Origin of the sequence: Epibacterium sp. Ofav1-8, from assembly GCF_022348185.1 — a bacterium.
Classification (GTDB): Bacteria; Pseudomonadota; Alphaproteobacteria; order Rhodobacterales; family Rhodobacteraceae; genus Epibacterium.
Window position 1 is genome coordinate 168804 of the sequence record NZ_JAKRFD010000008.1, and the last position, 56001, is coordinate 224804.

Consider the following 56001-nt stretch of genomic DNA (forward strand, 5'->3'; position numbering starts at 1 on the left):
CGAGGTTCGCCTCGGCACCGATGATGGTGTAATCCATCCGCGCCTCGGAGCCGAAGTTGCCGACGTTGCAATAGCCGGTGTTGATGCCGATGCGGGCGCGGAAGGGGCGGTCGATGCCGCGGGCGCGCCACTCCTGTTCCAGCTCCGCCAGCCGCTCTTGCATCTCCAGCGCCATGCGCACGCAGGCGCGGGCGTCCTCGGCGGTGCCCAGGGTTTCGGGATCGCCAAAGAAGGCCACGATGGCATCGCCGATGAACTTGTCGATGGTGGCGCCGTGTTTGGCGGCGATCGCCGACATCTCGGTGAAATACTCGTTCAGGAGCGCCGTCAGCTCCTCGGGTTGCAGGGTCTCGGCGGTCTGGGTGAAGTCCTTGATGTCGGAAAAGAACACCGTCAGCTTCTTGCGTTCGGTCGAGATCGAGGCGTCCTTTTCGCCGGAGAAGATCGACCGGTAGACCTGCGGTGACAGGTAGCGCGAGATCTTCATCGAAATGCCGGCGAGGAATTCGTTGTTGGAGCTCAGCTCCTCGCTGATCTTGCGGAACCGCTGCGCCAGCCGCAGCTGATGCACCGCAAACAGGATACCCAGCCCCCCGACCACCACCATATAGAGCAGCAGGTGGCTGAAGGAGAACAGGCTGGTCGCGACCTGCTGGGCGATGCTGTAGGACTGCACGCCGCGGATGTCGCCGACCTGCCAGTCGGTCTTGGTGCTGTCGGGGTGGCTGTTGTGGCAGGCGACACAGGCCTCCTCCATCACCACCGGGGTCACCATGGTCAGGTGGTGCGAGAACAGCCCGGCCTCCGCGCCGCGAAAATACAGCAGATGATCCGCGCTGCCGTCACGGTAGAGGCTCAGGGCGCGTTCTTCGGCACTGGTCAGGGTGACGGTCTCACGCCCGGCAAAGGGGTAGTCGGAGGCAAAGCGATAGGAGACATCCAGCCCGTGCCCGGCGATCTCGTCGCCCAGTTCGATCGACATGGTGGCCGGGATCGGGATCGCGCCTGCGCGGTCGTGGTAGTCGTGGGTGGCAATGGTCTGGCCGTCGGGGTCCAGCCGGGCGATGACATTGCGGGCGTAGTAGCCGCGCACGGTGTCCAGCACCGCGTCCAGCGCCTGGCCCTGGCGGCGCAGGGACTGGTCGGTGATCGCCATCAGGTCGAGCCAGACCACCACCGGCAGGGCGAGGATGGCCAGCGCCAGCCCCCAGTTGATCAGATGCGGCTGGTTGACGAAAAAGCGCCCGATCCGGCGTTTGAAGGTCATGGTCTGTCGTCCCTCTGGCTCTGGGTCCGTGGCATCTGTGGCCCGGTTGTGTCTCTGGTCGCGGCGCTGCCGGGGCGGTGCCCGCTGCCGGTGCTGCATACTATACGTGCGGGCGCGGCCAAATCGTCGCAGATTCTGTGTCGGACTGGACGTGGCAGCGGGCGCGCCCTACCTTTTGACTGTATTGTCGAGGAGAGTGCCATGCCCGAGTTGATCAAGCTTTACATTCGCAGCGCCCTCTGGGGGCTGGTGCTGGCGGCGCTGTTCGTGGGCATCCTGCTGTGGTTCAATGTCGCCAACCTCGGGGCGCTGGTGTTCGGCTCCGACGCGGGTGTCGTCGCGGTGCTGGCGCTGTGGATCTCCAACGCGGTGGTGTTTGGCGGCGTGCAGTTCGGGTTCAAGATCATGGCCATGGCAGAGCGCGACGAGACCCCGCGCGGGGGCACTCCGGTGGGCCCGGCGCTGCGTCCGGTTCTGGTGCCGGCCAAGGCGGCAAAGCCGGGCCGTCGCGCCTGAGCGCCTGTCCTGCGCCCGAATGATCTGCCCTCAGTGCCTGCTCTGGTGCCCGCAGTAAACGGGCCGGAGCGGCGCGAGGGAGCAAATCCTCTGGGGTGCGGGTTCTTGGTCTGCTGAACTGTTATTCTTGAACGGAGGATGCCCTGACCGGTCTGTGCGCGCGATAGCTGCGCATCAGGCTGTGTCGAGTCGGATTGTGCAACGGAGATGGCAGAAGTGGCGGGAACCACCAGTCAACCGTGCGGCTTTGATTCCCGAGGACCTGTATGTACAGGTGGGCGCCAGGTAAACGGACCAGGATCCGCACAGAGCCAGCTCCCTCGGATTTGCTTAAGGCCACCAGAATGCTGCCTGTCACGAGAAGGGCAGAACCCGCCTGACGCACTACCTAGTGCGGCGATGGGCCGGACACAAGGGGGCGGAGACATGCGATCTGCACCCGGTTGCGGGCTTGATTTTTGTTCATGAATTGTTCACGGTTGTCTCATGACCCAGCCAGAGCTTGATGATCTTGATGATGACGCCTTTGACACCGGCCCCCTGCGCGACAGCGGGGCGGCTGCGCCGGATGAGGACGCGCCGCTGGCCCTGATGCAGCCGGGGCAGCGTCTGGCGCGCGGCGTCAGCCGCTATCTGCGCTCCATGGGGTTTGCCGCGATCGAGGAATTTGTGCCCCTGCGCGGGCTGCGGGTGGACGTGATGGCCCTGGGGCCGAAGGGCGAGCTGTGGGTGATCGAGTGCAAATCCAGCCGCGCCGATTTTCAGAGCGACAGCAAATGGCAGGGCTATCTGGAGTGGTGCGACCGCTATTTCTGGGCGGTGGATGTGGAGTTCCCCACCGAACTGCTGCCGGAAGAGACCGGCCTGATCCTGGCGGATGCCTATGATGCCGAGGTCGTGCGCATGGCGCCGGAGCACAAGCTGGCACCAGCGCGGCGCAAGAAGGTGATCCAGAAGTTCGCCATGGACGCGGCGCGCCGGTTACAGAGCCTGCGCGATCCGCGCCCGGGGCGGGACGGGCAATTGTTCACACCGCTGTCGTCTGAGGAGGGCTGAAGGCTCCGCGCCGTGCGTGTCCGCCGCCGGGCGGCGGCGATCAGGCGGTCAGGCGATCAGATCCATGGCCGCCTTGGCCGGGGGCACCACATAGATGATGTCGTTGGTGCCTTCGAGGTGCAGGGCCATCATCTGCTGTTCGGCGGCGGCATCCGCTGCTGCACGGAGTGGATCGCGGTCATAGGGCGGTGACACCGCCATCAGCGGATCCTGCGGCGCTGTCCGCTCGGGTGATCCGCTGTGCGGTGTGGCCGCCACGGAGGTGGACGCCAAGGGCTCCGGCCGGGTCGAGAGGCGCTCTGCCGTGCGGTCGGAAGGGGCGGGCTGCGACAAGGCCCCGGTCAGCCCCACGGTCTCGTCCGAGATCAGGGCACCGGTGGTGTCCTCGGCTGGAGAACGCGCGGGGAGCGCGCCGGAGGCAGGCTGCAACTGGGCATAGGCCTTGCGGGCCAGGGCGATCAGATCCTGACTGGCCTGTTTCTGCGCGTCGGTCAGCGGCAGGTTGACCACGGTTGCTGTGGACGGCGCGTCCTTGGCCGCGTTGCGCGGTGCCTCCGCCCGAAGCTCCGAGGCCGCAGCCTGTGGTGACCGGTCCGCTTGCGCCGGGGCGGCGGTCGCATCGGTGGCGCGATCAGCGCGCGTCCCGGGATCGGCGGGTTCAGGCGGCAGGCCGACAATGACCACGCCATCCTCCATCACATAGATCACCCGGGGTGGGCGCGCGGGCGCTGTCGCGGCCGTGTCAGCGGCGGCACCGGTGGACACCGTCGGGGATTCTGCCGCCGACGGGGGAGTGTCCGACGTCCTGCCGGACTGCTGCATCGCCGCACCGGAGGGGTAAACCGCGAGGGCTCCCATGTCCTTCTCCGGCGTGGCAGGCAGAGCGGCGGCCTGTGACTGGAGAAAGGCGAGCACCTTCTCCATCTGCTCGACCGTGTCGGCGACCTGGTTCATGGCGGTCTTCCAGCCGGGTTCTGGCGGCTTGGACACCTGCTCGATCAGTTTCTCGCGCACACGGCGGGCCTGGGTGACGTGGTTCTGTAGCTGGTTTGCCGTCAGGCTCTCGGTGCTGGACAGCGAGAGGGCGGCCGCCTTGGGTCCGTTGGCCGAGGCGATCGCGCCGGGCAGGGTGACCATATGTCCCGACGGCGGGATGGCAAACTGATACATTACATACGCTCCAAGCAGAAACTTGACGTCTCTTAATCATTTGGAGAGTGAGGTTAACAGGAGCCTAATTCCAGTAAATAGAACGCCTCAAATTCGATGAATTATTCCGCCCATACAAGGGTGTTAGCCAGTTAACCCTGGGCTCTTGCGGTAAGATTACGGTCGCGCAAAGGGCCGGATTGGGGCGGGGTTGCGGCGGTGGCAGACATAAAAAAGCCGGGCGCGCGGCCCGGCTCCGATGCTCTGACGTGGCAGAGGGCTGTTCAGGACGCGACGGCCCGCGCCGCCTGCGCCGCGGCGCGAATTTCGTCAGCGATTTCCTCGGCTTCCTCCGGATCGAAGTCCATGGGAATCTCCAGGCCATCGGCTTCGATGAAGATCCGGACCATGCCGACATCGGTGGGGCCGATCTGCATGTTCGCTTCGATGTCACGTTCGGTGTTGATACCCATGCGCAGCTCCTTCGGGCGGCAGTTCGCGGTGAGCATCCCTGCTATCTCGCAAGCGCCTAAAAAGCAAGATGTCGCCCCGCGCGCCCGCCTGCGCCGAACAGGGCTTGATGCCGCGCGGTGCCAGGCCGTGCGGTGCCGGACAAGAGATTTTGCCTTCGTGTAAAAAACTTGTGCAGAGACCTCTTGCGCTCCGGGATTCTGTGCTATAAACGCCCCCGCAGTGCCGCCTTAGCTCAGTTGGTTAGAGCGCCTGATTGTGGATCAGGAGGTCCCCCGTTCGAGCCGGGGAGGTGGTACCACCCTCACCAAAATCATCGCTCTGACATGTGAATACGCCGCCCGGCGTTGGTCGGTGCCGTTGTGGCTCTCGGCCGTTGCGGAGGTCGCGAGACCGCTGCCCGCGCCATGCACGGCGCAGGCGGGTGAGGCAGGGCATGGGTCGTGAGGAGACAGGGGCGGGAAGGCGTTTTTGCCAACCGGTGTCACTGCACAGGCCACCGCAAAACAGCTGAGATCCGTACCCCAACCCGAGGCGCGCCCGCCAAAGCCGCGGCCGCGCTTGAGACAGCGGTCGGGGCCGTGGATGTATTGGTATAGAGCGGCTGCGCCGGGGTTATTCCGGTTCGGGCTCCGGGTCGTCCGAGGCGGCTGTCGTGGTGGTCGCGTCGGAGCTGGAGGTGGCCACGGTCAGCGCCACGGCTGCGGCCACGGCGCCCACGGCAACGCCGGTGCTGCCCAGTCCGCCGGTGCCGAGGCTGTTGCCCGTGCTGCCGCTGTTGGAGGCGTTGGAGGAGCTGGGCGCATTCTGGCGGCAGGTCACCTGAAGCAGACCGCCGGGAATATAGGTTGCCGAGACCACGGTGCCGGAGCCACAGACCAGCCGGGCCCGCGCTTCGGCAACGGCGGCGCCCTGCGCCGGTGCGAGGGAAGGGAGCAGGGCAAGACAAAGGCCTGCAAAACCGGTGTGGAGGCGTGGCATCATGAAGCCCTCTCGTATCAGTTGGACGCTGCGTTTGCGGGATAGTCTGCCACGCGACTATAGCCCGTCCACGGGGAATTTTCGATGATTTTTCTGGTGGAGATGCTGCGAGGGCCTTGGGACAAAGGCGCTGCGGCTTTGCGGGCTTCGCAGAGAGGCGATCCTGAGGTAGCCTAGAGGGCATACTGCAATTTGCATTCGCCAATGGAGATTCTGAGATGAAACAGACAGCGGCAGCACTGGCAACGGCCTTTCTCGTGGCAGGCGGGCAGGTGGCGCAGGCCCAACAGCAGCTGGTTTATACCGTCGTGGTGCCCTCCGGTCAGTTCGGCTCGGCGAATTTCCTCAAGGAGCTGGTACGGAGCCTGGCCACGATCCAGGCCTTCTGCGGCGGGCTGGAGGATCGCAGCTACCGGGTCGACTGTATGGCGGAGCGCTTGCAGGCGGTGTCGGGAGAGATCCCGGAGGGCACCGATTATGACGAGGTGCGCAGCGTGCTGGCGGAGGCCTCTGCCAAGCTGGAGACCCTGGCCCGCGACAACCGGGATCGCAGCAAGGGGCGCATCAACGTGTCCAGTGCCAAGGCCGGTGGCGGTGCAACCGCGCGCCCGCTGGTGGCAGTGGATGCGGCAGAGCTGGCGGCGGTGAACCAGCAGGCCGAGGCCATTCTGGACGAGGCGCGCACGGTACTGCTGCGCAGCGCCGGGTCCCGCCAGCGGCAAAGCCAGTACACGCGGATTGCGCAGGCGCTGGATTCCAGCAAGGTTCTGCTGCGCTCCTGATCCCGACCGCGCGCATTGGCGCGTCGCGTCGGCGCGGGCGTCATCTCCGGGCGGTCTCAGCCAGCGTCACGCCTCCGTCCGTCTAGAGGGTCAGTCTCCCTAGATCCTCCGAGCGCCCAAGCTCAGTCCGCAGGCGCGGGCTGGATCTGCAGGGTCTGGCGCAGGGCGCCGGTCTCGCTGTCCAGGATCAGGATCTGATCTTCTGTCGTCACCACGGCGACCCAGCCGGTGCCGAAGGTCACCGCCCGCGCGGTGGCGCCATCGGGCAGGGTGATATCGGCTGGCAGCTGCGGCGCGGCATCGCCATCCGACAAACGGATGACAAGCAGCGCGATTACCACTAGAACCCCGCCCACCATGATCACGGTCAGCGTGGTCACCAGGCGCCGCAGGAATCGCAGCTGCGCCGGTTCGTCTATGGTTTCAGACTCGGAAGGATGTGTCATGGCCAGCCGCCGCATTGAATTTGTGATCGCGGAGAACCCGCCCAAGCGGCTTGATAAAGCGATCGCGCGCGATGTGCCAGAGGAAGCGAACCTGTCGCGCACCCGTCTGGCCCGGCTGATCGAGAGTGGCGGCGTCGCCGTGGATGGGGCGGTGGCCCGTGACGCCAAGGCGCGCATCCCGGAGGGCGCGCAGGTGGCGATCACCGTGGAGGAGGCCGAGGACAGCCATATCGGCCCCGAGGACATCCCGCTGGATGTGATCCACGAGGATGATGATCTGATCGTCGTCAACAAACCGGCAGGCATGGTGGTGCATCCGGCCCCCGGCAGCCCGTCGGGCACGCTGGTCAATGCCTTGCTGCATCACTGCGGCGCGGATCTCTCCGGTGTGGGCGGGGTCAAGCGCCCCGGCATCGTGCATCGGATCGACAAGGAGACCTCGGGCCTGCTGGTGGTGGCGAAATCCGATGCGGCACACCGGGGGCTGGCGGTGCAGTTCGAGCGCCACAGCGTCGAGCGCTACTATCAGGCGGTCTGCTACGGGGTGCCGGACGGCAATGATCCGCGTCTGCGCGGTGTGCGGGGGGCGCGGTTCGAGCCGGGCAACATCCTGAAGATCACCACGCAGCTGGCGCGCCACAAGACCGACCGCCAGCGTCAGGCGGTGCTGTTTGAGGGCGGCCGTCACGCGGTGACCCGGGCGCGTATCGTCGAGGCCTTTGGAACGCCCGTGGTGGCGTCATTGGTGGAGTGCTGGCTGGAAACCGGGCGCACCCATCAGATCCGCGTGCATATGGCGCATGCCGGCCATGGGTTGCTGGGCGATCCCACCTATGGCGGCAAGCGCAAGATCTCTCCCAAAGCGCTGAGCGCGGCCGCGCTGGCGGCGGTCAACGGGTTCCCCCGGCAGGCGCTGCATGCCGCGGTGCTGGGGTTCGAGCACCCGGTGACCGGGGCAACCCTGCGGTTTGAAGCGCCGTTGCCGGATGACATGCAACAGCTGATCACAGCGCTGCGCGGAGCAGCCGCGGCCTGAGCGTGCCGCATGCCCAAGGCGGCGATGGCATGGGGCGGTGGTGCGAGGTGTTTCGCTTCGGGCTTTGCCCGAAGCGACCCGCGCCGCGGGCCCAGCGGGCCCGCGGCGCGGGGCCCAACCCTCCGATGGGGCCGTCAGGCCACGAGGAGGGGCGGGAGCGCTCCCGGTTATGCGGGTTTGGTGCCGACGCCCCGGGATCAGAGGGGGAGAGCGCCGGTGACGGTCTCGCGAAAATAGTCGAGCTTGCCGTCTTTTTCATGTGACAGGATATAGGTGAGGCTGGTCACCTCATAGCCTTTGACCCCGTAGTAGAACTGCTGATGGAAGCGGGTCAGATGCCAGCCGTCGGACAGCGGTTGCACGTGGATCTCCAGCGCCTCGGTGCCGCGTGGAAACACATCCGTCGCCAGCCGCCCGAGAATGCGGCCCATGGCGTCGATCCCGTGGCCGGCTTGCCAACTGGCATCAACGTCATCGGCGTAGTGATCAATGCGAAAATCGATGTCATCCGCGAGATGCGACATCAGATCCGGCGCGCCCGCGACGAATTTATGCAGAACGGTGTCGATGACAGGGTGGGCGGAGCCGGCAGATCGGGTGGCGGCGGCGGTTGGTGCTGTGGTCATGAGATATCTCCTGTACGACCTGAAAGGTGACACCAGAGATGGCGGTTTGTGCGCACATAGGATAGGCTGATGTCAGCTATGTTTCGCATAGGATGATCGTATGTTCGAAATCACCCCGCTGCGCTATTTCCTGAGCGCGTATGAGACCGGGTCCATCAGCCGCGCCGCGCAGGTCAACAATGTCAGCCAACCGAGCGTTTCCGCCGCCATCCAGCGGCTGGAGCGCGACCTTGGCGGGGCGCTGTTCCTGCGCTCGCGCCAGGGCTTGCAGGTCACCGCGCTGGGGACACAGCTCTATCGCGAAGCGGCGGCGAGTGTCAGCCATCTGGCCGATTTGCCGGCACGGTTGCGGCCGCGCGTGCCGCAGGCGGTGCGGATCTACTGTCACCCGGATATGGTGCTGGCGCCGTTTGCGGCCCCGCTTCAGGCGCTGACCCGGCGGCGACCGGAGGTGATGCCCGAATTCACCGATGACCCTGGCAGTTGCGACATCGCCTGCATTGCCGAGCCCTGCACCCCGGCGGGATATGTGTTCCTGCCGCTGTGGGAGGACAGCTACGGGGTGGCGCTGCCCGTGGGGCACCGGCTGGCGCAGCGCGAGACGGTGGCGCTGGCGGATCTGGCGGGGGCGCCCTTCATCCAGCGGCCCTATTGCCCGCAGGCGGATATGCTCCATCTCCTTGCGGAAGAGGGGCTGGCGCCGGGCCGCGCCGGGGCGGCTGCGACCAATGACCCGCAGCTGCTGGATCTGGTCGCTGCCGGTCTTGGCGTTGCCTTTGTGCCGCTGCGCCATGGGGCCCAGCATGCGGGGGTGTGCGTTCGCCCCGTGCGGCCCGGCCCGCAGGTGCGCCGGCGGGCGGGGCTGGCGCATCGCCGGACGGTCGCGGCGCGTGAACTGGCCGAGGAGATCGCAGCGCCATTGAGAGAAATATGATTGTTATCAATGCATTGATTGAAAGATGAGTTTTTTTGACGGCTTTTGTGACACACTTCACAGAGGACGTGCGTTGTCCTTTGTATAACACTGGACAACAGCGCACTTGAATTGCGCGCCGGAGACAACCAATTGGGCTGATGTTAAGTCCTTGAACATTCGAAAGGGACAGATCTGATGGCAAATTATGCAAACCTGCCCGCCCCCTCTCCCGAAGGTGGCCTCAATCGCTATCTGCAGGAGATCCGCAAGTTTCCGCTGCTGGAGCCGGAAGAGGAATACATGCTGGCCAAGCGCTGGGTCGAAGAGCAGGACACCGAAGCCGCGCATAAGATGGTGACCTCTCACCTGCGTCTGGCGGCCAAGATTGCCATGGGCTACCGCGGCTATGGTCTGCCACAGGCGGAGGTGATCTCCGAGGCCAACGTGGGCCTGATGCAGGCGGTCAAACGCTTTGATCCCGAAAAGGGCTTTCGCTTGGCGACCTATGCCATGTGGTGGATTCGTGCGTCGATCCAGGAATACATCCTGCGGTCCTGGAGCCTGGTGAAGCTGGGCACCACCTCGGCGCAGAAGAAGCTGTTCTTCAACCTGCGCAAGGCCAAGGCGCGGATCGGCGCGCTGGAGGACGGCGACCTGCGTCCCGATGTGGTGAAGAAGATCGCAACCGACCTGGGCGTGACCGAGGACGAGGTGATCTCGATGAACCGCCGCATGTCCGGTGGCGATGCCTCGCTCAATGCCATGGTGGGCAGCGACGGCGACAGCACCATGCAATGGCAGGACTGGCTCGAAGACGAGGATGCGGATCAGGCCGGAGATTACGAGGCGCGTGACGAGCTGGAGGCGCGGCGCGAGTTGCTGACCGAGGCGATGAGCGTGCTAAATGATCGCGAGAAGGACATCCTGACGCAACGCCGGCTGGCGGAGCAGGCCAAGACCCTGGAAGAGCTGAGCCTGCAATATGACGTGAGCCGCGAACGCATTCGCCAGATCGAGGTGCGGGCGTTCGAGAAGCTGCAGAAGAAAATGCGGGAGCTGGCGACCGGCAAGGGCATGATGCAGCAGCCCGCCTGACCCGGCGCGACACGATTTGTCATCAGCACCTTTCTCCCTCGGTGCCGACAAGTATGGGGCCACCACAGCGGTGGCCCCTTTTTGTGTTGCCCTAAGGTGGGGGCGCCGGTGTTCGGCGTCGCAAGCGTTTTGCGCCGGGGGCTCAGGCGGCGTCTGGTTTGCGCGCAACGGGACAGGCAAGCGCCGCTGGGCAGCGACATGCCAGACCGCCCATAGCCATGCCCGAATATGTCGCGGGCGGGCGTTTGGCGGCAGCCATGCGGCGAGGTTGTCTGTGCGGTGGGAGGTGCCCGCGCGTCACGTCAGAATGGCGGGCAAAGGTCACAGGTGCGGGCAAGAGCGGCGCGCAAAGGGACCCGATGCGATTGGCCCGATCAACTGGCACGACATGTGATGGAAGAGCGCTGCGGTGCTGGCTGCGAGAGGCGTTGCGGGCAACAGCGGTCACTGCATTGGCTGGCTGGGTGAGGTTGGGTGCTGGCGTGGCTGGCGTGGCTGGCGATCTGGCTGGGTCCCGAGGGGCCTGGCTGGAGAGCGAGCTGCGCGCTGCCGTGTCATCTGGCTTGCTGCAGTTGCGTTATGGATAGCCGCTCCAGCATACGGGGTCAACAAAAAACCGAGCAAAATCAAATAGTTGACTGATGTTGTCGGGTATTGTTTCCGACCAGGAGACTCGGGATTTGCCATGTGGGGCAGAAAATCGCGCCGCATCAACGCGATGCAGGATTGCGGTGATGACAGGGCGGGGCTCAACCAAGCCGCGCACGCAGGACGCGCAGCATGTTTTCGCCGGCGACCTTGCGGATTTGGGCCGGTGACAGCCCCTCATCCAGCAGCGCCTGGGTCAGGGCGGCCAGTTCGGAACTGTCGAACGCGGTTGTGACCGAGCCGTCGAAGTCCGAGCCAAGGGCGACGTGATTCTCGCCCACCACCTCGATCGCGGCGCGGATCGCCCGCGCCACACCCGCCGGGCTGGGGTCACAGACGGCATCCGCCCAATAGCCGATCCCGATCACGCCGCCGCTGGCGGCGATCTGCTGCATCAGCGGATCACGCAGGTTGCGCTTGACCGGGCAGGCCCGGTGGATGCCGCCATGGGACAGGATGATCGGCACATCCGTCATCGCCAGCACATCGCGCACCACCTGCGGGCTGGAATGGGCCACATCGAGGATCAGCCCCTGGTCCACGCTGGCGGTCACCACCGCGCGGCCAAAGTCGGTCAGCCCTTGGTTGCCGCTGCCATGCAGCGAACCGCCAAGCGCATTGTCAAAGAAATGATGCAGGCCAATCACCCGGTAGCCGGCGTCGATCAGCGCCTGCAACTTGCTCAGGTCGCCCTCCAGCGGATGCGCCCCTTCAAGGCCAAGGAGGCCGCCCACCACGGGCTCTCCGGCGCGCTTCAGGTCCAGCAGCGCGTCCAGATCCGCTTTGGTCCGCAAGATCCGCAGGCGCCCGTCGGCGCGCTCCTGAACCCGGTGCAGCTTTTTGGCCTGGTAGAGCGCCCGCTCGTGGAGCGACGACCAGGTCGGCAGCGGCCAGAGCTGCCCGATGGCGAGCAGGGTGATATTGTCCCGGGCGTTGGCGTCGTTGTGATCGTAGTTCTGTCCGGCGGGGGATTTCGTTACTGCGGTAAAGACCTGCACTGCCACATTGCCCTCGATCAGCCGGGGAATGTCCACATGGCCGCGACTGCCGCGTTTGGTCAGATCGCGTTTCCACAGCAGCGAATCGGCATGCAGATCGCCGATCAGCAGGCTGTCATGCAGGGCGCGCGCCTCGGCGCTGACCGGATAGGGGGCATGGTCGGTTACCCGGTTGCGGGTCTTTTCGACATAGGCCGGGCCAAACAGCAGGACGCCGATGACCGCCGCCGCGCAGAGGAGGAGCAGCCGCCCGATCCATTTCGCCAGTGTCGCCATTGTCCTGATCCTCCGTGTGGTGTGTCGGCAGGCTACGTCAGGGGGCGTGCCGTGCAAGGGGTTTTCCCGCAAAGGGAGATCCCGGCGCATTTGCCCCGGAGGATTGCAGGCTCTATGCTGCGGCGATATGTGAGCGCAAACATCCATTCCTGTGCAAAGGAGAGTGACCATGCCGAACCCCGTCCGTTGGGGCATCCTCGGGGCTGCCAAATTCGCCCGTGAACACATGGGACCCGCAATTCACGCCGCCAGCGGCGCAGAGCTGACGGCGCTGGCGACCTCCAGCGCAGAGAAGGCGGCACCGTTCCAGGCCTTTGCGCCGGGGCTTCGTGTCTTTGACAGCTATGAGGCGCTGCTGGCCGATGCGGACATCGATGCCGTTTATATTCCGCTGCCCAACCACCTGCATGTGGAGTGGGCGCTGAAGGCGATGGCGGCGGGCAAGCATGTGCTGGTGGAGAAGCCGGCAACACTGCAGGCGGCGGAGTTCGACCAGCTGATCGCGGCGCGGGAGGCGGCCGGTGTGCTGGCGGCCGAAGCCTATATGATCGTGCATCACCCGCAGTGGCAGCGGGCGCGTGATCTGGTGCAGGGCGGCGCGCTGGGCCAAGTGAAACATGTGTCGGGCAAGTTCTCCTTCGACAATCGCGCCGATACCACCAACATCCGCAATCGCCCCGAGACCGGCGGCGGTGCGCTGCGCGACATCGGGGTCTATGTCTTTGGCGGCGCGCGGTTTGTCCTTGGGGCCGAGCCCGAAGTGGTCAGTGCCCAGATCGAATGGGAAAACGGCGTTGACGTGGTCTCCGACGTGCAGGCGCGGTTTCCGGGCGTGCTGTACAGGGCCTATGTCAGCACCCGCATGCATCCCTACCAGGAAATGGTGTTCCACGGGGACAAAGGCGTGTTGCGCCTGACCGCGCCGTTCAATCCGCGGGTCTTTGGCGAGGCCCGGCTGGAGCTGCATCAGGCGGGGCCTGCGGGGGCTGCTGGGCAGGTGCTGGAGGAACGCTTTCCGGTGGCGGATCACTACAAGCTGCAGGTCGAGAGCTTTGGCCGCGCGGTGCGCGAGGCGGCGCCCTATCCCTGTCCGCTGGAATTCTCGCGCGGGACGCAGGAGGTGATGGATCAGGTCTTTGCGGTGGCGACGGATCTCTGATCCGGGCGCTGGTCCGCGGCGGCGGGCGGGGAGGCTCCCGCCCGTCCGCTCTGCATGAAACATGCAGACCGGCCCGTTGGGCCGGGCAGGCCGCGCCGAAGGCGCGGCCTGCCGCCGGGCGACGTGCGTCGCACGGCGCAACCCCTCTGTGACCTGCGGCTCTGCGAGATCATGCGCGTGCGGCTTGCACCCTTGGAGGGGGCGGCGCTAGGATGGCGGCTCTTGCTGTGAGTGTGAGGAGGCGCGACGGATGGCCGGAGGCTGGGCAAAAGATGGTGCGGTCAGCGAACAGATCGAAGCGTCGATCTCGGATGAGCTGGCCCGGTTGAAGACGCGGCGCGCCCCTGTGGGCGAGAGCCTCCGCCATTGTGCTGATTGTGAAGAGGAGATCCCCGAGGCCCGCCGTCAGGCGATCCCGGGGGTGAAGCTCTGTATCGACTGCCAGCAGGATCGAGACGGAACCCTGCGCGCCCGGAGTGGCATCAATCGGCGTGGCAGCAAGGACAGCCAGTTGAAGTGAGGGTGTTGCGCGCCGGGGCTGGGCTCGGTGGGAGTGCACTCTGTGAGCGCGTCTGTCCACGCCGGTCGCGGTTGGGATGACCCTCTCGGGGCGCGGTTCCGGCGGGGGCTGCGATGACCCTGCAATGACTGAGCGGGAATCCGGCGACGATCGGCGGCGGTGAGGGCGTTTTCGGTGTCCGGCGCACTAGCTGTCCGGCAAATCCAGCCGCATGACATGCTGTGGTCCAGCGAGACCGCCTTCGTGGATTTCGCCGGTGTCGACAAACCCCGCCCGGCGATAGCTGCGCACGGCGATCTGGTTGCGGATGTTGACGGTCAGCACCACCGCCGTGGCCGCCGGATAGAGCCGGTGCAGCATGCCGGGCAGGGCCGCCAGCGCTGCGGTTGCGATGCCGCGCCCCTGATGGCGGTGATCGATCATGAAGGCGCGCAGCCCGAGATCGCCCGCGCGGGCAAACCCGTAGGTCTCGGGGTATTTCAGGTCGATCTTGAAGAACCCAACCGGAGCCCCCGCCGCCCGGATGGCATAGAGGTTGAGCCGCTTTTCGGTCGAGGCAAACGCCATGTCGACGGTGCCGCAGTAGACGATCTGCTCCGGCGCCACTTCGATATGGCGCACCAGATGGTGATCCGAGTGGGTCAGTCGCAGAAAGTCGATGGGCGTGGGCGTCGTCATGTCGCGTTAAAGATGCATAAAAAAGGCCCGCCGTCACGATGCGGCGGGCCGAACTGTTCGAATTGTCGGCGATTTTCAGCGCATGCGCCAGGAGGTGACGCCTGCGCCGAAGGCCGTCAGTCCTCCATCGCTTCCAGCTCGTCGATGAGGCCGGAGATCATCGACAGGCCCTTGTCCCAGAATTTGGGGTCGGAGGCGTCCAGGCCAAAGGGCGCCAGCAGCTCCTTGTGGTGCTTGGAGCCCCCGGCCTTGAGCATGTCGAAATACTTGTCCTCAAACCCTTCGGCGCCCTCGGCGTAGACCGAATAGAGCGCATTCACCAAGCCGTCGCCAAAGGCATAGGCATAGACGTAGAAGGGCGAATGCACGAAATGCGGGATATAGGCCCAGAAGGTCTCGTAGCCCTCCATGAAGTCGAACGCGTCGCCCAGGGATTCCGCCTGAACGCTCATCCACAGGGCGTTGATGTCCTCGGGAGTCAATTCGCCCTCGGCGCGGGCGGCGTGCAGTTTGCATTCAAAGTCGTAAAAGGCGATCTGGCGCACAACCGTGTTGATCATGTCCTCGACCTTGCCGGCGAGCAGCACCTTGCGCTCTTCCTTGGTTGCGGCCTTCTCCAGCATCTTGCGGAAGGTGAGCATCTCGCCAAAGACAGACGCGGTTTCCGCCAGCGTCAGCGGTGTCGACGACAGCATTTCGCCCTGATCGGCGGCCAGCACCTGATGCACGCCGTGGCCCAGCTCATGCGCCAGTGTCATCACGTCGCGCGGCTTGCCGAGGTAGTTCAGCATCACATAGGGGTGCACATTGGTGACGGTCGGGTGGGCAAAGGCACCGGGGGCTTTGCCGGGTTTCACGCCCGCGTCGATCCAGCCTTTGTCAAAGAAGGGCTGTGCCAGCTCGCCCATGCGCGGATCAAAGGCCTCGTAGGCTTCCATCACCGTGGCGCGGGCCTCGTCCCAGTCGACAATGCGGGTGGTTTCCATCGGCAAGGGCGCGTTGCGGTCCCAGACCTGCATGCGGTCCAGACCAAGCCATTTGCGCTTCAACTCGTAATAGCGGTGGCTGAGCTTGGGGTAGGCGGCCACGACCGCCTCGCGCAGGGCCTCGACCACCTCGGGTTCGACGTCGTTCGACAGGTGGCGGCCCATCTGCGGGCTGGGCATGCCGCGCCAGCGGTCGATGATCTCTTTCTCCTTGGCCTGCGTGTTGTGCACGCGGGCAAAGATCTTGATGTTGTCGGCAAAGACGCGGGCGAGTTCGCGCGCGGCCGCCTCACGCTTGCTGCGGTCCTGTTCGGTCAGGAAGTTGAGCGTCGCCTCGATGCCCAGTTCCTCGCCGTCGATTTCAAACGTCAGCCCGGCGATGGTCTCGTCAAAGAGTTTTTCCCAGGCGTCGCCAACGATGCCGAGGTCATGCATGAACCGTTCCAGCTCGTCGGAGAGCTGATAGGGTTTCATGGCGCGGATGCGGTCGAACACCGGCTTGTAGCGGGCGAGGTCGGCATTGGCGGCAAACAGCGCGTCCAGGGTCGCATCCTCGATCCGGTTGATCTCCAGCGTGAAGAACACCAGCGGCGTGGTGAAGACGGTGACCTTTTCCTGTAGATCGGAGAGGAACTTGGCGCGGCCCGCATCTGTGGTCAGCTGGTAATAGCGCAGGCCCGCATAGGACATGATGCGCCCGGCGATATTGTTGATCTTCTCGTTGCGCAGCACGCAGTCGAGCAGCCCCTGGGCGTCCAGGTCGGCCAGTTTGCCCTCGTAATCGGCGGCAAAGGCGGCGCATTCCTGTTGCAGCCAGTCGAGGTCGCGGCTCAGCTCGGGGGCGTCTTCCGCGGCGTAGAGATCGGTGAGATCCCACTCCGGCAGCGGTCCCAGATCATCCGATCCGGATGAGGCATTGGCGTCGTGCACGGGGAAGGGGAGTTGGAACATGGGACCTCCGTCAGATGTCTGGTCGCGCCCGGGGCCGCTAGGACCTGCGAAAGGCAGGGGCGTGCGGCGCCGGGCGCGGGATTTGGTTCTCAACGACACTTAGGTCGCCGCTCCCGCAGGCACAAGCGCAGAGCAGGGATCGGGCGGAGAAACCGCCGCGCAAACCTGTGCCGGGAGGCGGTTCAGGGCAGGATTGGGCCGGGGCCAGTTTGGGACCGGATTGCGGTCCGGGCGGGGACATCCCGGGGACGGGGATGAGCCAGGGATGAACGGAGGCGACAGGTGTTTCGCTTCGGGCTGCGCCCGAAGCGACCCGCGCCGCGTGCCCATCGGGCACGCGGCGCGCGGCCCAACGCCTCGATGGGGCCGCGAGGCCACAAGAGGGGGCGGGAGGGCCCCCGTCTTAACGCATCAGAGGAAACGGGTATTGACGTGCGGTCGGGAGATCAGCGCGCGGCGCGCATATGGGCCACGATCTGGTCGAGCACCCGGGTGCGAACCGCGGGACGCTCCATCAGGATCTCGTGCTGGGCCTCCGCCACCAGCTCCAGCCGTCCGCCGGGCCAGCGCGCCATGCGCTCATGGATCGGGCCGGTCGCCACGATCTGTTCGCTGTCGCCGAGGAAGGTGAGGCAGGGCAGATCCGGCGAGGGCGCCTGCGCGAGGGCGGCGCATTCCAGCATCGCCGCGCCCAGCCACTGGACGGTCGGGCCGCCCAGCACCAGGTCCGGCTGGCGTTCCATCTGCATCTGGAGAAAGGCATACATCTGCGGATCATTGGTCAGCGTATTGCCGGCGAAGGGGGTGACCTGCACATATTGCTCGATCGTGGTGGTCGGCACCAGCCGGTGGTTGAGCCCCATGTGGCGGCCAAAACGCGTCAACGCATAGGCCAGCGGGCGCAGCGCAACGGGGATCCGGATGCCCCACATGGGCGCGGTGAAGATGCAGCTGGCCACGTCCAGCCCGTCCATCAGCGCGCGCAGGCCGATCGCCCCGCCCATCGAATGGCCAAGCAGGTGCCAGGGGCGGGGCAGGTCCAGGGCCGCGGCATGGGCCAGGAGCGCCGCCATATCCTGCTGGAATTCGTCGAAATGCCCCACATGCCCCAACCGGCGGTCCGACAGGGCCCGATCTGCCAGCCCCTGACCGCGCCAGTCCACCGCCAGTACCGCATAGCCACGCGCGGTCATGTCGGCGGCAAAGGGGCCGTATTTCTCGATATATTCGGTGCGGCCGGGGCAGAGCAGCAGGGTGCCCTCAGCGGCGCCCGCCGCCGGGCCCACGGGCCGCCAATGGCCCGCGCGGATGCGCAGGCCATCGCCTGTGGTCAGCCAATGCGCCTGTGCCTCTGCCGGGCCCTGCGCGATATCGGCGAAATAGGGCGCGGGGGAGGCTGGGGCCATCGGCTGATCCTTCATCGCGATCAGACCCGCGATCAGGCCAGAGCCTGGGCCAGCTGCATCGCCACGCCCATGTCGCCGTCGATGGTCAGCTTGCCGCCCATGAAGGCCGCGGTTGGGTTCAGCTCGCCCGAGAGGATCTCCTGAAAGGTCTCCGCATCGGCGGTCATGGTGACATCGGCCTCTTCGTCGCCGACGCGGGCGCCGTTGGAGTCGAGCATGATGGCGCCCATGCCGGTGATTTCGAACTTGGCGGAGCTGTCGAAGCCGCCGTCCATCTTTTCGTTCAGCGTTGCTGCTGCCTGTTCCAGGGTGTCGCTCATGTCGTCTTTCCTAACTGGGGCTCTGCGCATCCTGCACAAAACTGTGAAGCTTTTGTTCCGGGTACTGGATTTTGCACCCTTTGCCGTTACCTTTCCAGTTATGGGCAGAACTTGCGCGAATCTCAAAGCTATCGTGGCGGCAATCTCGCTGGCCGTCATCCCCTCATTGCCGACCGCGATCTCGGCGCAGGAGGCGGCGGCTGTCAACCTCTCGGATCTGGGCGAGGGGGATCTGCTGACGCGGCTACAAGAGGCGGATCCGGCGGATGCCGCGGCATTGGACCGCGAGTTGCAGGCGCTCTGGAGCCGCAGCGGATCGCCGGCGATGGATCTGCTGCTGCGCCGGGGGCGGGACGCGATGGCACGCGGCGAGTGGCGCCTGGCGATCGAACATCTGACCGCGCTGACGGATCACGCGCCGGAGTTTGCCGAGGGCTGGTCGGAACGGGCGCGGGCCTTTTTCAATGCCGAGCGGTTCGGACCGGCGGTGGCCGATCTGGAGCGCGCCCTGGCGTTGAACCCGAATGACTACAATGCGATCTTTGGCCTCGGCCAGGTGTTTGAATATTTCGGCGACCCGGACCGGGCCTATGACGCCTATCAACGCGCCAAGGCTATACATCCGCATCATGAGGAAGTAACCAAGGCGCTGGATCGCCTGTCTGCCGAGGTGGAGGGCCGCGCGCTCTGAGCCGGCCGCACCGGGCGAATCCCTGAAATGGAACCCCTGACGCCGTCGCGTGAAACGGAGCAGGGCGCGTGGAGATAGATGCAATGACCTCTGCATCCCGGGTCATGGCCGTGCTCGGCCCGACCAATACAGGCAAAACCCACTACGCGATCGAACGCATGCTTGGCTATCGGACCGGGATCATGGGGTTCCCGCTGCGCCTGCTGGCGCGCGAGGTCTATGACAAGATCGTCAAGGCACGCGGCCCGTCGGTGGTGGCGCTGGTCACCGGCGAGGAGCGCATCGTGCCGCCGCGGGCGCAGTACTGGATCTGCACCGTGGAGGCGATGCCCGAGGGCATGGGCTGCGACTTTCTGGCGATCGACGAGATCCAGCTCTGTGCCGATCCGGAGCGGGGCCATGTCTTTACCGACCGGCTGCTGCGGGCGCGCGGCACCCGGGAGACGCTGTTTCTGGGCGCGGACACCATGCGCGGGTCGATTGCGGCGCTGGTGCCGGGGGTCGAATTCGTGCGGCGCGAGCGGATGTCGGATCTGGTCTATGCCGGATCGAAAAAGATCAGCCGGATGCCGCCGCGCACCGCGATTGTCGGCTTCAGCGTCGACAACGTCTATGCCATCGCCGAGCTGATCCGCCGTCAGAAGGGCGGCGCGGCGGTGGTGATGGGGGCGCTCAGCCCGCGCACCCGCAACGCCCAGGTGGCGCTCTATCAGAATGGCGAGGTGGACTATCTGGTGGCCACCGATGCGATCGGCATGGGGCTGAACCTCGATATCGACCACGTGGCGTTTTCCTCGACCTCGAAATTCGACGGGCGCCGGATGCGCGAGCTGGCACCGAACGAGCTGGCACAGATCGCCGGCCGCGCGGGCCGGGGCATGAGCCACGGCAGCTTTGGCGTCACCGGTGATGCCCGGCCACTGGACGAGGGCGTCGCGCAGGCGATCATGGATCACCGGTTCACGCCGCTGAAAAAGCTGAACTGGCGCTCGGCGGATCTGCGGTTCGGCTCGATCGACGCGCTGATCCGGTCGCTCGAATCAAGCCCGGACCACGAGGTGCTGATGAAGGCGCGCGAGGCCGATGACCTGATGGCGCTGCGCAGCCTGGCGCAGGATGCGACAATCCGCGACAGGGCCGCGGATGCGCCCTCGGTGCGGCTGTTGTGGGATGTGTGCCGTATTCCCGACTTTCGCGGCATCAGCCATGCGGAGCATTCCTCTTTGCTCAGCGGCATTTTCGGCTATCTTCACGACGGGGGTGTGGTGCCGGATGAGTGGTTCGCGCGGCAGATTCGCCGGATTGACCGTACGGAAGGCGATATTGACACATTGTCGAAACGCTTGGCGTTTATCCGCACATGGACCTATGTGGCGCAGCGAAACGGTTGGCTGCGTGACGAAAGTCATTGGCGGGAGGAAACCCGCACTGTAGAAGACAGGTTGTCCGACGCCCTGCATATGCGTCTGACGCAACGATTTGTGGACCGGCGCACATCTGTTTTGATGCGCCGGCTCAAACAGAAGGAGGCCCTTTTGGCCGAAGTAAATGACCAGGGTGAAGTGACCGTCGAAGGCGAATTCGTCGGTAAACTCGAAGGGTTCCGGTTCTCGCCGGACAAGACCGCGCAGGGCGCAGAGGCCAAGGCGCTGAAGTCGGCGTCCTTGCAGGCACTGGCGCCGCAGTATCACTTGCGCGCGGATCGCTTCTACAACGCACCCGATACCGAAATTGATTTCACCGATCAGGGCGGCCTGATGTGGGGCGAGCATGCGGTCGGCAAACTGGTTGCCGGTGCGGATGCGCTGTCCCCGCAGATCGAGGTTTTTGTCGATGATGCGGCCGGGGCGGATGTGGCCCAGAAGGTCGAGCGCCGCCTGCAGCATTTCATCTCGCGCAAGATCCAGGCCCTGTTCGAGCCGCTGATCAACCTGCAAAAGGACGAGGCGCTGACCGGGCTGGCCCGGGGCTTTGCCTTCCGCATGGTGGAGGCGCTGGGCGTGCTGCCGCGCGCCGGTGTGGCGCAGGAAGTGAAAGACCTGGACCAGGATGCCCGTGGCGCCTTGCGCAAGCATGGCATCCGTTTTGGCCAGTTCACCATCTTCATGCCGCTGCTGCTGAAGCCCGCGCCGACCCGCCTGCGTCTGCTGTTGTGGTCGCTGGCCAACGGGTTGCAGGAATTCCCCGAAGCGCCGCCGCCGGGTCTGGTGACGGTGCCGTCGATGCCGGAAGCGCCCGAAGGCTATGACACCATGGCCGGGTATCGCGCCGCAGGCCAGCGGATGATCCGCATCGACATGCTGGAGCGTCTGGCGGATCTGCTGCGCGCCGAAGACAGCCGCGGCGGCTTTGAGGCCAAGCCCGACATGCTGTCGATCACCGGCATGACGCTGGAGCAATTCGCCGACCTAATGCAGGGGCTCGGCTACCGCGCCGAAAAAGGCGAGCGCACCAAGGTCAAGCCCGTCGACAGCGTGGTGACCGATGGCGCAACGCCTGCGGCGGATCAGCCGGTGATGGATGCAGCGGCAGAGGCCGAGGCGACACCGGCAGCAGTCCCCGCTGAGGAGGCGACGCCCGACACCCCCGCCGATGTGCCCGAAGGCACCGACGCGATTGCCGACGAAGGGGTTGCCCCCGTCGCCGCAGAGCCGTCCGACGAGGCCGTGGCAGAGCCGATCGCCGCCACCTCCGAGGCGGAAACGCCGGTGGGTGCGGCCGCGGATGCGGCTGTCGAGGAACCCGAGATCGAGGTGTTCTATACCTTTACCTGGGGGCGCACCCCGCGTCAGGGCGGCAATCAACGCGGCCAGCGCCGTGGCGAAGGCCGGGGTCCCAAGGCCGAGGGTGCAGGACGTGGTAAGCCGCGCGCAGGTGGCAAGCCGCAGGGTAAACCCGGTGGCAAGAAGGGCGGTCGTCCGGATCGCGGTGGCGACAAGGGCGGCAAGACCTATTCCGCGCGCCCACCCAAGAAGGAAAAGCAGATCGACCCTGACAACCCCTTTGCAGCGGCGCTGATGGGGCTGAAACAGGACGACTGATGGCGGCATGACGGAACGCGCGGACAAGCTCCGGATCGACAAATGGCTGTGGCATGCGCGGTTCTTCAAGACGCGCTCGCTGGCGGCCAAGCAGGTCGGGGCGGGGCATGTCCGCGTGAATGGCGCCAAGATCGCAAAACCGGCGCAGACCGTCTCTGTCGGGGACGTTCTGACCTTTTCCCAGGGGCATCAGGTGCGTGTCGTGCGCATCACCGCGCTGTCGGATCGGCGCGGCCCCGCCACCGAGGCGCAGACGCTGTACTTTGATATGACGGAGAAGCAGGACAAACCGCCTGCCAATCCGAAATACGAAGGAAAAGGTCGTCCGGATAAGAAAGAGCGCAGGGCGCTTGGTCTTACTCGCATGTGGGAGGGCCATTGACGGCTTGAAGCGCGGGCTCTTGTGGAATAGCTAAACCCAAGACACTGGAACGGGACCCAAGCCAAGATGACCTACGTCGTTACGGACAATTGTATTGCCTGCAAGTACACCGATTGCGTCGAGGTATGCCCGGTTGACTGTTTCTACGAGGGTGAGAACACATTGGTGATCCACCCCGATGAATGCATCGACTGTGGCGTATGCGAACCAGAATGCCCCGCCGACGCGATCCGTCCGGACACCGAACCGGATATGGACAAATGGGTGGAGTTCAACCGGAAGTATGCCGAGCTGTGGCCGGTCATCGTCTCCAAGAAAGACCCGATGCCGGGTCACGAGGAGCGGGATGGCGAGGAAGGCAAGCTGGAGAAATACTTCTCCGAAGCCCCCGGCGAGGGCGGCTGACCCCGCCGTGTTCCACGGCAGAATCGCGCCGGACGGCGTGAAACATGGATGCATGGCCGATATTCACGTGCCCTTCCGCTTTCGGAGGGCGCGTTTTTGTGCTATATTCAACGGATGTAATGAAATACGTAGATTGCCGCCTGCCGTGACGGCCGCGTGATTCGCGGCTTTCTTGGTGGGCTTTCTGCGCCAATCCTGTATCCGGCGGACATGACGCATGTTCCGTGCTGGTGGTTTTTGGCGTGGCCAAGTCGGCATGGTTGCCGTGTCATCGCGAGGAAAGACCTGTATGACCAAATCGAAGAAGCTCGAGTTCCGCCCCAACGACTATGTTGTCTATCCGGCCCATGGTGTCGGACAGATCATCTCGATCGAGGAGCAGGAAGTAGCCGGCCACAAGCTGGAGCTATTCGTGATCACCTTTGAAAAAGACAAGATGACCCTGCGGGTGCCGACCCACAAGGCGCTGGATATCGGCATGCGCTCGCTGTCCTCGCCGGATGTGATCGACCAGGCGATGAAGACGCTGAAGGGCAAGGCCAAGGTCAAGCGCGCGATGTGGTCGCGCCGCGCCCAGGAATACGAACAGAAGATCAATTCCGGAGATCTGATCTCCATCGCCGAAGTGGTGCGCGACCTGCACCGCACCGACGACCAGCGCGAGCAGAGCTATTCCGAACGTCAGCTTTATGAAGCCGCGCTGGAGCGCCTGACCCGTGAAGTGGCGGCGGTCTCCGGTGGGGACGAGATCTCTGCGGCCAAGCAGGTTGACGAGGTGCTGACCTCCCGCGCGGCCTGAGACGCGCCGACAGTTCAAATGCAAAGGGCCGTCCCCTGTGGACGGTCTTTTTGTGTTTGGGGGTGATGGTCCCTATCGCTGGTGGTCCCTGCCGCTAGAGCAGGGCGAGCAGGCTAAGACCGGCGGCGATTTCGCTGATCTGCTGGGTGGCGCCAAGGATGTCGCCGGTCTGGCCGCCGATCTTGGCCCGCGCAAGCGCGCGCAACCCGGCGACCACCGGGATCAACACCAGTGCAGCAAGGAGCATCGGCGCGCCGAGGCTCAGCAGGCCAAGCAGGAGCGCCAGCGCACCCCCCAGCAGCACCGCCCCCCAGGTGGGGCGTCCGACCGATTGAGACAGACCGCTGCCGCGGGCGTTGGGCAGGCTTGTCATCAGCACCGGCATGGTTGCGCGGCTCAGCACCGCCAGGGCCACCGGGGCCCAGATCATCCCCGCCGCCAACAGCGCGCTGAGCGTGAGCCAGCGCAGCCCGAGGCTCAGCACCAGCGCCAGCACACCATAGGTGCCGATCTGGCTGTCCTTCATGATCTCCAGCCGCCGGCTGCGGTCGAACCCGCCCCAGAGACCATCGGCGCTGTCGGCCAGCCCGTCTTCATGCATGGCGCCGGTCACTAGGATCTGCACCACTAGGGCCAGCCCCGCGGCCACGGCCGGGGGCCAGACCGCCAGCGCCGCCATCGCGATCACAGTCGCCAGCCCGCCGACCACCAGCCCCGCCAGCGGAAAGGCCCAGACCGCCCGGGACTGGCGCGCAAAGCTGTCCTTGGGCAAATGGGGCAGGGGCAGGCGGGTCAACAGCACGAGGGCCAGCACCGCGTCGATCCCCTTGATGTCGCTTTTTTGCATGTCAGTGCCTCTGGCAGGTCTTCTCGGCGCGGGATGCGCAGAGTAAACAGATCAGACACCGCTTTACCCGTGCGGTGCCCTCCGACGCAACGAGGCTTTTTATGCTGCCAGAACTGAACTCACTCGCCACTTTCCGGTCGCACCTGACCGAGGCTCCCGCCCCCGATGCCGCGGCGCGCGCCGGTTGTGAGGCCCGCAACGGCCAGTTGACCAAGCCGCCGGGCGCATTGGGGCAGCTGGAGGAGGTGGCGATCTGGTATGGCAGCTGGCGCGGCACCAACCGGCCGCAGATCACCGCGCCGCAGGTGATCGTCTTTGCCGGCAATCACGGGGTTACGGCTCGGGGTGTGTCTGCCTTCCCGTCCGAGGTCACCGTGCAGATGGTGGCGAATTTCAAGGCCGGGGGCGCCGCGATCAACCAGCTGGCGCGGCTGGCGGGGGCGCGCATGGATGTGCATGCGCTGGATCTCGACCACCCGACCGGTGATTTCACCTCCGGTCCGGCGATGAGCGAGGCAGAGCTGCTGGCGGCGTTGCAGACCGGGTGGAACGCGGTCGATCCGCAGGCGGATCTGCTGGTGGTGGGCGAGATGGGTATCGGCAATACCACCTCGGCGGCGGCGATATGTCATGCGCTGTACGGGGGGGCTGCGGGCGATTGGACCGGGCGCGGCACCGGCGTCGATGACGCGGGTCTCGAACTCAAGACGCAAGTGGTCGCCGAAGGCGTGGCGCTGCACCCTGTCACGGACGGGCTGGAGGTGCTCGGCCGGCTTGGCGGGCGCGAGGTCGCGGCCATGGCCGGTGCGATCGCGGCCGCCCGGGTGCTGCGCATTCCGGTGATCCTCGACGGGTTTATCTGCTGCGCCGCGGCAGCCTGTCTGGCGCAGATCGCGGATGGCGCGCTCGATCATGCCATCGCCGGTCATCAGAGCGCCGAAAGCGCCCATGCCAGCCTTCTGGACCGGTTGGGCAAGACGCCGCTCCTGTCGCTGGGGCTGCGGCTGGGCGAGGGCTCCGGCGCGGCGCTGGCGATACAGGTGCTGAAGGGCGCGGTTGCCTGCCACAGCGGCATGGCCACCTTTGCCGAGGCCGGTGTCGCCGACGGTTGAGACCGGCCCCGGCCGGGACCGGGGCAGGGAGACACCAAGGCCGCAGGGTCAGGCCGATTTCTTGACGTGGTCTTCGGCCAGCGACAACAGCGCGGTTTCGAGATCCTTTTCCAGCTCGCGCGCCCGTTTGATATAGGCGGGGTTCTCACTGGCGGGCGTGCCGGGGATCCAATGCGCGGCCAGTTCCCGCACGGTGTGGCGGTCATGGGCGTAGAAGGTCTGCTCCGCCTGCGCCGCCTCGTAGTCGCTGAGGCCGATGTTCTCCAGCACATAGCGCCCGGCCCGGAGCGAGCTGTCGAACATCTCGCGCACGATGTCATCCGCGCCCGCCTTGTAGAGTTCGAAGGCGTGATTGCGGTCATAGGCGCGGGCGACGATATGCACCTCGGGGAACTGGCGCTTGGCATAGGCCACCAGTTTGGTGGCGTTCTCCTGATCGTCCAGCGCCACCACCAGGACCTTTGCCTTGGCGATGCCGGCGGCCTTCAGAAGCTCGGGCCGGGTGGGATCGCCGAGGAAGCTCTTGACCCCGAAGCGGCGCATCAGCTGCACCGCCTTCATATCGCTGTCCAGCAGCACGGTCTTGAACCCGCTGGCGTTGACCAGGCGATGCACGATCTGACCAAAGCGGCCGATTCCGGCGATGATCACGGTGCCTTCCTCGTCGATCTCGTCCGGGGTGTGCTCCACATGGGCCTCCGCCATCCGTTTGGACAGGATCTCGTAGAGGATGAAGAGCAGCGGGGTGATCAGCATCGACAGCGCGATCACCAAGAGCAGTTTCTCCGACAGATCCGGCGTGATGACGTTGAGTTGCAGCGAGAAGGCCAGCAGCACAAAGCCGAATTCACCGGCCTGGGCCAGACCCAGGGTGAACAGCCAGTGATTGCGCCCCTTGAGGCCAAAGGCCTTGCCGACGAAATAGAGCACCGTGCCCTTGGCCAGGATCACCAGCACTGCCAGACCGATGACATCGCCGGGTTCGGCCAGGAACAGCCGGTAGTTGATGCCCGCGCCGACGGTGATGAAGAACAGCCCCAGCAACAGCCCTTTGAAGGGTTCAAGGTCGCTTTCCAGTTCGTGGCGGAATTCGCTGTTGGCCAGAACCACCCCGGCGAGAAAGGCGCCAAGCGCGGGGGAAAGCCCCACCAGCGTCATCAGAAAGGAGATCCCCACCACGATCAGCAGCGCCAGCGCCGTGTACATCTCGCGCAGGTTGGAGGCATGGATGAAGCGGAACACCGGTCGGCTGAGGTAGACCCCGGCCAGGATCACAAAGGCGATGGCCCCGATGGTCATCAGGGTCACGGCCCAGCCCGGCAGGCCTTCGACCAGGGAGAGCGAGTGATGCCCCGCCCCATGCGCCGCGTCCTCGCCGACCTGGATCGAGCCGTCATGAGACAGGCTCGCCGGGGCGTGGGAGGCCAGCAGCGGCAGCAGCGCCAGGATCGGGATCACCGCGATGTCCTGGGTCAGCAGAACCGAAAAGGTCGCGCGCCCGCCGCCGGTTCCGGTGAGCCCCTTTTCCGTCAGGGTTTGCAGTACGATCGCGGTGGAGGACAGCGACAGCGCCAGTCCGACCGCCAGCCCCACCTGCCAGCCGTGGCCAAACCCGATGGCGGCGGCGGCGAGCAGCGCGGTGGAGGCGAGGATCTGCAATCCGCCGAGCCCGATCAGATGGTGTCGCATCGCCCAGAGCGCGCGCGGTTCCAGTTCCAGACCGATCAGGAACAGCATCATGACGACGCCGAACTCTGCAAAATGCTGCAACTCGGCGGTTTCGGAGCCGACCAGCCCAAAGACCGGTCCGATCAGGATGCCGGCGGCGAGATAGCCGAGCACCGAGCCCAGACCAAGGCGGGCCGCGATCGGCACTGCAATCACCGCGGCGGCGAGATAAATCGAAGCTTGAGAAAGAAAACTGTCCATGGGGTGATATTGCCAGCAAATGATGACCTGGCAAAGACATAGGGGAGTTGTTTGTCGATTCCGATGACCGGTGTGGAAAAATCTGCCGCGTGGCGCAGCCGCTGCGCGCAAGTGGGGGCAAGGCGAGGGGGGGCAGGGTGAGGGGGCAAGGGCGCGGCTGGGCGATTGCCGCCCCGCCCGGGATCGCCCGCAGGATCGCAACACCCCTCTCGGAACCGTTTGGCCGGGACCGTGCGCAGGCTGGCCCAATGAGCTGTGGTGCAGGTCCGGCGGGTGTCGGCCCGATCGGCGGGATCAAGGATGTGGCGCGTGTGACACGAGATTGGCCTTGCCTGACGTCTGTGTCCGAGCGTTGGTGGGCGTGTGGGACCGCCCCCGCCGGTGTGGTCGGGCGATCTGTGTCTTCGCCCGCCTGCCGCAGCCGTGAGCGCACCCGCAGCCCCGTATGTTTACGCGCCTTTTGCCGGTGCTTAGCTTCGGTCGCCGCCAATGTCCTCGGATTGCTGTCGTCGGAGCAGCAGCAGCACGGAGAGTGGTGCGTCGCGGCAGCGCGCATGAGGCGACAGGCCGCGACAGGGTTTGGGGCGTCGAGGGCCTGTCTCTAGGTTTCGAGGGAGCGGATTTCCTCGCCCAGCTTTGCGATATGTTCCAGACGTTCCGAGATACGCTCCTGGAAGGCGCCGAGCTGGTCGATGATGTCGGCCAGGGTTTCGCCGGAGGAGGGCAGCCGGGCGCTTTCGATCTTGCACAGGACCCGGGTCGAGCTGAGGCCGAGGAAATGCCGGTGCATCACCTGGCAGGCGTTGATGATTCGCACCGCTTCGATGTCCACCTCGGCCATGCCCTTGCTGGCATAGCCGGATTGTTGCTCCACCAGGCGCGCCAGTTTGTCCCGTTCGCCTTCCATCTCGACCTCGCCGAGGCTGCGGCGTTCCTCCTGAAGCTGGCTGTCACATTCCATCAGGATGCGGGTCATGCCGGCGATGAACAGGCTGGAGTTGACCGAGTGTTTCACCGTCGCGAAATTGGTGTTCTCGCCCATCACGTTGCGCTCGAACCAATCGGACATCTCGCGCGACATGGCGCCATAGTTCTGCGACAGCACCGTGACCGGCCCGCCGGAGGGTTCGATCCGCGACGCGATGACCCGCAGATTGTGCGGAATGGTGTGCATGGCCTCGAAGTCCTTGACCAGGCCGTGGGTCTCATCCAGCAGTTTCTCGGCATTGCGCAGCATGGTGCGTAACTCGGAGATCTGCGGATCGGGTTTGCGCCCGAGTCCCTCGTCCCGGGAAATCAGCTCCTCGGCCAGCGCGTGGGAGGCGAAATGCTGATAATCGTCAAACCCCTTGTCATGCACCCAGTCGATCAGCATCTGGGCGCTTTCCTCGGGGGAGAGCCCGCCTTCGGTCTCTGCCTTGACCATCTTGGCATAGAGCGCCTGGATCTCATTGAACAGCTTGCTGCTGGGTTTGATCCGGGCGGAGAGGTAGCCGTCTTCGCAGGGCACGACGGTGGCGTAGACCCAGTAATGCAGCCCATCCTTGGACTTGTTCTTCACATAGGCGCCGATGGTCTTGCCGCTTTTGAGCGTGTCCCAGAACAGGTAGAACAGGCCACGCGGCGTGTCCGGGTGGCGGATCAGCTTGTGCGGGGCACCAATAATTTCGTCCCAGGAGTAATGCGCCACGCGTCGGAAGACGTAGTTACAGGCCGCGATGACACCGCGATCATCGGTCCGGGAGAAAAAGACCTCATTCAACTCGAATGGTGCTGCGCCGCTGCTGGGGCGGGTTTCAATACGACGGTCGACAAATGTCACGGGTGCGATTCCATCTGATGGTCAGTTTCATCCCACCCTAAGAGTGCAGTGGTTCACGCATCCTTAAACCGGAAGCGGACTGTCACCTTTTAACTGTGCCATCACGATTTGACTGTGCACGCGCCCGACAGCAGGGTGGGGCAGGATGATCTCATGCAACAATGTGTTCAATTCCTGAAGATCGTGACAATAGACCCGCAGCAGGTAATCCGCCTCGCCGGTCATGGTCCAGGCGGAGGTGATCTCCGGTCGGCCGGCCACAAGACGGGCAAAACTTGCCGCATTGTCCGGGCCGTGGCTGTGCAGATGCACCTGCACGAAACATTGCACCGCCAGACCCAGTTTGCCCGGATCGAGCCGTGCCACATAGCTCTGGATGATGCCGTCGCTCTCCAGCCGCTGGCGCCGCCGGCCGGCCTGGCTGGGTGACAGGTTCAGCGCCTCTCCCAACTCCTGTGCGGTGGCCTGGGCGTCCTTTTGCAGATGTGCGAGCAATTTAATGTCGATGGGGTCGAGCATGCGGGGTTTCCTTGTTTTGCACCGATATAGTGCGAAAAACGCGCGAACAATGAAAGGGCGACCTGAGAGATTGCGCAAAATATGCGCCTGAGATGCGGTATTCTGTGACAAACGCAACCCGCAACGCAGGAGATACGCATGGGACCTTTCCCCCACGACGCGCCGAAATCCGTGATCAGCGACGAGAACCCCGCCGGCACCGATGGTTTTGAATTTGTCGAGTTCGCCAGCCCCAATCCGGAAGAGCTGCGTGAGCTGTTTGCCAAGATGGGCTATGAGCTGGTCGGGCGCCACAAGACCAAGCCGGGCATCGAGCTGTGGCAGCAGGGCGATATCACCTACATCCTGAACGCCGAAAAGGGCTCCTTTGCGGAGAAATTCGTCGAGCTGCACGGCCCCTGCGCCCCGGCCATGGGCTGGCGTGTGGTGGATGCGCAGAAGGCGTTTGACCATGCGGTTGCCAAGGGGGCGGAGCCCTATGAGGGCGACGACAAGACCATGGATGTGCCCGCGATCAAGGGCATCGGCGGCTCGCTGATCTACTTCATCGACCAGTATTACGAGACCTCGCCCTACAACGCGGAATTCGAGTGGCTGAAACAGTCCAAGCCGCGCGGCGTCGGGTTCTACTACCTCGATCACCTGACCCACAACGTGTTCAAGGGCAACATGGACAAGTGGTTCAACTTCTATGGCGAGTTGTTCAACTTCAAGGAAATCCGTTTCTTTGACATCCAGGGCAAATACACCGGCCTGTTCAGCCGCGCGCTGACCTCGCCCTGTGGCCGCATCCGCATCCCGATCAACGAGGACCGCGGCGAAACCGGGCAGATCGTGGCCTATCTCAAGAAATACAACGGCGAAGGCATCCAGCATATCGCCGTGGGCGCGCGCGACATCTATGACGCGACGGACGAGATTTCCGAGCGCGGCATCCAGTTCATGCCGGCGCCGCCGGAAACCTATTACGAGATGAGCCATGACCGGGTGACAGGCCATGAAGAGCCGCTCGACCGGATGAAGAAACACGGGATCCTGATCGACGGTGAAGGTGTGGTTGACGGGGGCGAGACCCGTATCCTGTTGCAGATCTTCTCAAAAACCGTGATCGGGCCGATCTTCTTTGAGTTCATCCAGCGCAAGGGTGACGACGGCTTTGGCGAGGGCAACTTCAAGGCGTTGTTCGAGTCGATCGAGCAGGAGCAGATCAACAACGGCGAAATTGCCGCCGCGGAATAACCTGCCCGTTCGGTCCCCGAAACGACCCACCCAAAGGCAGACAAGAAAGCCGGGCGCAATGCCCGGCTTTTTCATGTGTGTCATAGGGCGTGGAGCGCGGTGTCCGGCCCTGTTGGCGCCGCGCGGTCCGGCTTAGCCGTTGGGCAGGGTCAGCGTCCTGTTGCGGCCGCTCTTTTGATATTGCAGCTGGCTGTCGCCGATGGCGACGATGCGACCACCGTCGATGCGGTCGCCGACCTTGACCTTCACGTAGCGGCCGGAGGGCAGCCGGACCAGGGCGCGGCGATCAGAGGGTTTGCCGTAGACACCGATCAGGTTCACACGGCGCAGGTTGAGTGCCCGCTGGACCGTGGCCTGTCGCGCGACAGAGGCGGAAGAGGGGATCGCCGGGGTGACCGCCGCAGGTGCTGCGGCGGCGGTTTGCCGCTGCTGCTGTTGGCGACGGGCGGCGCGATCCACGATATTGGCGAAATTGGCCGGTCGCGCCCTGGGTTGCGGCGCGCGCGCCACGGCAAGGGCGGTGGCGGGCTGGCTTTCCTGTTCTTCGGTCTTGAGGCTGGCGGGGCGGGTTTTGGGGCGTTTGGACAGCAGTTCCGCCCGCACCACACCGCCAAGCTGCGCCCGCTCGGCCTGCTCCACCAGATCACCCGGGCGGGTGCGGGGCCGGACCAGCCGCATGCGCGCGTCATGCGCGGCGGCTTGCGCCTGTTCCAACTCTCGGGCGGTGGGGCGATCCGGGGTCGGCGGCGGCACTTTGGCCGGCCGGCCGGCAAAGACCATGATGCCGTCGGGATTGAGGGTGCCATCGGGGGTGGCCGTGACCAATCCGCGGTCGTCGAGGTCGAACGTCTGCCCGGCGTCGGTCGGGCTGGAGACGGCGCCAAAGGGGCTGTCGGTCTCGATCTCGGGCTGCGCCGGCAGGGCGACCGCGTCCTGCGACAGGTCGGTATGGTCGATGGAGGCGACATAGACGTCGTCGAGGTCGATCAGTGCGGGCAGCTCTGCAATCCGGGGCACCTGCTGCCAGATCCCGGTGGCGGCATATTGCGCCGCTTGCTCCAGTGCGTCGACATCCGGCGCCAGCAGAGCGTCGTCGTCTGCGTAGCCATCCATCGCCTCGCCGGGGACAACACCATCGGCAAGCGCCTCTGGATCAAGGGACACATCGCCATCCTGTTGCGTCAGGCGGGCGGGGTCCGGCTGGCCGGTTTCCGGCGCGGACAGGTCGCGCGGAGCGGGCAGGGAGGCGATGACCAGATCCTCCCCATCAAGCGGCGCGACCTCGTCGATGACCGGCGTGCCCAGTGCTTCGAGCACCGCGGCATCGGTGACGGTCAGCGCGCCGGGCTGGTCCTGCGGCATCTGGTGCGAGACGTCGCCGAGATCCGCCTCTGAGAGCTGCCCCGGTGCCGAGGTCGCGGTGTCCGACAGGGTGGCATCCGGGCCGGGCGTCAGCGGTGCATCCGCATCAGAGAGCCCGGGCGCGGCAAAGCCCTCTGCCAGCAGCGCGGAGGTCTGCGGCTGGGCGTGGGTCAGCACCGGCGGGGCCACGGGGTCTTCGGTTTCGACCAGATCGGCGCGTTTCAGATCCGACCACAGCTCCGGCAGTTCCTGCACCACTGCCCAGGCGCCAAGCGCGGAGACCGTGGCCAGCGCCGCAGCCGCGACCCCGATCCGGACCGGGCGGGCGCGCAGCGGGTTGGCCTGGGGCATGCGTGCAATATTGCCGCCGGGCGGTGTCACCGCCTGGGCACGGGGGGCGCTGCTGTTTGCCCGTGCCTTGGGTGGCGCCGAGGTGGTATGAGCCAGAACCGGCGTCGGCAGCGCCAGGTTCGGGGCCGCGGGCAGGCTGGAGGCAGAGGCCGCAGCCGCCGCGGTTGCCTGCGCGGGTGCGGACGCCTGCACCAGAGGGGCCGCGGGCGTTGCCTCGGTTGCGGGGCCGAGCAGCAGCTTGCCCGAGGCCGCCTCTGCGGGGGCGGTTGTCGGGGCCGGCGCTGTGGGCTGGGTCTTGGTCCCGGCGGCGCGCCCGTCAGCGGCTTCTGGCGATGTCCGGCGACGGGAGCTGAACCCGATCACCGGCCCGTCTGCCGGCCCGTCTGCTGGGGCGTCGTCTGTGTCGTCTTCGGCCTGCGCTGCGGGGGCGTCAGCGGGATCCTGCGCAGCCGGAGCCGATGCACGCGCGACCGGGTCAGCCGCCTCATCGGGGGCCGCCATCGGCGGGGCCGCAGGCAGTATGATCGGGGCGGGGCCGCGCGGGGCCAGCTCGGTTTCGACGCCCTCCGCCGGATAGAGATCCGGCTCGCCTGTGTCAGTCGCGGCAGAGGTTTCCGGAGTGTCCTCCGAGTGCTGCGTTTCGGGACGCGCTCCGGTGGCACCGGCGTCGGGCGTCAGGTCGGGCGCTTCGGTCTCCGGGGCCTGAGTGTCCGGGGTCTCGGTCTCCGGGGGCTCGGCATCCAGATCGCCGATTTCGACCACGGCGATGCCATCGGGGTCGACCGTCAGCCCGCGGGCGGCGCGGCAGGTGCCGAAAAAGGGTTCCCCGAGGAAGGGATGCGCGCCGGGGACGGCGACAAAACTGACCGGGCCAAAGCCATGTTCGCTGGCAAAGCTCTCGGCTTCTTCGAGCGTTTCGATGGCCACGGCCGCGACATGTGTCTGCGTGCCCTCAGGGCTGATGTCGAAGGCCAGCTCCGTCACCTCATAGGGGGTGGCCCCTTCGAGCGCCGTGCGGGCCGCTTCGATCCGCGCGTCATGGGGCAGGTCGCCGGTCTCCACGCTGAGATAGCGGATCTGCGCATCGGGCAGGATCAGCTTGCTGTGCAGCGGCGCGTCGGTCAGGTCCTCGGCGCGGCTGCGCAGGATGGCCAGCTCGGTCACAAGGTCGTCGACCTCGGTGGAGACGGTGCCGACACGACGCCAGCCGCCCGCGCCCCGGATCAGCAGCGCGATGCTATCGAAGGAAAGTGAGAGCGCGAACTCCGGTTTCATCAAATCATCAGGGTCTTCTGTCTGCGCGCCTCGCCCCACAGGAGATACATCGTCCCGGGTGTCACATCTCATGCCTGTGCTTGCCAGCCTGTGACCATCCCCGGGAACAACGCAACGGGGCGCCGTTATTGTTGTGCAAACCATAGAGCAGGAACCCGCCGAGGGGAAGCAAAAGCACAAAACCTCCCCTTGCGCGCGGGGATTTGCCGCTCCCATCTACGGGGGTATCTCGACACCATCGGAGGATCCCAGATGTTGAACCGAAAAACCGCCGCCATGATGCTGGCGGGCGTTGTTGCGCTTGCCCCCCTGTCGCCACTGCACGCCGAAGAGCTGCGGCAGTTGCATGTGACCGGTGAGGCCAGCATGGATGTGGCGCCGGATCAGGCCGTCATCACGCTGGGCGTGCGGGCGCAGGCCGAAGAGGCGGGCGCGGCGATGGAACAGGTGTCGGTGCAAATGAACGAGGTCATGACGAGCCTGGCCGACAGCGGCATCGCGGGTGAGGACATGCAGACGCAGCAGATCTCCATGCATCCGGTCTGGAGCCAGATCCGCCGCGACGGGCGGGAGGAGCGCACCATTACCGGGTTCGAGGCGTCGAATCTGCTGCTTGTGACCCTGCATGACATCGACGCCATGGGCGGGGTTCTGGATGACGTGCTGCGGGCCGGCGCCAATGAGTTCCGCGGGCTGTCGTTTTCCTACAGTGAGCGCGACGCGGCACAGGATGGGCTGCGCACCCAGGCGGTGGAAGATGCGATCCACAAGGCGCGGCAGCTGGCCGAGGCCACCGGCATGGCGCTGGGGCCGGTGCGGGAAATCCGCGATGGCGGCCCCCAGGGCGGCGCGCCGATGATGGCCATGGAGATGGCGCGTTCGGCGGATATGCCGATTTCGCCGGGGTCGGTGAACCTGCGCCACAGCGTGTCGGTGACCTTTGACATCCTGGAGCCCTCGGGGCCGAATTGAGTAGCGCTACTCCCCTGTTGCAAAACGGAAAAAGGCCGGGACACCCCGGCCTTTTGCAGGTTTGGTTCAGAAGCGGTGCCGCGGGCGTGATGCCTCAGCCGCAGGCCTTGGCGAGGGCCTGATCCAGGTCGCGGATCAGATCGTCGGCATCCTCGATCCCGATGGAGACGCGCACCACGTTGGGCCCGGCGCCGGCGGCCTCCTGCTGCTCCGGCGTCAGCTGCCGGTGGGTGGTGGAGGCGGAGTGGATGATCAGCGAGCGGGTGTCGCCCAGGTTGGCCACGTGGGAGAAGATCTCCAGGCTGTCGACCAGCTTGACGCAGGCGTCATAGCCGCCCTTGATCGCCACCGTGAACAGGCCGCCGGTGCCCTTGGGGTAGCAGCGTTTGGCGCGTTCCGCATAGGGCGAGGAGGGCAGGCCGGCGTAGGTCACGTAGTCGACGCGCGGGTCATTCTCCAGCCAGGTTGAGACCTTCTCGGCGTTCTCCACATGGCGCTGCATGCGCAGGGACAGGGTCTCGATCCCCATCAGGGTGTAATGCGCCGCCTGCGGGTTCATGGTCATGCCGAGATCGCGCAGGCCGATGGCGATACCGTGGAAGGTGAAGGCGAGATTGCCGAAGGTCTCGTGGAATTTCAGCCCGTGATAGGCCGGCTCGGGCGCCGACAGGGACGGGAACTTGTCCGACGCGGACCAGTCGAAAGCGCCGGAATCGACGATGCAGCCGCCGGTGACGGTGCCATTGCCCGTCAGGTATTTGGTGGTGGAATGCACCACCAGCGTCGCGCCATGCTTGATCGGTTGGCAGAGATAGGGCGTGGCTGAAGTATTGTCGACGATCAGCGGCAGGCCGGCGGCGTCGCTGACATCGGCCACCGCGCGAATATCGGTGACATAGCCGCCGGGGTTGGCGACGGATTCGCAAAACACCGCCCGGGTGTCGTCGTCGATGGCCTCCCGCACGGCGTCGAGGTCGTCGAAATCGACAAATTTCGCCGACCAGCCAAAGCGTTTGATGGTCTGGCTGAACTGGGTGACGGTGCCGCCATAGAGCCGGGTGGAGGCGACCACATTCTTGCCCGGGCTCATCAGCGCAAACAGCGCCATGATCTGGGCCGCATGGCCGGAGGAGCAGCAGATGGCGCCGACGCCGCCCTCGAGCGTCGCCATGCGTTCTTGCAGCACCGCCACGGTGGGGTTGGTCAGGCGGGAGTAGATATAGCCCACCTCCTGGAGATTGAAGAGCGCCGCGGCGTGGTCGGCATCGCGGAACACATAGGCCGTGGACTGGTAGATCGGCGTCTGGCGGGCGCCGGTGGCCGGGTCCGGGCGGGCGCCGGCGTGAATTTGCAGCGTATCAAAACCATAGGTGGGGCCGTCGGACATCTCTGAATACTCCCTTGTGTCGCAATCGGTGTGGGTCTGACGACAGCACACACCGGGCGCGGCGCCAGTGCAAGCGAAAGAGGCGGAGATGTGGGCCTGATTTTCAACAGGGAGGCGGGACAGCCGGTCCGCGCTGCTCAGCGCATCCAGAGCCCTTCGGATTTGATCCGGTTGCGGATCGCCTGTTCCCGGCGCGGCAGGTTCTCGCGGTCAAACAGGGCACGCACGCGGTGGCCCTTGCCCTGATAGATCAGGCGTTTCATCGGCTCGTAGCCTTTGAGCACCTTCTTGATCCAGTTCGGCGCGCTGACCTCTTCGAGGGTGGCGACGACCTGATCGCTCTCGCGCGCGTAAAGCAGCGGCAGGGTGCGGTAATGGCAGCTGACCTCCCCGTCCAGATGGCCCGGCGGCAGGCTGCTGCGCCCGCCGCCAAAGGAATGGATCACCAGCGGCAGGGCAATCTGGTCAAGCCAGGGATCGAGCGACTGGCCGACCAGCTCGCGCGGTGGGTCATCCCGGATCGTGCGGGCATAGGTGAGGAAGCGCTCGCCAAAGGTGCGCGGACAGGCACCGTAGAAATAGCCCGCGTTGAAATAGAGATAGCGTTGCCAGTATTCATCGGGCTGGTCGCGGTCGAGGCTGCTGTCAAAGTCCAGATCAAAGCGCGTATAAAGCGACCGCCAGATCGCGGCATAGCCGGGGCCATAGAGCGTGGGCTTTGGCCAGGTGCCCTCGCGCCGCAGACTGGCCGAGGGACGGGAGAAATCAAAGGGAACAGAGGTCAGGTCGCCGGTGATCAGCGTGTCGGTATCGAAGAACACAAAGGGCTCTCCCTCCGGCAGGGCGGCCAGCGCCTCGATCTTGTTGCCGTAGGCGTAGGACTGGCCAAAGACCTGGTTTTCGAAGGGCAGGATCTGGGCCTCAAGCCGGTCGAGCGTCGCCAGCACCAGGTCGTTGCGGATCGAGGGGTCGCGGCTGGGCCAGAGCGGGCCGGGTTGCGGCACGGCCACATAGAGCCGGCCCCGAAAGCCGGGGCTTTGCGCCCGGAGCGAGGCGGCAAACAGCACCGCCTCATACATCAGGCGCCCCGATTGGCCGACGATCATGATGTTGAAATTCTGCCCGGACATGACTGCTCTTGCGGTTTTTCTGCTGCCTGATCCTACCTAGGGGCAGGCGGCCCCTCTTGGCAAGCCGAAGGGGCAAGCCACAGGGCCAGTCCGCGGGGCCAGAGCACGGGGCCAGAGCGCCGGGGCGGGCGGGGCGATCTCGGACGCGGATCAGGGGGTGAGGAGTGTCACCCCCGGGATCTGGCTGAGCTGGGCTGTGTCGTCGTCATAGGCCTGCTCGATCTCCTCGATAAACTCCGGTGACCAATCGGGAATATCGAGTTCCTCTTCCAGTTCCTCTTCGATGGCGAATTTGTCGAGAAAGGCGGCAAAGACCCGGCGTTTGTAGGGCTCTGTCAGTTGCGGGCGCTCGTGCAGATAGGCGCGCAGCCGTTTCATGCCCTCGCGTTTCATGATGGTGGCGAGCATGTCCATGCCGCCCTTGACCTTGCTCTCGGCCTCGAGATTGCCGAATTCCCGCAAAAGCTGCGCCCAGATCAGCGGCGTGTCCTCGTAACACCACAGCATGATCGGCACATCCGGCACCGAGGCGCGGATGCGGCTTATCAGCGCCGACCAGCGCAGGTCGCGCGGGTTGGTCGTGCTCAGCACCGTGTTGCGCCGCCCTGTGCCGGCTTTTTCCAGCAGCTTGGGCAGGAACCCGACCGGGCTGCGAATGGCCATAAACAGGGTGAGGTCGTCGTGGGGAAACAGCGCCTTGAGCGTGCGCATGCGTTCCTCGGCCTCGGGGTAGAGGCGCTGGCCGTCCAGCGCATCCCGCTGCGAGCCGAAGAAATGGGGATTGGACAGCACCACGCGGTCGGCGTGCTCTTCTTCGAGGATGGCATCCCACAGCAAGTCCCGCGCATCGTCCGACGGGGTGCCGGTCTTGGCCGCGGCCATGCATTCTTTCAGGAGTGCGCGGTACTTTGCAGGGCCCGGCACCGAGGTGCCACGCGCCAGAAAGGCCTCCCGGTTGCGCAGGAGGGTTTTCATCAGGCGATCTTCTTCTGTTCCATGCGCGCCGGCATGAATAATGACCTGCATTTGACTGACCTGTCTGCCCTACTTTGCCCAAGGATACGGATAGAGTGCGTCAAAACCGGGGTCAAATCGCATCTTTCCGGTGGCAGCGCCGCAATTGCGCCTAGATGGCGGGGCGCGGCGGGTGTTCTTCGGTCGGTGGGCCGCGGGCGTGCGCATTGTATTGTACAATCGGGACCGGGCAGGGTAGGAATGTCGCATGACAATATGGTATCCCGATCCCGCAACCCTGACCCCGCCCCTGCATGCCAGCCTGGCCAAGATGATCGCCAAGGCGATCTCTGACGGCCGCCTGCCAAAGGGGACCCAGCTTCCGACCCATCGCAAGATGGCAGAGGAGCTGGGGTTGAGCGTGCACACCATCAGCAAGGCCTACGACAGCTTGCGGCGCCAGAAGCTCATCGATGGTCAGGTGGGGCGTGGCAGCTATGTGCTGGATCCCGACGAACACGACGGTCAGCCGTTCCAGCTGAGCTCGGAGAAGGGACAGGGGTTCGACCTGTCGATTCTGCGGCCGGTGTTTTCGCAGCAGCATGCGGACCGGTTCCAGCAGGCGCTGCGCGATCTGCCCGAGGGGCTGGACCCGAGCTATTACCTTTCCTGCCGCCCCAATGTCGGCCATGACGCGCATCGCGCCGCCGGGGTGAAATGGTTGCAGGGCTGCGGGCTGGAGACCTCTGCCGAACGCATCATCATGACCAATGGCGTCAGCCACGGCATGTCCGCGGCGCTGTCGGCCCTGACGCGGCCGGGGGATACGGTCGTGTCCAGCCAGATCACCCATCACCTCTTGGTGTCGGGCTGTTCCTATCTGGGGCTGAATCTGGCCGGTCTGGAGGTGGATGCTGAGGGCATCCTGCCGGATGCGCTGGAACGATATTGTCGGGAGAAATCCGCCAAGGTTCTGTTTTTGCTGCCGTCCCTGGCCAGCCCCACCGCCGAGATGATGCCCGAACAGCGGCGCCGGGATCTGGTCGATGTGGCGCGGCGCCACGATCTTCATATCATCGAAAACGACGCCTTCGGCCCCGTCGTGGCGGACCGGCAAGTGCCGGTTGCGATGCTTGCGCCGGAGCGCACGATCTATCTCACCACCTTTAGCAAATGCACCGTTTCGGGGCTGCGGGCCGGGTATATGGCGGCGCCGGAACACCTGGCGCCGGCCCTGACCGGGCGCATTGTCGTGTTCGGCTGGATGGCGACGCCGCTGATGTGCGAGCTGGCCACCCGCTGGGTGCTGGACGGCACCGCGGCGGAGCTGGCGCAGTGGCAGCAGCGCACCCTGATGGAGCGATTCGAGATCGCGGCGCGCGAATTGCAGGGCTGGCAGTGGCGCGGCACGCCGTCGGCGCCGCATTTGTGGTTGCCGCTGACCGAAGGCTGGACCACGGGCACCTTTATTTCCTACGCGCGCCAGTTGCAGGTGGCGGTCGCGCCGGATGCGCCGTTCCTGGCCCCGAAGACGCCGCCACAGAACGCGGTGCGCCTGTCATTGGGCAGTATTCAGGACCCGGAGCGGTTTCAGCAGGCGATGGGGCTGATCGCCGGCATGTTGAAACGCCCGCCGGAAGGGGTCATGCAACTGGCTTATTGATATTGTCGCGCGACAATAAAAAAATTGACATGCAGGACAATTCCTCTCAAGTCTGGCGCAACGGCGCGTGGACGCCGGTGAGACTTGGGAGGAAACAATGGCTCAATCCGTTACATTCACCTTGGGCGCTGCGGTTGTCGCAGGGCTTGCGCTGGGGGCTGTCGCGCCGGCGCAGGCCGACACCTGGCGGTATGCGTTCGAAGAGGCGATGACCGATGTGCAGGGCGTCTATGCGCAGAAGTTCAAGGCAGAGATCGAGGCGAACTCGGATCACGAAATCCAGCTGTTCCCCTATGGCACGCTGGGCGAATCCGCCGACATCATGGAGCAGACGCAGGACGGTATCCTGCAATTCGTGGACCAGTCGCCGGGCTTTACCGGCTCTTTGATCCCCGAGGCGCAGGTGTTCTTTGTGCCCTATCTGCTGCCCACCGATCAGGATCACCTGGCCCGGTTCTACAGCGAGAGCAAGGCGATCAACGAGATGTTCAAGCCGCTCTATGCCGAGCAGGGGCTGGAGTTGCTGAACATGTTCCCCGAAGGCGAGGTGGCGATGACCACCAAGACGCCGGTCACCACCTGCGCTGACCTAGATGAGGTCAAGTTCCGAGTGATGACCAACCCGCTGCTGGTGGAGAGCTACAAGGCCTTTGGCGCGACGCCGACGCCGCTGCCCTGGGGCGAGGTCTATGGCGGGTTGCAGACCAATGTTATCCAGGGCCAGGAGAACCCGACCTTCTTCCTCTACTCGACCAAGATCTACGAGGTCACCGACTACATCACCTATGCGGGGCACAACAATTTCACCACCGCGGTGATGGCGAACAAGGACTTCTACGACGGTCTCAGCGCCGAGGATCAGGCGCTGGTGCAGGCGGCGGCCAAGGCTGCCTATGACCACACGGTGGTCTACCAGCAGCAGGCGGCCGAAACCGAGCTGGCCAAGATCATGGAGGCCAAGCCGGAGATGGTTGTCACCGTGCTCGACGAGGCGCAACGCAGCTGTTTCAAGGACGCCGCCGCAGAGGTCGAGGCGAAGTTTGTCGAGATGACCGGCGACAGTGGTGCCGCCATTCTGGAGCAGCTGAAGGCCGATCTGGCCGCGACCGCCAACTGAGGCAGGGCATCGTGCGGAAGCGGGCCGGGTCAGTGTGCCCGGTCCGCGACACTGCGGGGAGTTTCACATGAACAATCCGAATGAGGTGGTCCTGCCGGGCGGGCTGGGGCTTCTGGATCGCGCCATCAGCAGGGCAGAGTCGGTCCTGTTGGCGGTCGGGGTGCTGCTGATGGCGGCAAATACGGTGGCCAATGTGGTCGGGCGCTACCTGCTGGGGCAGTCGATCTTCTTCTCGGAAGAGCTGAACCGGGTGCTGATCATCCTCATCACCTTTGCCGGGATCAGCTATGCGGCCCGCCATGCGCGCCATATCCGGATGTCGGCCATCTATGACGTGCTGCCCGCGGGGCTGCGCAAGGTGTTGGCGGTCGTGATCGCCCTGGTCACCGCCGCGTTCATGTTCCTGCTGTGCTATTATGCGGTGAAATACATCGCCGCGCAGGCCGGTCGGGGGCGGGTGCTGCCCGCCCTGCGCATCCCGGTCTGGATCATCCTCGTCTGGGTGCCGGCGGGGTTCTTCATGACCGGCGTGCAGTACCTGCTGACGGCGCTGCGCAACATGACCTCCGCAAATATCTATCTCTCCACCCATGTCCAGGATGGGTACGCACGCGACGAAGAAGAACTCGAAATCTGAGGGCACGGCCATGGCTGCAACGATATTCCTGACCATGATTGTCCTGCTGTTGCTGGGCTTTCCGATGATGATCCCGCTGATCGCGGGGGCCTTTGTCGGCTTTGTGATGCTGTTCGGCGATCTCGCCCGCACCGAGACCATGGTGCAGCAGATGGTGGCGGGCATTCGTCCCGCCTCGCTGATCGCGGTGCCGATGTTCATCTTTGCCGCCGACATCATGACCCGGGGCCAGTCCGCCGGGCGGCTGATCAATGTTGTCATGGCCTATGTCGGGCATCTGCGCGGCGGGCTGGCGATTTCGACGGCGGCGGCCTGCACCATGTTCGGCGCGGTGTCGGGGTCGACCCAGGCGACGGTGGTGGCGATCGGATCGCCGCTGCGGCCACGGATGCTGCAGGCGGGCTACAAGGACAGTTTCGTGTTGGCACTGATCGTCAATGCCAGCGACATCGCCTTTCTGATCCCGCCCTCGATCGGCATGATCATCTACGGTGTGGTGTCGAGCACCTCGATCGCCGAGCTGTTCATCGCCGGCATCGGGCCGGGGCTGCTGATCCTGCTGTTGTTCTCGATCTACTGCTACATCTACGCGGTGCGCAACAACGTGCCGACAGAGCCCAAGGCGAGCTCGCAGCAACGCCTGAGCACGATGCGTGCGGCGCTCTGGCCGATGGGGTTTCCGGTCATCATCATCGGCGGCATCTACGGCGGCATCTTCAGCCCGACCGAGGCGGCGGCGGCCTGCGTGCTCTATGCGCTGATCCTGGAGGTCCTCGTGTTCCGCTCGATGTCGCTGCGCGGGGTCTATGACACCGCCAAATCCACCGGGTTGATCACGGCGATCGTCTTTATCCTGGTGGCGGCGGGCAGCGCCTTTTCCTGGGTAATCTCCTTTGCGCAGGTGCCGCAGCAGATCCTCGGCGCCGTGGGCGTGGCGGAGATGGGCGAGATCGGCATCTTGTTCGTGATCTCCATCGCCTTTTTCATCGGCTGCATGTTCGTGGATCCGATCGTGGTGATCCTGGTGCTGGTGCCGGTCTTTGCCCCCGTGGTGGCCTCTGCCGGGATCGACCCGGTGCTGGTGGGGACGATCATCACGCTTCAGGTGGCCATCGGGTCGGCGACGCCGCCGTTCGGATGCGACATCTTCACTGCCATCGCCGTGTTCCGTAGGCCCTATGTGGAGGTGGTGCGCGGCACGCCCCCCTTCATCCTGATGCTGATGGGGGTTGCGGTGGCGCTGGTCTTCTTCCCGCAGATTGCGCTGTTCCTGCGCGACCTGGCCTTTGGCAAATAGGAGGCGCGTGCAATGTTCAAATCCATATTGGTTCCCTTCGACGGCTCTCAGGGTGCCGAAGGGGCGCTGGCCAAGGCGGCGGAGCTGTCGCTGCTGTGCGATGCGGAGCTGACCCTGCTGACGGTCTACCGGCATCATTCGCTGCTTGAGGCCTCGATGCATGTGGTGCAGGCCGAAGCGCCGGACGACCTGGACGCGATGATGCGCGCCCATGCCCGCGAGGTGGCGGAGCGGGGCAAGACCCTGGCGCGCGAGGCCGGGGCCCCCCGGCTGCGGGGCTTCGTCAAGGGCGGTCCGGTCGCCCGCACCATCACCGGATTTGCCCGGGATCATCAAAACGACCTGATAGTCATCGGCAGCCGTGGGCTGGGATCGCTGGAGGGGGTGTTGCTGGGCAGCATTTCCCACAAGGTGACCAGCTTTGCCGAAATGCCGGTCCTCATTGTCTAGGAACAGCCATGCCGCTTGATATTCATGTCACCCCCTCCGGCGTTTCGATGCGGCTGGAGGAACGCCCGGTGCGGCGCCGCATTGCCCTGGTGGTGCTGGCCACGGATCACACCTCGGAGCGCGACTTCGCCCGCATCTGCGACCCGGCAGAGGTTGGCGTCTACACCAATCGCATTGCCTTCGAGAACCCGACCACGCGCGACAGCCTGTTGCGCACCGGGCCGCGGCTGACCGAGGCGGCGGCGCAGATCCTGCCGGGAGAGCCGGTCGATGTGCTGGCCTATGGCTGTACCGCGGCCTCCATCGTGCTGGGCAACGCGGCGGTGACCGATCACCTGCACGCGGCCAAGCCCGATACCCCCTGCGTGACCCCCAGCAGCGCCGCGTTTGACGCCTTTGCCGCATTGGGGGTGGGCAGGATCGCGCTGCTGGCGCCCAACAGCCTGCCGGTGACGGAGGATCTGGCGCAGTATTTTGCCCGGCACGGCCCGGATGTGCTGCGCGCCACGGCGCTGGGGCTGGAGGATGATCGCGAGATGGCGCGGATCTCCGAGGCCAGCATCATCGAGGCGGCGCTGGCGGCGGATGATCCGGCAGCGGAGGCGCTGTTTCTGTCCTGTACGGCGCTGCGGGCGCTGCCCTGCATCGCGCGGATCGAGGCGGCGCTGGGCAAGCCGGTGGTCAGTTCCAATCAGGCCATGATCTGGCGCTCCCTGCGCCTGACAGGCGCGCGGCAGCCCGTGCCGGGCTATGGCCAACTTTTCACCCTCTGAACAAGACAAGACATCTGCCATGACATCATTTCCCACACTTCAGGACAGTTTCGCCGCCCGGGCGCGCATTGCCGGCGGCATTCGTCAGACACCGCTGGTGGAGTCTGACGCCCTCAGCGCCCTGACCGGCGGCCGGATCGCGCTCAAGCTGGAGCAGTTGCAGATCACCGGCAGTTTCAAGCTGCGCGGGGCCACCAATGCGGTGCTGTCGCTGAGCGATGCGCAAAAGGCGGCGGGCGTGGTCGGGGTTTCCACCGGCAACCACGGGCGCGGGCTGGCCTATGCGGCGGCGCACGCCGGGGTGCGCTGCATCATCTGCATGTCGGAGCTGGTGCCGCAGAACAAGGTCGACGGCATCCGGGCGCAGGGCGCCGAGGTGCGGATCATCGGCCGCTCGCAGGACGATGCGCAGCTGGAGGTCGACCGGCTGGTGGCCGAGGGCATGACCATGCTGCCGCCCTTTGACCACCGCGATATCATCGCCGGGCAGAGCACTCTGGCGCTGGAGCTGATCGCGCAGGCGCCGGATCTGGACAGCGTGCTGGTGCCGCTGTCCGGCGGGGGGCTGATTTCCGGCGTCGCCATGGTGATGAAGGCCGTCAATCCCGCAATCCGCATCATCGGCGTGTCGATGGAGCGCGGCGCCGCCATGCACGCCAGCCTTGCGGCCGGCAAACCGGTGCAGGTCGAAGAGCAGGAGACCCTCGCCGACAGTCTCGGTGGCGGCATCGGGCTCGACAATGCCTATACCTTCGAGATGACACGGCGGCTGGTCGACGCGGTGGTACTGGTCACCGAAGCGGAAATCGCAGCGGCCATCCGGCACGCCTATGTCGCGGAGCGTCAGGTGATCGAAGGCTCCGGCAGTGTTGGCATCGCCGCGCTGCTGGCGGGCAAGATTGACACCCCGGGGCGCTGCGTGGCGCTGATTTCCGGCCAGAACATCGACATGGCGCTGCACAAGCGGATCATCGACGGCGAGGACGTGGATGTGGCGGCGCTCACCCGGACCAAAGGAGGCGCGGATGCCTGATATCAAGATCCTGACCGAAACCGATCTGCGCGCCGCGATCCAGCTGGATCACGATGCGGTGGCCTGCGTCGAGGAGGCCTTTCACCTGCTGGCAACGCGGGAGGTGCAGATGCCGCCGATCCTCAGCTTTCACGTGCCCGAGCACAATGGCGAGGTGGACGTCAAAACCGCCTATGTGCCGGGGCTGGAAGGGTTTGCCATCAAGATGAGCCCGGGGTTCTTTGACAATCCCAAGCTGGGGCTGCCCAGCCTGAACGGGCTGATGGTGCTGTTTGATGCCAAAACCGGCATTGTGCGGGCGGTGCTGCTGGACAATGGCTATCTAACCGATGTGCGCACCGCCGCCGCCGGGGCCGTTGCCGCCCGGCATCTGTCGCGCACCGACAGCAGGGTGGCCGGCATTCTGGGCAGCGGGCTTCAGGCGCGGCTGCAACTGGAGGCGCTCTGTCTGGTGCGGGACATCAAGCGCGCGGTGATCTGGGGCCGGGATGCGGATCGGGCCGCGGCCTGCGCGCGGGACTGTGCCGCACGTCTCGGGATCGAGGTCACCACCGGCAGCATTGCCGAGGTCATGGCGCAGGCGGATGTGGTGGTCTCCACCACGCCCTCCACCACGCCGTTGATTTCTGCCGCGATGCTGCGCCCGGGACAGCACGTCACGGCGATGGGATCGGATGCGGATTACAAGAGCGAACTGGCGCCGGATGTGATCCCGGCGGCCACGGTATTTGTCTGTGACCGGCTGGCGCAATCCATCGCCCAGGGCGAATTGCGCCCGGCGCTGGCCGCCGGCACGGTCACCGATCCGCAGATCTACCCGGAACTGGGGCAGGTCATCGCCGGCACCCGTCCGGGGCGGGGCTCGGATCAGGACATCACGGTCTGTGACCTGACCGGCACCGGCGTGCAGGACACCGCCATCGCAACCCTTGCCGGAACCCGCGCCGCAGCGGTCGGGGCCGGAACCCTCATCACCAGCTGATCAATCAGGACATACCCCAATGGCAGAGCCCAAGCTGCATTTCTCCCGCGCTGAATTCCAGCAGCGGATCGACCGGACGCGCGCCGAAATGGTCCGCAACGGTCTGGATCTGTTGATCGTGACCGATCCCTCAAACATGAACTGGCTGACCGGCTATGACGGCTGGTCTTTCTACGTGCACCAATGCGTGGTGCTGCCGCTGGAAGATCCGCCGTTCTGGTTTGGCCGGGAACAGGACGGCAATGGCGCCCTGCGCACCTGTTTCATGGGAGAGAGCCAGATCATCGGCTACCCGGACCACTACGTGCAGTCCAGCGTCTGCCATCCGATGGATTACCTCTCGGCGCAGCTGGCGGACCGGGGCATGGATGGTGGCAATATCGGCGTCGAGATGGACAACTACTGGTTCACCGCCGCTGCCTACGGATCCTTGCAGAAGCACCTGCCCAACGCAAACTTCGGCGATGCCAACGGGCTGGTGAACTGGCAGCGCGCGATCAAGTCCGACGCCGAGCTGACCTATATGCGGCAGGCCGGTCGCATCGTCGAACGCATGCACCAGCGCATCTTTGACAAGGTCGAACCGGGCCTGCGCAAGAGCGACCTTGTGGCCGACATCTATGATGCCGCCCTGCGCTATGACGCGGAGACCGGTTTCGGGGGCGATTACCCGGCGATCGTGCCGCTGCTGCCGTCGGGCGCCGATGCCGCCGCGCCGCATCTGACCTGGGACGATGAGCCCATGCGCCCGAACGAAGGGACTTTCTTTGAGATCGCAGGTGTGGTGAAACGCTACCATTGCCCCCTGTCGCGCACCGTGTTCCTGGGCAAGCCGACGCCGGCGTTCCTGGATGTCGAGAAAGCGGTGCTGGAGGGCATGGCCGCCGGGCTGGAACAGGCCAAGGTCGGCAATACCTGCGAGGATATCGCCAATGCCTTTTTTGGGGTGTTGCGAACCCATGGGATCGAGAAAAACAGCCGCACCGGTTATCCGATCGGTGTCAGCTACCCGCCGGACTGGGGCGAGCGCACCATGTCCCTGCGTCCCGGCGACCGGAGTGAATTGAAAGAGAACATGACCTTTCACTTCATGACCGGATTGTGGACAAAGGACTGGGGCTTTGAAATCACCGAGAGCATTCGCATCGGTCACAACGGACCCGAGTGCCTGGCCAATGTGCCGCGTAAGATGTTGATTAAGGACTGAGAGATGAAAGCGAACCCGATAAGCGCGACAATTCCGTTTGACGAGGACGGGGTGCACCACGGCTTTCTCAAGCTGCCCTACAGCCGCGATGACAGCGCCTGGGGATCGGTGCTGATCCCGCTGACGGTGATCCGCAACGGCGCAGGCAAGACCGCGCTGCTGACCGGGGCCAACCACGGCGACGAATACGAAGGTCCGGTGGCCCTGCAGGAACTGGCCAGCCTGACCCGCGCCGAGGATGTCACCGGACGGCTCATTATCGTGCCCTATTTCAACTACCCGGCGTTTCGCGCCGCAACGCGGACCTCGCCGATCGACCGGGGCAACCTCAACCGGGCCTTTCCCGGCCGTCCCGACGGCACCGTGACCGAAAAGATCGCCGACTATTTCCAGCGCACGCTGTTGCCGATGGCGGATCTGGCGGTGGATTTCCACTCTGGCGGCAAGACGCTGGATTTCGTGCCCTTTGCCGCCGCGCATATCCTCGATGACAAGGCGACCGAAGCGGCCTGTTTCGCCGCCATGCAGGCTTTCAACGCGCCCTATTCGGTGCAGATGCGCGAGATCGACAGCGTCGGCATGTATGACACCGCGGTGGAGGAGATGGGCAAGGTGCTCGTCACCACGGAGCTGGGCGGGGGCGGCATGTCCACCGCCCGCAGCAACGCCATTGCCAAGAAAGGCCTGCGCAACGTGCTGATCCACAGCGGCATCCTGCGCGGCGAGATGCAGATCGACCCCACCGTGGCGCTGTCGATGCCGGACGATGAGTGTTTTGTGTTCAGCGAAGGCGATGGTCTGTTCGAGGTGATGAAGGATCTGGGCGAGCCGGTGACCAAGGGCGAACTGGTGGCCCGGGTCTGGCCGCTGGATCGCACCGGCCAGCCGCCGGAGGAGTATCACGCACGCCGGGACGGTGTGCTGATCAGTCGCCATTTTCCCGGCCTCATCAAATCCGGCGATTGCGCCGTGGTGGTGGGCGTGGTCGAGCGCTGACATGCAACTGGACCAACGTGATCTGGAAATCCTGCGCGTCCTGTCCACCGAGGGGCGCATCACCAAGGCGGCCCTGGCGGACCGGATCGGCCTGTCGCCGACGCCCTGCTGGGACAGGCTGAAGAAACTGGAGCAGGCCGGGCTGATCGAAGGCTATGGCGCGCGCCTGAACCTGAAAAAGCTCGCCCCACATGTGACGGTGTTCGTCGCGGTGGAGCTGGCCGATCACACCGCGCCGAGCTTTCAGTCCTTTGAAATTGCCATGCAGCGCTACGAGGAAGTCGTGGCCTGCTGGGCCCTGGGGGGCGGGTTCGACTATCTGTTGCAGATCGTCACCCGCGACATCGACGCCTATCAGCGCCTGATCGACGCGATGCTGGATGCCCGGATCGGGTTGAGCCGCTATTTCACCTATGTGGTGACCAAACCGGTCAAGGGGCAGAGCGCGCCGCCGTTGCAACTGCTCCTGCAAGGAGAGTAGCCCCGGCGCGTTCCCCCGCTGCTGCGGCGCCCGGTTGCGGGGACACTGGCGCGCCCGATGACGTGTCCTGAGACCGTCGCTCTGCGCAGGGCTTTCCTCTGCCAGCTGTGCGAACTTCAGCCACATCTTCTGTCGGGTTCAGGCAGAATCCTCTGCAAGTCAAAGGAGGATTGTGATGACTGAGACCGCTCTCTCGGCACGTTCGGACATTATGGACAAGGCGCTTGTGCGTTCTTTTTCCTACGTAAATGGCAAATGGTGTGCGGCGTCGAACGGGGAAAGCTTCCCGGTTCTGGATCCCGCCAATGGGGCCGAACTGGGTCACGTCACCAGCCTTACCGCCGAAGATTCCTCTGCCGCCGTGGATGCCGCGCAGGCGGCCTTTGCGGATTGGGCGGCGATGCTGCCGCAGGATCGCTCTGCCATTCTGCGCCGTTGGTTTGACCTGCAAATCGCCCACAAGCAGGATCTGGCGCGGATCATGGTGCTGGAGCAGGGCAAACCCCTGTCCGAAGCGCTGGGCGAAATCGACTATGGCGCGGCCTTTGTCGAGTTTTATGCCGAAGAAGCAAAGCGGCCCAATATCGAAGGCGTGACCAGCCATCTGCCCGATGCCGAGGTCGAACTCTGGCGCGAGCCGGTGGGCGTTGCGGCGCTGATCACGCCCTGGAACTTTCCGGCGGCGATGCTGACCCGCAAGGCGGCGGCGGCGCTTGCGGCGGGCTGTACCGTGGTGGCGCATCCGTCGGGAGAGACGCCGTTCAGCGCGCTGGCGCTGGCGGAACTGGCAGAGCGCGCCGGGTTCCCGCCCGGGGTGTTCAACGTGGTGACCGGCAAGGCCGCCACCGTTGTCGAGCCCTGGACGCGCGACACCCGGGTGCGGGCCCTGTCGTTCACCGGCTCCACCGAGGTGGGCAAGCTGCTCTATCGTCAGTCCGCCGAGACGGTCAAACGGCTGGTGATGGAACTGGGCGGACATGCGCCGGTCATCGTGTTCAAGAACTCTGACCTCGACCGCGCGGTGGCCGAGACCATCAAGGCGAAATTCGCCACCTCCGGGCAGGATTGCCTCGGGGCCAACCGCATCTTTGTCGAGCGCGCCATCTATGACGAGTTCTGCACCCGCTTTGTTGCGGCGACGCAGGCGCTGACCGTGGGCAAGGGGATTGATGATCCCGACATCGGCCCCTTGATGAACGAAAAAGCGGTGCAAAAACAGGAACAACACGTGGCCGACGCGCTGGAAAAGGGGGCGACCCTCGCTTGTGGTGGCAAACGCCACGCGCTGGGAACGCTGTTTTATGAACCCACCGTTCTGACCGATGTGCCCGCAGATGCGGCCATCCTGCACGAAGAGACCTTTGGCCCGGTGGCGCCGATCACGCCGTTTGACACCGAGGAAGAGGTGATCCAGCGTGCCAATGACAGCGAATATGGCCTCGTCGCCTATGTGCACAGCCACGACCCGCGCCGGATCTATCGCCTGAGCCGCGCGTTGCAGTTTGGCATGGTGGCGGTCAATCGCACCAAAGTCACTGGCGCGCCGATCCCCTTTGGCGGCACCAAACAGTCCGGCATGGGGCGCGAGGGCGCTCGGCTGGGCATGGAAGAGTTTACCGAGGTCAAATACGTCTGCCGCGACTGGGCGTAACCCTCGATGGATACGAGATTTTCCACCCCGCGGGTGGAGCACGGAAATAGGAAGGACACGAAATGCTGAAGAACGATCAACTGGACCAATGGGACCGCGACAATTTCTTTCATCCCTCGACCCATCTGGCGCAGCACGCGCGCGGTGAGAGCGCAAACCGGGTGATCAAGACCGCCTCCGGCGTCTTTATCGAGGACCGCGACGGCAACAAGCTCTTGGATGCGTTTGCCGGGCTTTACTGCGTCAACGTCGGCTATGGCCGTCAGGACATTGCCGAGGCGATCGCCGATCAGGCGCGCGAGCTGGCCTATTATCATTCTTACGTGGGGCACGGCACCGAGGCGTCGATCACACTCGCCAAGATGATCCTGGAGCGCGCGCCCAAGAATATGTCGAAGGTCTACTTCGGCCTTGGCGGCTCGGACGCCAATGAAACCAACATCAAACTGATCTGGTACTACAACAACATCCTTGGCCGCCCCGAAAAGAAGAAAATCATCTCGCGCTGGCGCGGCTATCACGGCTCCGGGCTGGTCACCGGCTCCCTGACGGGGCTTGAGCTGTTCCACAAGAAATTCGACCTGCCCGTCGAGCAGGTGATCCACACCGAAGCGCCTTACTATTTCCGCCGCGAGGATCTGAACCAGACCGAAGAGCAGTTCGTGGCCCATTGCGTGGCCGAGTTGGAAGCGTTGATCGAGCGTGAAGGTGCCGACACCATCGCTGCCTTCATCGGTGAGCCGATTCTGGGCACCGGGGGCATCGTGCCGCCGCCCGCAGGCTATTGGGAAGCGATCCAGACAGTTCTGAAGAAACACGACATTCTGCTGGTTGCGGATGAGGTTGTCACCGGCTTTGGCCGTCTCGGCACCATGTTCGGCTCGGATCACTACGGTCTGGAGCCCGACATCATCACCATCGCCAAGGGTCTGACCTCCGCCTATGCGCCGCTTTCCGGTTCCATTGTCAGCGACAAGGTCTGGAAGGTGCTGGAGCAGGGCACCGATGAAAACGGCCCCATCGGCCACGGCTGGACCTACTCCGCGCACCCCATCGGGGCGGCGGCGGGTGTGGCCAACCTGAAACTCATCGACGAGCTGAACCTTGTCAGCAACGCCGGCGAGGTGGGGGCCTACCTCAACGCCACCATGGCAGAGGCGCTGGGCGAACATGCAAATGTGGGCGATGTGCGTGGCGAGGGCATGCTCTGCGCGGTGGAATTTGTGAAGGACCGCGACAGCCGCACCTTCTTTGACGCCGCCGACAAGATCGGCCCGCAGGTTTCGGCCAAACTGCTGGAGCAGGACAAGATCATCGCGCGCGCCATGCCGCAGGGCGATATCCTGGGCTTTGCGCCGCCCTTCTGCCTGACTCGCGCCGAGGCCGATCAGGTGGTCGAAGGCACTGTGCGCGCGGTGAAATCCGTGCTCGGCTGAGATCACGCCCGTCCTGCAAGAATGCACTGTCCCCCGGTTGGCCGATGCCAGCCGGGGGATTGCGTTTGGGCGTAGCTCTTCGGGGCTGGCTGGGCAGGGATACGTCGCAGGTTCACACCGGCTCTATCGCAACACAGCCGCAAAAATCCGTGGCCCTTGCACATTCTGCGCGACAGGGTCCTTCGTGTCATGGTTGTGATAGAGGGGATGTATCCAAGCTTGAGACCAGAGCAGATTTGGAACGGACCTTCCTGTTCGCCCGGGCGCGCCGCAGTCGCGGTCGGACGGAACCGGGGTCAGAGCAGGGGCCGCAGCAGGGGGACCAGATGAGCAATACTGATGATCCGCAGGAGGCTGGGATAAAGGCCAGCGCCATCGCCTGGGCACGCACCATGTATGACCTGTCCGGCTGGGTCTGGGACCACACCGGGGGCAAGCTGGCCTCCGGCGCCGAAAGCACCGAGGCCACCGCAGAGACCGCGATGCAGAAGATGCGCGCGCGTATGGATCCGCGCCCCGTCAAAACGGTCGTGCCGCCGGGGGCATCCGCGCAGGAGGAAGCGGCGATCGACCAGCTCTTTGCCGATTTGCTGGATCACCTCGACACCCATGCCGGGAGCGAGGATCTGACGCAGGCCAAGCAGATGTTCGTCGCGGTGGTCAATCGGGTGGATCAGGCGAAACAGGATATTGCACAGCGTGCGCTTGACGCAAAGAAAGTTGAGCTGTCGGACCGGCTGAAGGCCATTCCCTTTTCGACCGAGGTGACAGACGCCGAGGCACGCGCCTTTGCCAAGAGCCGCAGCGCGCTGTCACGGGTGATTGCCGGGGCGACCGACCTGTCCAAGCTGGAGCCGGTCGAGCCCGCCCTGACCAAGCTTGAAAAGGCGGTGACGGCTGCCTTGTCGACGGTGGGACCACGCCAGCAGGCGCAGGACCAGATCACCGCCGCACGCAGCGCGCGTGACGCGATGGCCAAGGTCGTCGACCGAGGCTACTACAAGGCCGTCACCGATGCGATCGCGGCGGCGGACAAGGCATTGCGCGCGGCCAAAACAGCGTCGGAGATCACGTCGTTGCGGGCCGCCTTGAAGGCGGTCATGGACAAGGAAGGCGACGCGCGTGCCTATGCGGCGGAATATGAGAGCAAGTCGCTCAAGGTCGAGCTGTACCTCTCCGTGCACGCGCCCGACCCGGATCGCGACAACCGCAGCCCCGCCCATGCGGCCTGGATCGCCCTGGCCAAATCCGCAGCGCAGAAATCGGCTGCGCTTGATTTCAGCGGCGCGCGGGCGGAACTGGCGAAGTTCGAAACCCATTCTGCGGTGTCCGGTGATGGCGCAAACGTCAGCGGCTGCGGGAGTTTCGCCGCCGCCTACGACAGTTTCATGGCGAACTATGATGACAAACGCCTGTTTATCAAAGGCTCCAAGATCCGGGGCGCGGGCGCGATGGATGCGGATCTGGCGGCGGCGCGCAAGAAAGGCATCTGCGACAAGGACTGGGCCGCGGCAAAAACGCTGCTGGAGGATTTGCAGGACAAGATCGACAAGCTGCATCCGGTCGCTGTCGAATGGCGCAAGATCTATCCGCTGACATCGTCTCTGGGCAGTTCCGATCCCTTGCGGCAGGCGGTGGACGCTGCGAAATCGAAACTGAACTCGGACGGCAGCGGCGATCACGCGGCGGCAAAGGCGGCGTTGACTGGGGTAACGGGCACAGAGCGCAAGCGCGCGGCCACGCTGGCGCGGCTGGCGGCGGTCAAGAAACGGGTCGAAGGCATCGACACCAGCGCCTTTAGCGCGGCGCACAGCCATGCCAACGGACTGGTGTCCGGCGTGGAGGGCGATATTCCCGGTGATCTTGATGCGGCCAATACCGGGCTGGATGCGCTTGAGCCGAAACTGGATGCGATCGAGGCCTGGATGCCGCTGATGACGGATGCGCGTGCGGCGCGGGCGTTGCAGGATGCATCGGATACCTATGGGTTCCTGGATGACGCCATTACCGAGGCCGGCAAGAACGACTATGCCAAAGCCAGGACAAAGGCGGCAGCGGCCCTGACCAATTATCAGCTGCTGGCGCGGTATCAGCCGCTCCGGGCGCAGGTGACCGGGGTGCGGGACTGTCAGACATCGGGAACGCCCCCCTATGATATGGTGGATGCGGCGCTGACAGAGGCGCATGATCTGGCGACCGTGCAAAAGGATCTGACAAAGGCGATCACCCGTCTGCAACAGGTGCTGGCGGACCCTGCGCTGGCCGAATTGGCGCATGAGATCGGCCTGTGGCAACAGCAGTATCCGCGCGTGAAGAAACAGCACGACAAGATCACCACCGTGATGGAACCGGCCGCGGCCAAGAAGACCCTGACCGATGCCATGGCGGCGGTCGAAGACAAGGCGAATACCGATCACGATTACCCGGGGGCGATGGAGCTGCTGGAGACCCATCGGCAAGCGCTGGTGGCCGGGCGCGCCTATGTCGCCAATCGCAAACGCGCCAAGTCGTTGAAAAAGGCGCTGGACCGGGCGGTTGCGACCTTTTCCGGCGTGCCGGATGTGGAACAGAAACTCTATGGCCACACGGACGACAGCAAGCTACGGGCGGCGATGAAGGCGGCAGATGATCTCGCCATTGCGGGGAAGGTGGCGGATGCCGCCAAGGCCTATGCGGCGCTGCTGACATCATGGCAGGGTTTTGCCAAGGAAACCGCCAAGCTGCACGAAGCCGCAGATGCGGTCGGGTCAAACGCGGGCCATTCGATCGACCGGCATGGCGCCGATGTCACGGATGCGGAGCTGCTGGCGCGACTGACCACCGGGGTCGCACCGGATGGCAAGACCTCGACGACCAGGGCCTCGTCGAAGTTCGACACGTTCGAAGCCTGGTTGCAGGCGCGCGAAGAAGGTGCGGCGATGCTGGAGCAGAAATCGCACCCCGGCAGCAGCGACACCATCAAGGTCTCCGACACCTCGGTGCCGGCGGACGTGAATGCGGTTGTGGCGATGAAGGCGGAGATCGACCATCAGGGGCCGATCGACAAGGCCTATGTCGGGGTGAAACCCGCCCCGGGTGTGGACCCGGTCAAGGGCAAGATCGGCAAGGGAGACACCTACGAGACCTATGAGGCGCTCGACGGGATCACCCGCAGCCAGACGCTGTGGCTGTTCGAGATTGATTTCTCCGGGCTGACGATCCCGCCGGTGGGCCATGTGTCCCCCCCGGATTTCAGGCACAAGGGCGACCCCAAGGCCTATATCGACATCTACACCACCGAGCATGGAGCGGCACCGGCCAGCATCCCCGGCAAGTGGGTGATGATGCAACTGTTCCCGCTGGTCGACAAATGGAACCAGGAGTTGCAGGATTATGAAACCTAGTCAGAGGTTTGAGAGATGAAGATCAACTACTACGTGGTGCGGCGCTACCTGAGCTGGCTGACAGAGGGGCGTGCAGCCTCCGACCCGGATCGCCTCGACGACTGGGAGAGCTATGAGCCCGACATGGACCAGATGATACGTGAGGCCCGCGAGGCGGGCGACGAGGTCCTGCTCAAGCGATCCCTGGATTCGCTGATCGCCGACCCGGACGGGCGCATTGATGCCTTTGCCGGGCAGGTGCACGGGTTCGACGAGGATGATCTGGTGGCGCTGTTTACGGCCGCGTTCGACTATCTGTGGCCGGACGAGATGCTGAGCGAGCCGGGCGCGGGGCCGGCGCTGGAATTCGTGCCGATGTCGGATGAGGAATGGGCCGCGCGGCAAGGGCAGGGCTG

At 65.0% G+C, this 56001-nt stretch carries 50 protein-coding genes and 1 tRNA gene (2 of these 51 running past the window's edge); 32 read left to right on the forward strand and 19 right to left on the reverse strand.

Translation table 11 applies throughout. The features are described 5' to 3' along the window. Positions 1-1267 carry the 5' portion of an adenylate/guanylate cyclase domain-containing protein gene (locus MHM97_RS14335; protein ID WP_239323049.1) on the reverse strand. The gene continues 284 nt to the left of window position 1, outside the view, so the window shows 1267 of its 1551 coding nt (coding positions 1-1267); its start codon is at positions 1265-1267; its stop codon lies beyond the left edge, outside the window. A gap of 201 nt (positions 1268-1468) precedes the next feature. Here MHM97_RS14335 and MHM97_RS14340 point away from each other — a divergent pair, with 201 nt between their 5' ends. Both MHM97_RS14340 and MHM97_RS14345 read left to right on the forward strand, forming a co-directional pair. Further along, positions 1469-1783, forward strand: coding sequence for a hypothetical protein (locus MHM97_RS14340; RefSeq protein WP_239323050.1), 315 nt, complete (start codon positions 1469-1471; stop codon positions 1781-1783). A gap of 591 nt (positions 1784-2374) precedes the next feature. Then, on the forward strand, positions 2375-2839 hold the full coding sequence (locus tag MHM97_RS14345) for an MmcB family DNA repair protein (RefSeq protein WP_239323126.1): 465 nt from the start codon (positions 2375-2377) through the stop codon (positions 2837-2839). Positions 2840-2887: 48 nt separating this feature from the next. Here the strand turns inward: MHM97_RS14345 and MHM97_RS14350 are convergent, their stop codons facing one another. Both MHM97_RS14350 and MHM97_RS14355 read right to left on the reverse strand, forming a co-directional pair. Continuing rightward, complete coding sequence (locus MHM97_RS14350; RefSeq protein WP_239323051.1) at positions 2888-4009, reverse strand: chemotaxis protein CheA; 1122 nt, start codon at positions 4007-4009, stop codon at positions 2888-2890. A 263-nt stretch (positions 4010-4272) separates the two neighbouring features. After that, complete coding sequence (locus tag MHM97_RS14355) at positions 4273-4461, reverse strand: DUF6324 family protein (protein ID WP_239323052.1); 189 nt, start codon at positions 4459-4461, stop codon at positions 4273-4275. 222 nt (positions 4462-4683) lie between these two features. Here MHM97_RS14355 and MHM97_RS14360 point away from each other — a divergent pair. Further along, positions 4684-4760: transfer RNA gene (locus MHM97_RS14360), tRNA-His, on the forward strand. Between the two features lie 314 nt (positions 4761-5074). Here the strand turns inward: MHM97_RS14360 and MHM97_RS14365 are convergent. After that, complete coding sequence (locus MHM97_RS14365) at positions 5075-5443, reverse strand: hypothetical protein (RefSeq protein ID WP_239323053.1); 369 nt, start codon at positions 5441-5443, stop codon at positions 5075-5077. A 215-nt stretch (positions 5444-5658) separates the two neighbouring features. Between MHM97_RS14365 and MHM97_RS14370 the strand changes: the two genes are divergently transcribed. Next, positions 5659-6222, forward strand: a complete 564-nt coding sequence (locus MHM97_RS14370; RefSeq protein ID WP_239323054.1) for a hypothetical protein — start codon at positions 5659-5661, stop codon at positions 6220-6222. Between the two features lie 122 nt (positions 6223-6344). Here the strand turns inward: MHM97_RS14370 and MHM97_RS14375 are convergent, their stop codons facing one another. Continuing rightward, complete coding sequence (locus tag MHM97_RS14375; protein WP_239323055.1) at positions 6345-6668, reverse strand: DUF6476 family protein; 324 nt, start codon at positions 6666-6668, stop codon at positions 6345-6347. Here MHM97_RS14375 and MHM97_RS14380 point away from each other — a divergent pair. Further along, positions 6667-7704, forward strand: coding sequence for an RluA family pseudouridine synthase (locus tag MHM97_RS14380; RefSeq protein ID WP_239323056.1), 1038 nt, complete (start codon positions 6667-6669; stop codon positions 7702-7704). The genes MHM97_RS14375 and MHM97_RS14380 overlap by 2 nt on opposite strands. A gap of 197 nt (positions 7705-7901) precedes the next feature. Here the strand turns inward: MHM97_RS14380 and MHM97_RS14385 are convergent, their stop codons facing one another. Beyond that, a complete protein-coding gene (locus MHM97_RS14385; RefSeq protein ID WP_239323057.1) occupies positions 7902-8330 on the reverse strand; it encodes a hypothetical protein in 429 nt (142 codons plus the stop codon). A 100-nt stretch (positions 8331-8430) separates the two neighbouring features. On the opposite strand from MHM97_RS14385, the gene MHM97_RS14390 reads away from it, so the two are divergent. Both MHM97_RS14390 and rpoH read left to right on the forward strand, forming a co-directional pair. Then, a complete protein-coding gene (locus tag MHM97_RS14390; RefSeq protein WP_239323058.1) occupies positions 8431-9264 on the forward strand; it encodes a LysR family transcriptional regulator in 834 nt (277 codons plus the stop codon). Positions 9265-9441: 177 nt separating this feature from the next. Then, positions 9442-10341, forward strand: coding sequence for an RNA polymerase sigma factor RpoH (rpoH, locus tag MHM97_RS14395; RefSeq protein ID WP_239323059.1), 900 nt, complete (start codon positions 9442-9444; stop codon positions 10339-10341). Positions 10342-11090: 749 nt separating this feature from the next. Here rpoH and MHM97_RS14400 read toward each other — a convergent pair. Then, positions 11091-12263, reverse strand: a complete 1173-nt coding sequence (locus MHM97_RS14400; protein ID WP_239323060.1) for a dipeptidase — start codon at positions 12261-12263, stop codon at positions 11091-11093. A gap of 169 nt (positions 12264-12432) precedes the next feature. On the opposite strand from MHM97_RS14400, the gene MHM97_RS14405 reads away from it, so the two are divergent. Next, positions 12433-13422, forward strand: a complete 990-nt coding sequence (locus MHM97_RS14405) for a Gfo/Idh/MocA family protein (protein WP_239323061.1) — start codon at positions 12433-12435, stop codon at positions 13420-13422. 250 nt (positions 13423-13672) lie between these two features. Further along, on the forward strand, positions 13673-13942 hold the full coding sequence (locus MHM97_RS14410; RefSeq protein ID WP_239323062.1) for a DksA/TraR family C4-type zinc finger protein: 270 nt from the start codon (positions 13673-13675) through the stop codon (positions 13940-13942). A 186-nt stretch (positions 13943-14128) separates the two neighbouring features. Here MHM97_RS14410 and MHM97_RS14415 read toward each other — a convergent pair whose 3' ends face one another. From MHM97_RS14415 to MHM97_RS14430, 4 genes are all read right to left on the reverse strand, one after another. Next, positions 14129-14620 (reverse strand): GNAT family N-acetyltransferase, encoded by a 492-nt coding sequence (locus MHM97_RS14415; protein ID WP_239323063.1) that lies wholly within the window; start codon positions 14618-14620, stop codon positions 14129-14131. A 116-nt stretch (positions 14621-14736) separates the two neighbouring features. Continuing rightward, entirely contained in the window at positions 14737-16557 is a 1821-nt protein-coding gene (locus tag MHM97_RS14420) for a M3 family oligoendopeptidase (RefSeq protein ID WP_239323064.1), read from the reverse strand. 446 nt (positions 16558-17003) lie between these two features. Next, positions 17004-17963 carry an alpha/beta hydrolase gene (locus MHM97_RS14425; protein WP_239323065.1) on the reverse strand — a complete coding sequence of 320 codons (960 nt, stop codon included), beginning with the start codon at positions 17961-17963 and terminating at the stop codon, positions 17004-17006. 32 nt (positions 17964-17995) lie between these two features. Continuing rightward, positions 17996-18283 carry an SCP2 sterol-binding domain-containing protein gene (locus MHM97_RS14430; protein WP_239323066.1) on the reverse strand — a complete coding sequence of 96 codons (288 nt, stop codon included), beginning with the start codon at positions 18281-18283 and terminating at the stop codon, positions 17996-17998. Between the two features lie 100 nt (positions 18284-18383). Between MHM97_RS14430 and MHM97_RS14435 the strand changes: the two genes are divergently transcribed. The 5 genes from MHM97_RS14435 (at position 18384) to MHM97_RS14455 (ending at position 23601) form a co-directional block, all read left to right on the forward strand. After that, entirely contained in the window at positions 18384-18974 is a 591-nt protein-coding gene (locus tag MHM97_RS14435; protein WP_239323127.1) for a tetratricopeptide repeat protein, read from the forward strand. Between the two features lie 83 nt (positions 18975-19057). Next, complete coding sequence (locus tag MHM97_RS14440; RefSeq protein WP_239323067.1) at positions 19058-22015, forward strand: helicase-related protein; 2958 nt, start codon at positions 19058-19060, stop codon at positions 22013-22015. Between the two features lie 7 nt (positions 22016-22022). Further along, positions 22023-22397, forward strand: a complete 375-nt coding sequence (locus MHM97_RS14445; protein WP_239323068.1) for an RNA-binding S4 domain-containing protein — start codon at positions 22023-22025, stop codon at positions 22395-22397. 66 nt (positions 22398-22463) lie between these two features. Further along, complete coding sequence (gene fdxA, locus MHM97_RS14450; protein ID WP_239323069.1) at positions 22464-22802, forward strand: ferredoxin FdxA; 339 nt, start codon at positions 22464-22466, stop codon at positions 22800-22802. Between the two features lie 289 nt (positions 22803-23091). Next, positions 23092-23601, forward strand: a complete 510-nt coding sequence (locus tag MHM97_RS14455) for a CarD family transcriptional regulator (RefSeq protein ID WP_239323070.1) — start codon at positions 23092-23094, stop codon at positions 23599-23601. A 94-nt stretch (positions 23602-23695) separates the two neighbouring features. Here the strand turns inward: MHM97_RS14455 and cobS are convergent, their stop codons facing one another. Then, positions 23696-24448 (reverse strand): adenosylcobinamide-GDP ribazoletransferase, encoded by a 753-nt coding sequence (gene cobS / locus MHM97_RS14460; RefSeq protein ID WP_239323071.1) that lies wholly within the window; start codon positions 24446-24448, stop codon positions 23696-23698. A gap of 101 nt (positions 24449-24549) precedes the next feature. On the opposite strand from cobS, the gene cobT reads away from it, so the two are divergent. After that, positions 24550-25560 carry a nicotinate-nucleotide--dimethylbenzimidazole phosphoribosyltransferase gene (gene cobT / locus MHM97_RS14465; protein WP_239323072.1) on the forward strand — a complete coding sequence of 337 codons (1011 nt, stop codon included), beginning with the start codon at positions 24550-24552 and terminating at the stop codon, positions 25558-25560. A gap of 48 nt (positions 25561-25608) precedes the next feature. Here the strand turns inward: cobT and MHM97_RS14470 are convergent, their stop codons facing one another. The 3 genes from MHM97_RS14470 to MHM97_RS14480 all read right to left on the reverse strand — a co-directional run bounded on the left by MHM97_RS14470 (position 25609) and on the right by MHM97_RS14480 (position 29830). Beyond that, positions 25609-27489, reverse strand: coding sequence for a monovalent cation:proton antiporter-2 (CPA2) family protein (locus MHM97_RS14470; protein WP_239323073.1), 1881 nt, complete (start codon positions 27487-27489; stop codon positions 25609-25611). 601 nt (positions 27490-28090) lie between these two features. Further along, on the reverse strand, positions 28091-29311 hold the full coding sequence (locus MHM97_RS14475; RefSeq protein WP_239323074.1) for a PAS domain-containing protein: 1221 nt from the start codon (positions 29309-29311) through the stop codon (positions 28091-28093). A gap of 63 nt (positions 29312-29374) precedes the next feature. After that, positions 29375-29830 carry an Lrp/AsnC family transcriptional regulator gene (locus MHM97_RS14480; protein WP_239323075.1) on the reverse strand — a complete coding sequence of 152 codons (456 nt, stop codon included), beginning with the start codon at positions 29828-29830 and terminating at the stop codon, positions 29375-29377. A gap of 138 nt (positions 29831-29968) precedes the next feature. Between MHM97_RS14480 and hppD the strand changes: the two genes are divergently transcribed. Continuing rightward, the gene (gene hppD / locus MHM97_RS14485) at positions 29969-31069 is read left to right on the forward strand and encodes a 4-hydroxyphenylpyruvate dioxygenase (RefSeq protein WP_239323076.1); all 1101 of its coding nucleotides are present in this window, start codon (positions 29969-29971) and stop codon (positions 31067-31069) included. Between the two features lie 132 nt (positions 31070-31201). Here hppD and MHM97_RS14490 read toward each other — a convergent pair whose 3' ends face one another. Next, positions 31202-34057, reverse strand: a complete 2856-nt coding sequence (locus MHM97_RS14490; protein WP_239323077.1) for a hypothetical protein — start codon at positions 34055-34057, stop codon at positions 31202-31204. Between the two features lie 252 nt (positions 34058-34309). Here MHM97_RS14490 and MHM97_RS14495 point away from each other — a divergent pair, with 252 nt between their 5' ends. Then, on the forward strand, positions 34310-35029 hold the full coding sequence (locus tag MHM97_RS14495) for an SIMPL domain-containing protein (protein WP_239323078.1): 720 nt from the start codon (positions 34310-34312) through the stop codon (positions 35027-35029). 94 nt (positions 35030-35123) lie between these two features. Here MHM97_RS14495 and MHM97_RS14500 read toward each other — a convergent pair whose 3' ends face one another. The 3 genes from MHM97_RS14500 to MHM97_RS14510 all read right to left on the reverse strand — a co-directional run bounded on the left by MHM97_RS14500 (position 35124) and on the right by MHM97_RS14510 (position 38521). After that, positions 35124-36416, reverse strand: coding sequence for an O-acetylhomoserine aminocarboxypropyltransferase/cysteine synthase family protein (locus tag MHM97_RS14500; RefSeq protein WP_239323079.1), 1293 nt, complete (start codon positions 36414-36416; stop codon positions 35124-35126). Positions 36417-36553: 137 nt separating this feature from the next. After that, positions 36554-37546, reverse strand: coding sequence for a hypothetical protein (locus MHM97_RS14505; RefSeq protein ID WP_239323080.1), 993 nt, complete (start codon positions 37544-37546; stop codon positions 36554-36556). Between the two features lie 150 nt (positions 37547-37696). Then, positions 37697-38521: a hypothetical protein gene (locus MHM97_RS14510; RefSeq protein WP_239323081.1), complete on the reverse strand. Its 825-nt coding sequence runs from the start codon at positions 38519-38521 to the stop codon at positions 37697-37699. 247 nt (positions 38522-38768) lie between these two features. On the opposite strand from MHM97_RS14510, the gene ehuR reads away from it, so the two are divergent. The 15 genes from ehuR to MHM97_RS14585 all read left to right on the forward strand — a co-directional run. Then, a complete protein-coding gene (ehuR, locus tag MHM97_RS14515) occupies positions 38769-40163 on the forward strand; it encodes a MocR-like ectoine utilization transcription factor EhuR (protein WP_239323082.1) in 1395 nt (464 codons plus the stop codon). 97 nt (positions 40164-40260) lie between these two features. After that, positions 40261-41280 (forward strand): TRAP transporter substrate-binding protein, encoded by a 1020-nt coding sequence (locus MHM97_RS14520; protein ID WP_239323083.1) that lies wholly within the window; start codon positions 40261-40263, stop codon positions 41278-41280. A 67-nt stretch (positions 41281-41347) separates the two neighbouring features. Then, on the forward strand, positions 41348-41917 hold the full coding sequence (locus tag MHM97_RS14525; protein WP_239323084.1) for a TRAP transporter small permease: 570 nt from the start codon (positions 41348-41350) through the stop codon (positions 41915-41917). 10 nt (positions 41918-41927) lie between these two features. Beyond that, complete coding sequence (locus tag MHM97_RS14530; protein ID WP_239323085.1) at positions 41928-43214, forward strand: TRAP transporter large permease; 1287 nt, start codon at positions 41928-41930, stop codon at positions 43212-43214. Between the two features lie 12 nt (positions 43215-43226). Continuing rightward, positions 43227-43664 (forward strand): universal stress protein, encoded by a 438-nt coding sequence (locus MHM97_RS14535; protein WP_239323086.1) that lies wholly within the window; start codon positions 43227-43229, stop codon positions 43662-43664. Between the two features lie 8 nt (positions 43665-43672). After that, positions 43673-44437 (forward strand): ectoine utilization protein EutA, encoded by a 765-nt coding sequence (gene eutA / locus MHM97_RS14540; RefSeq protein ID WP_239323087.1) that lies wholly within the window; start codon positions 43673-43675, stop codon positions 44435-44437. A 19-nt stretch (positions 44438-44456) separates the two neighbouring features. Next, positions 44457-45470, forward strand: coding sequence for a hydroxyectoine utilization dehydratase EutB (eutB, locus tag MHM97_RS14545; RefSeq protein ID WP_239323088.1), 1014 nt, complete (start codon positions 44457-44459; stop codon positions 45468-45470). Continuing rightward, positions 45463-46452 carry a cyclodeaminase gene (locus MHM97_RS14550; protein WP_239323089.1) on the forward strand — a complete coding sequence of 330 codons (990 nt, stop codon included), beginning with the start codon at positions 45463-45465 and terminating at the stop codon, positions 46450-46452. Before eutB ends, MHM97_RS14550 begins: the two co-directional genes overlap by 8 nt. 19 nt (positions 46453-46471) lie before the next feature. Beyond that, positions 46472-47659 (forward strand): ectoine hydrolase DoeA, encoded by a 1188-nt coding sequence (doeA, locus tag MHM97_RS14555; protein WP_239323090.1) that lies wholly within the window; start codon positions 46472-46474, stop codon positions 47657-47659. A gap of 3 nt (positions 47660-47662) precedes the next feature. Continuing rightward, a complete protein-coding gene (gene doeB, locus MHM97_RS14560; protein ID WP_239323091.1) occupies positions 47663-48655 on the forward strand; it encodes a N(2)-acetyl-L-2,4-diaminobutanoate deacetylase DoeB in 993 nt (330 codons plus the stop codon). A gap of 1 nt (position 48656) precedes the next feature. Next, positions 48657-49136: an Lrp/AsnC family transcriptional regulator gene (locus MHM97_RS14565; protein ID WP_239323092.1), complete on the forward strand. Its 480-nt coding sequence runs from the start codon at positions 48657-48659 to the stop codon at positions 49134-49136. A gap of 175 nt (positions 49137-49311) precedes the next feature. After that, positions 49312-50787: an NAD-dependent succinate-semialdehyde dehydrogenase gene (locus MHM97_RS14570; protein ID WP_239323093.1), complete on the forward strand. Its 1476-nt coding sequence runs from the start codon at positions 49312-49314 to the stop codon at positions 50785-50787. A 62-nt stretch (positions 50788-50849) separates the two neighbouring features. Then, positions 50850-52223: an aspartate aminotransferase family protein gene (locus MHM97_RS14575; RefSeq protein ID WP_239323094.1), complete on the forward strand. Its 1374-nt coding sequence runs from the start codon at positions 50850-50852 to the stop codon at positions 52221-52223. A gap of 326 nt (positions 52224-52549) precedes the next feature. Beyond that, positions 52550-55606, forward strand: a complete 3057-nt coding sequence (locus MHM97_RS14580; protein ID WP_239323095.1) for a hypothetical protein — start codon at positions 52550-52552, stop codon at positions 55604-55606. 15 nt (positions 55607-55621) lie between these two features. Further along, positions 55622-56001, forward strand: the 5' portion of a protein-coding gene (locus MHM97_RS14585; protein ID WP_239323096.1) for a hypothetical protein. Its footprint extends 1 nt past the window's final position; 380 of the gene's 381 nt are visible here — the first part of the coding sequence; its start codon is at positions 55622-55624; its stop codon straddles the right edge of the window (only 2 of its three bases are visible, at positions 56000-56001).

What these genes read in the sequence shown, in the direction of transcription:
- MHM97_RS14340 (WP_239323050.1), top strand. Translation starts at nt 1,469, where the DNA reads ATGCCCGAGTTGATCAAGCTTTACATTCGCAGCGCCCTCTGGGGGCTG.
- MHM97_RS14345 (WP_239323126.1), top strand. Translation starts at nt 2,375, where the DNA reads ATGCAGCCGGGGCAGCGTCTGGCGCGCGGCGTCAGCCGCTATCTGCGC.
- MHM97_RS14350 (WP_239323051.1), bottom strand. Translation starts at nt 4,009, where the DNA reads ATGTATCAGTTTGCCATCCCGCCGTCGGGACATATGGTCACCCTGCCC.
- MHM97_RS14355 (WP_239323052.1), bottom strand. Translation starts at nt 4,461, where the DNA reads ATGGGTATCAACACCGAACGTGACATCGAAGCGAACATGCAGATCGGC.
- MHM97_RS14365 (WP_239323053.1), bottom strand. Translation starts at nt 5,443, where the DNA reads ATGATGCCACGCCTCCACACCGGTTTTGCAGGCCTTTGTCTTGCCCTG.
- MHM97_RS14370 (WP_239323054.1), top strand. Translation starts at nt 5,659, where the DNA reads ATGAAACAGACAGCGGCAGCACTGGCAACGGCCTTTCTCGTGGCAGGC.
- MHM97_RS14380 (WP_239323056.1), top strand. Translation starts at nt 6,667, where the DNA reads ATGGCCAGCCGCCGCATTGAATTTGTGATCGCGGAGAACCCGCCCAAG.
- MHM97_RS14375 (WP_239323055.1), bottom strand. Translation starts at nt 6,668, where the DNA reads ATGACACATCCTTCCGAGTCTGAAACCATAGACGAACCGGCGCAGCTG.
- MHM97_RS14385 (WP_239323057.1), bottom strand. Translation starts at nt 8,330, where the DNA reads ATGACCACAGCACCAACCGCCGCCGCCACCCGATCTGCCGGCTCCGCC.
- MHM97_RS14390 (WP_239323058.1), top strand. Translation starts at nt 8,431, where the DNA reads ATGTTCGAAATCACCCCGCTGCGCTATTTCCTGAGCGCGTATGAGACC.
- rpoH (WP_239323059.1), top strand. Translation starts at nt 9,442, where the DNA reads ATGGCAAATTATGCAAACCTGCCCGCCCCCTCTCCCGAAGGTGGCCTC.
- MHM97_RS14400 (WP_239323060.1), bottom strand. Translation starts at nt 12,263, where the DNA reads ATGGCGACACTGGCGAAATGGATCGGGCGGCTGCTCCTCCTCTGCGCG.
- MHM97_RS14405 (WP_239323061.1), top strand. Translation starts at nt 12,433, where the DNA reads ATGCCGAACCCCGTCCGTTGGGGCATCCTCGGGGCTGCCAAATTCGCC.
- MHM97_RS14410 (WP_239323062.1), top strand. Translation starts at nt 13,673, where the DNA reads ATGGCCGGAGGCTGGGCAAAAGATGGTGCGGTCAGCGAACAGATCGAA.
- MHM97_RS14415 (WP_239323063.1), bottom strand. Translation starts at nt 14,620, where the DNA reads ATGACGACGCCCACGCCCATCGACTTTCTGCGACTGACCCACTCGGAT.
- MHM97_RS14420 (WP_239323064.1), bottom strand. Translation starts at nt 16,557, where the DNA reads ATGTTCCAACTCCCCTTCCCCGTGCACGACGCCAATGCCTCATCCGGA.
- MHM97_RS14425 (WP_239323065.1), bottom strand. Translation starts at nt 17,963, where the DNA reads ATGGCCCCAGCCTCCCCCGCGCCCTATTTCGCCGATATCGCGCAGGGC.
- MHM97_RS14430 (WP_239323066.1), bottom strand. Translation starts at nt 18,283, where the DNA reads ATGAGCGACACCCTGGAACAGGCAGCAGCAACGCTGAACGAAAAGATG.
- MHM97_RS14435 (WP_239323127.1), top strand. Translation starts at nt 18,384, where the DNA reads ATGGGCAGAACTTGCGCGAATCTCAAAGCTATCGTGGCGGCAATCTCG.
- MHM97_RS14440 (WP_239323067.1), top strand. Translation starts at nt 19,058, where the DNA reads ATGACCTCTGCATCCCGGGTCATGGCCGTGCTCGGCCCGACCAATACA.
- MHM97_RS14445 (WP_239323068.1), top strand. Translation starts at nt 22,023, where the DNA reads ATGACGGAACGCGCGGACAAGCTCCGGATCGACAAATGGCTGTGGCAT.
- fdxA (WP_239323069.1), top strand. Translation starts at nt 22,464, where the DNA reads ATGACCTACGTCGTTACGGACAATTGTATTGCCTGCAAGTACACCGAT.
- MHM97_RS14455 (WP_239323070.1), top strand. Translation starts at nt 23,092, where the DNA reads ATGACCAAATCGAAGAAGCTCGAGTTCCGCCCCAACGACTATGTTGTC.
- cobS (WP_239323071.1), bottom strand. Translation starts at nt 24,448, where the DNA reads ATGCAAAAAAGCGACATCAAGGGGATCGACGCGGTGCTGGCCCTCGTG.
- cobT (WP_239323072.1), top strand. Translation starts at nt 24,550, where the DNA reads ATGCTGCCAGAACTGAACTCACTCGCCACTTTCCGGTCGCACCTGACC.
- MHM97_RS14470 (WP_239323073.1), bottom strand. Translation starts at nt 27,489, where the DNA reads ATGGACAGTTTTCTTTCTCAAGCTTCGATTTATCTCGCCGCCGCGGTG.
- MHM97_RS14480 (WP_239323075.1), bottom strand. Translation starts at nt 29,830, where the DNA reads ATGCTCGACCCCATCGACATTAAATTGCTCGCACATCTGCAAAAGGAC.
- hppD (WP_239323076.1), top strand. Translation starts at nt 29,969, where the DNA reads ATGGGACCTTTCCCCCACGACGCGCCGAAATCCGTGATCAGCGACGAG.
- MHM97_RS14490 (WP_239323077.1), bottom strand. Translation starts at nt 34,057, where the DNA reads ATGAAACCGGAGTTCGCGCTCTCACTTTCCTTCGATAGCATCGCGCTG.
- MHM97_RS14495 (WP_239323078.1), top strand. Translation starts at nt 34,310, where the DNA reads ATGTTGAACCGAAAAACCGCCGCCATGATGCTGGCGGGCGTTGTTGCG.
- MHM97_RS14500 (WP_239323079.1), bottom strand. Translation starts at nt 36,416, where the DNA reads ATGTCCGACGGCCCCACCTATGGTTTTGATACGCTGCAAATTCACGCC.
- MHM97_RS14505 (WP_239323080.1), bottom strand. Translation starts at nt 37,546, where the DNA reads ATGTCCGGGCAGAATTTCAACATCATGATCGTCGGCCAATCGGGGCGC.
- MHM97_RS14510 (WP_239323081.1), bottom strand. Translation starts at nt 38,521, where the DNA reads ATGAAAACCCTCCTGCGCAACCGGGAGGCCTTTCTGGCGCGTGGCACC.
- ehuR (WP_239323082.1), top strand. Translation starts at nt 38,769, where the DNA reads ATGACAATATGGTATCCCGATCCCGCAACCCTGACCCCGCCCCTGCAT.
- MHM97_RS14520 (WP_239323083.1), top strand. Translation starts at nt 40,261, where the DNA reads ATGGCTCAATCCGTTACATTCACCTTGGGCGCTGCGGTTGTCGCAGGG.
- MHM97_RS14525 (WP_239323084.1), top strand. Translation starts at nt 41,348, where the DNA reads ATGAACAATCCGAATGAGGTGGTCCTGCCGGGCGGGCTGGGGCTTCTG.
- MHM97_RS14530 (WP_239323085.1), top strand. Translation starts at nt 41,928, where the DNA reads ATGGCTGCAACGATATTCCTGACCATGATTGTCCTGCTGTTGCTGGGC.
- MHM97_RS14535 (WP_239323086.1), top strand. Translation starts at nt 43,227, where the DNA reads ATGTTCAAATCCATATTGGTTCCCTTCGACGGCTCTCAGGGTGCCGAA.
- eutA (WP_239323087.1), top strand. Translation starts at nt 43,673, where the DNA reads ATGCCGCTTGATATTCATGTCACCCCCTCCGGCGTTTCGATGCGGCTG.
- eutB (WP_239323088.1), top strand. Translation starts at nt 44,457, where the DNA reads ATGACATCATTTCCCACACTTCAGGACAGTTTCGCCGCCCGGGCGCGC.
- MHM97_RS14550 (WP_239323089.1), top strand. Translation starts at nt 45,463, where the DNA reads ATGCCTGATATCAAGATCCTGACCGAAACCGATCTGCGCGCCGCGATC.
- doeA (WP_239323090.1), top strand. Translation starts at nt 46,472, where the DNA reads ATGGCAGAGCCCAAGCTGCATTTCTCCCGCGCTGAATTCCAGCAGCGG.
- doeB (WP_239323091.1), top strand. Translation starts at nt 47,663, where the DNA reads ATGAAAGCGAACCCGATAAGCGCGACAATTCCGTTTGACGAGGACGGG.
- MHM97_RS14565 (WP_239323092.1), top strand. Translation starts at nt 48,657, where the DNA reads ATGCAACTGGACCAACGTGATCTGGAAATCCTGCGCGTCCTGTCCACC.
- MHM97_RS14570 (WP_239323093.1), top strand. Translation starts at nt 49,312, where the DNA reads ATGACTGAGACCGCTCTCTCGGCACGTTCGGACATTATGGACAAGGCG.
- MHM97_RS14575 (WP_239323094.1), top strand. Translation starts at nt 50,850, where the DNA reads ATGCTGAAGAACGATCAACTGGACCAATGGGACCGCGACAATTTCTTT.
- MHM97_RS14580 (WP_239323095.1), top strand. Translation starts at nt 52,550, where the DNA reads ATGAGCAATACTGATGATCCGCAGGAGGCTGGGATAAAGGCCAGCGCC.